This window comes from Pseudoalteromonas sp. MMG013 (assembly GCF_018100885.1).
Taxonomy (GTDB): domain Bacteria; phylum Pseudomonadota; class Gammaproteobacteria; order Enterobacterales; family Alteromonadaceae; genus Pseudoalteromonas; species Pseudoalteromonas aurantia.
Genome location: NZ_JAGJEE010000016.1, coordinates 1 through 57,671 on the forward strand (window position 1 = coordinate 1; position 57,671 = coordinate 57,671).

Sequence of the window (57,671 nt, forward strand, 5' to 3'; positions counted from 1 at the left end):
ATAAAGTCGTTTGGGTATGATGCTTTTGGTAACTTGGTACGCCAAAAAGAGCATGCAAACCGAGCAGTAATGAGCAGTTCAGTAAATGAAATAATCATACCTGAAGATAGTCAAAACGACAAACTAACACGCCATGAATATAACACCCGGGGCCAACTGGTTGCAGAGTACGATGCACTTGGAAATAAAAATGAGCATCATTACAATGCCATGGGGCAACTCGAGCAAACCCGTGAAATTTATAACGAGTGGAACCACCAAAATGAAAGCTATTCTTTCACCTACCAAGTTTATTTTTACAAACAAAATGGCGATTATTACCCTGGCGGCGGCGGGGAGCGAAATGGATTACCTCCTGGGGTGTCGTTTAACCCCTCAACAGGTAAATTGTCAGGAAAGGTTTTTCACACATCACCAATAGATGGTGACAGAGGCTTTAGTACAGTCACGGTTACATTACATGCCAACTATTTATCAGCTGATGAAGCAAAGATACAACGTCGTGGATTTAATAGTAAAGAAGCAAGCGAGACAAAATCAGCGTTTACGTCATGGCGAGCGCCTCATAGTGGTAATGATGAGCAAAAAGCACGTTTTACCAAATATAGCTATTTTAAAGATGGACAAGTGAAATATAAAACGGTGGGCCACAATAATGGTTCACTAGATATTTCTAATGCTACCTGGAGTACTTACTACAACGCATTTGGTGAAGTGAAAAAAGATGATGATGGCGTATATGTTTACAACCAACAAGGGCAACTTTGGAAAACAACCAAAGGGGATGGAGTATTAAAAACACACACGTATGATCAAGCAGGGCGTTTAACGAAAACCACGCATGCTTTGAATGGCGCGACCGATATTGAGCGGGACGCGTTAGGACAAGCCATTAAAATTACGCAACCAGCATATAATGGAAAGCGTGCAACGCTGACTCAAAAGCATGATCGTTGGGGTAATACCATCGAGATAGTGGATGCATTAGGTTATACCACGCGCGCACAATATAATTATCAAAATAAAGTGATTAAAGAGACCTTGCCACAGGTGGCGATCGCCAACGAAGCAGGGTATGTGCGATATGATACGCCAACTAATCTATACCGTTATGACGCAAATGGTAATTTGGTTAGTAAAGTGGATGCCAATGGCTACCAGCAAAAGTTTAAGTACGACAATAATGGCAATCAAATATTACACAGTGACGCTAATGGTGATGAAACTGCGTATACCTATGATATTTTTGGACGTAAAGTTGCGACTACAGACGCAGAAGGACGAGTCACAACAACGACTTTCGACAAATTAGATAGGGTAGACGAAACAGGGCAGTTCGGGGTTATTGGCAATCAGGCTGATCAATATCGTATTAGCAATACTTATCAGTATGATGCACTTGATAACCGTACCCATGAAATAGATGCAATGGGCGGCGTTAAATCTTATAAGTTTGATGTGTACGGTAATGTAAATTATAGCCGTGATGAAATAGGAAGAGAGAAGCTCTATTACTATGATAAAAACGGTAATCAACGTACAGAAACTTACAGTAGTTTGTACACCAGTGGAAATACGAATAAAAATACCCGTAGCTTTGATGAGTATGGCAATTTACAGTCAACTAATGACCTAGGCGGTAAATCGACCTCATACAGCTATGGAAAAAGCTATGGTAGTAATAACGCGATAGCGACGTTGACAAATATTGGCGAGAACACCACAAAAACTGACATTGGTCGTTTAATTCATAAGTATAGTGAAGAGCATGGGCAAGATATTAAATATACTTACTATGCCAACGGTTGGTTAAAGTCGATTACAGACACCGGCACTGATGCTTATTCTGAGTTTGAATATGATGCGGCAGGCCGTCGTACTGTTGAGTTGAAGCAATCATGGGATGATCTACAACGGGTTATTCGTCATAAAACACAAACCGTATATGATAGCCATGGTCGAATATCGTTAACAGAAACAATGGCATATAACAATACGAATCAAGGCACTGGTGCACCAGTTTGGGAACCTGGTGAGATTATTTCTCGTGTTACTTATCAATATGATGCGGTGGGTAATCGCCGTAGTATGAATGTACAAAATGGCTTTACGGGTGAAATCAAACCACGAGAAAACAAGCTTAATGTAACGTCTGAAATTAGTTTTATGCGCGGCTCTAAAGCAGCGGGTATGGGAAGCATTATACTCGATAATGATTTTGGAATAGATTTTTCGAACTTGAAAATCACCTATAAACAGGCGGGCGCGGTACGACCCAAGCCAGAGTGGCTTAAAATTGAAACGGTACGTGTAGATAGCAACACAGTCAAGCTTGTATTAACGCAAGTGGGGGAAATAGGCCCGAGTCATGGTGACTTCATTGTCAATATTGCAACCAGAGATGGAGAGGGGGCGGTTAAAACCACTTCTACGTTGTTTAAATTAGAAGCGTATAAAAACCATGAACTTGAGATTAAAAAATCAGAAATAGAAATAGTGCGCGGTGCTTCTAATGGCGGGTATGGTGAAATTGAGTTATATGACCGCAATGGTATTACTCTAAAAGATAACCCAATTGAAGTGGTACGTGTACAAGCCGGGAAAACCCATCCAGTACCCGATTGGTTAGCTATATCATATGAATCACTTGATCCGAGAACCGTTAAAGTTACGTTAAAACAAGTTGAGAAAAGCGTAATAGGCCAAAACTTTGGTGACTTTTACCTTAATTTCAAAGTCAAAGATGCCGATGGTAAAACCAGTACGGTGTCTCAATTGGTTAAGCTGAAAGACTTTGTTGAACATGAAACGAAGCTAGTAAAGTCAAACTTTTCGTTTGCGCAAGGCTCAGTATCTGGAGGCTTAGGGTTAATGTCGTTCCAAGACTTGAATGGTTTGAATGCAAATAGTTCAGTCTCTGTGCGCTTTTATCAAAGTGGTGTTGAACGAACGAAACCTGAATGGTTAAAGTATGACGTGCAGCAAGGTGAGTTGTCGTCTGAAGTGAATGTGGTGTTTAGTCAGATTGGCAGTATAGGTAAAAACCACGGGAACTTTATTGCACAAGTCACGGTAACGGACAAAGCAGGTACTGAAAAGGTCTTTAATCAAGGTGTTCACTTAACCCAATACCAAGACAAACTCTTATCGGTTGAAGCCAGATCAATACAGTTTGCGCAACACAGCCAAGCAGGAGGTTCTGGTCAACTTATAATCAGAGATGCTAATGGCCTATCTAACGCGAACAGTGTGACGATTAGCTTTGTACAAGCAGGCCAGGTTCGACCTAAACCCTCATTTTTGAATTATACGCTATCGCCACAAGCAGACGGATCAGTGATAGCCAATTTCGTGCAAACAGGATATATCGGCAAGAGCCATGGTGACTTCTACATTAGAGTGACCACTGTTGACGATGAAGGCAATGTGAGTGAGTTTAACCAATTGGTTAGATTAACCAAATATATAGATAAAATAGCGACATTGACAGCGCAAAGTTCGACGTTTGCTCAGCATAGTGATGTGGGTGGTAAAGGCTCTGTTATTATCAAAGACCTCAATGGAGTGGTCGCCGATCCGAGCAAAATCCAATTGAGCTTTGTGCAAATGGGACAAGTACGAGAAAAGCCCAGCTGGCTAGATTATCGATTGGTCAAAGACAGCAATGATCAAGTACGCGTTGAGTTAACGCAAAATGGTTACATTGGTAAGAGCCATGGCAATTTTCATATCGACTTTACGGTGACAGATGAAGATGACAATAAAGTGGTATTGCGACACACCGTACAATTGGCCCAATATACCGATGCTAAAGTGAAAGTCACCAGCCGCAATATTGACTTTACCAGAGGGACGGTGACCGGTGGTACGGGGTCATTGTTACTGGAAGATACCGAAGGTCTGTTGGCCAGCAATGTTTTACTTAAATTTAAGCAATTAGGCGAATTTAGGACAGTACCGAGTTGGTTAAGTTATTCAGTGGTACAGCAAGGTAATAATGGTGTTCGGGTTAACTTTACACAAACAGGGCTAATAGGCGAGCATCATGGCAACATTGAAATTGTGCTTGAAACCACAGATGGTGAAGCAAATGATGTGGTATTAGGCGAGTTATTTGCATTAAAGTCATACGCAGATACGGCGGCACAAGCGTCGGGTCAATTTACTTTCAGACGGGGAGAGAGTGCCATAGGCACAGGGTCAATTGTATTAACTGATCCTGATGGCGTGTCGAAAAATACGGTTAAGTTGGCGTTTGTTCAACAAGGTAAGAGCCGTACTATTCCGAGTTGGTTAAATTATTCGTTAGAGCAAAGAAACAGTACTAGCGTAGAAATTAACCTATCAAGTAAAGGGTATATTGGCAAAGAGCACGGTGACTTTTATATTGATATTACGTCATTAGATGATAGCGGTTATGAGACCACAACCCGTCAATTAGTCACATTAAAAGCGTATGTGGATAAGTTACCTTCAATAAAAAGTAATACTATGGCGTTTGCTCAGTTTACCAATTCAGGTGGTTCGGGTTATATAGAAATTGAAGACTTAAATGGCCTGACAGCGGATGCTGCGTCAGTGTCTATTGGCTTTACTCAAATGGGGGCTATTAGGCAAAAGCCACAATGGTTATCGTACCGACTGGTACAAGTGAATACGAATACGGTGGGTGTGCACTTTTCTCAAACTGGTCATATAGGTAAGAGTCATGGTGATATGGTGCTTAACTTCAATTTAGTTGACAAAGATAACAACAGTAAAACAGTTAACCAGACTTTGCAGTTGGAGCAATACGTCGATGCTAAGGCACGCATTACGCAAAAAGTCGTTAACTTTACGCAGGGCACAGTGTCGGGCGGCAGTGGTTACATGATTGTTGAAGACGCCAATGGTGTGAACGCGAGCAACTTATCGATTGCATTTAAACAAGAGGGTGCACTGCGTAGCACACCGAGCTGGTTGAACTATAGTATTAGGCAACAAAGTGGCACCACAGTACGTATTGATTTTAATCAAACAGGTCTGATTGGTCAGTCCCATGGTGATTTTACCGTTGAAATAGGCACACTCGACCACGACCAGAACGCGGTAAGCTTGAGCAGCACTTTCAACTTAAATGCTTATGCAGACAGGGCAATGCAGTCTTCAGGGTCATTTGATTTTAGGCGTGGAGACAGTAATACAGGAAGCGGTGCTATTAGGTTGATAGATGCGGATGGATTATTGGCAAGTGATTTGGCGTTGTCATTTTCGCAAAGTGGTGCGAACCGCTCAAAACCAAGCTGGTTAAATTATAGTATACAGCAAGTTAACCCCACCACGGTGCAAGTGAGTCTCTCAAGCGCGGGGTATATTGGTCAATCACATGGTGATTTTTATATTAATATTGAAGGCGTTGATAGAGCCGGGTACCAGCAATCAGCATCGCAATTGGTACCCCTTAAAGCCTATATTCCCCCCTATAACCACAGTACATCGGTCTCAAGTTCATTTAACTTCAGGCGCGGAGAGTCATATTCTGGAAATGGCTCAATTAGCATTGCTGACCAAAATGGCTTGTCATCAGGCAATGTGAGTGTGTCGTTTGAGCAATCAGGGTCGTCACGTTCTAAGCCGTCATGGCTCAATTATTCAGTGTCGCAATCAGGCAGCAACAATGTGGTGGTTAACTTCTCCAGTGGTGGTTATATTGGCAGTAATCACGGCAATTTTTATGCCTTGGTACATACTACTGACCATGATGGGTATACCAGTACTTCACGACAGCTTGTTAGCTTAAAGGCTTATATACCACCACCGCCGCCAACGGATTATGGTACATCGATATCAGGAAGCTTTAACTTTACACGGGGTAGCAGTAGTGGCGGCTCTGGCTATGTGACAATTAGAGATGATAATGGTATTTCAGCCGGTAACGTTAGTCTGTCTCGTGTTCAATCGGGTAACAACTATGGTGTGCCTGGGTGGTTAAATTACTCAGTACAACAGGTAAGTTACCGAGAGGTAAGAGTTAACTTATCGCAAAGTGGCTACATTGGGAGCTCACATGGTAATTTTTTCTTAAAAGTGAATACCCGCGATAACATCAGCTCAAGCAGTTCACAAAACTTATATTTTGGCTTAAATGCCGCGCGTTCTGCGCGGAGCTTTAGTGCATTTTCACCGGCCTCATTCAGTATGCGTAGTGCAGCTGTGATGGCCTCGCCACAGTTCTTAAGTGCCGCGATAAGCGATGACACCATGAACGCTCAACCGCTGTTAGCCAAAAGCGCAGCGGCAACATCAGCGAGTAGTGCGGCTAACCCGCAGGCAAAAATGGAAGAGTATTGGTTTACGTATGATGGCAACAACCGGGTTGTGCACGACGGAGGGCAATTAACGGATGGGACGATTACGACACAGCAGCAAGGACAATACATAAGTTACAACAAAGCAGGTCAACAATCGGTATTGATCACCTCACGCAACAAAGCACAGCGATTTATCCATAATAGTTGGGGTCAAGTGGCGCATGTTGACAATTACCTGAATAAAAGTGGCACTAATTTATATGACGCTCGTGCAGTACTTGCCAATACACCAACAAACGCGAATTGGCGTTCAGGTACTCAGTTTGAATATGATGCTGTGGGTCGAGTCACGGAAAATAGGCAATACTTTGATGTAAATAGATACGAGCCATACCAGAAGTCTGATCCTGAAGGAGAGATGCACTGGACTGTTCGTGTTTACTACGGCGGTGCACTAAAGCACATTTCGAATACCAGATATAATGCGGCCGGGGAAGTTACTCGCGTAGAAGAAAAAGTGTTAGAATTAGATATAAATAAGCGGCTTGATACGTACGTAAGTAATGATGAACCCAATGACTTAAGTTCACTGAGAAAGGTGTATGTGAGTGAACCTTGGACAGCGTCTAGCTTAAAGACTCAATCCATTTCACAAGACTATAAATACAAAGTTGCGGGAAGGGTTGATTCATATGCGTATTATCAAAAAAGTGATTTACCAAAGGGTGTGTCAGAATTAATACATCGTTTTAGTAAACAATATGAAGGCAGAGACACCTATTTAGAAAGTACGACCTTTGGTTCTGGTGATAACTCACATAAAGACAGCAGACATTTGCAGGATGCACAAACGCGTTCAAGCTATGACGCCAATGGTAATCGTACTCGTATTGAAGAACATATCACTGATTCGCGATACAAAGAAGATAAAAAAGTAAACGCCCGCTACATGCGTTTTGATGCAGAAGGTAAGCTGCTATCTAAAGTGACGGGTGAGCAAAGGCGGCTATTAACTGACGCTGACTTAGTGACAAAACGCACATCATTTAACCCAAGAACAGGTAAGCTGATTGACTGGGAAACCACCGTAGCCAAGAATGTGGGTTTTACAGAGGATACAAACTACGCAGGAAAAAGCCTAGGTAGCTATCACTTATACAGTGGCAGTAACTATTTAGGTGAAATCAATAAGTCGGGTTCAAACTCAATAAAAGAGCAGCACTTTAAGGCGCCAGGTGCCAATGATGCAAGCATTATGGCGCGTCACCAAGTACAAAGTGGCGATACTTTAAAAGGTATTGCGAAGTTGTATTACGGTAGTGAAGACCTATGGTACGTGATTGCCGATGTAAATGGCTTAGGGGCGGGCTCTGAGTTGTTAGAAGGGGTGATGCTGGATATTCCCGCCAGAGCGAATAACTTTAACAGTCACGATAACTTCAAGCCGATGAATTTGGGTGAAATCGTAGGTAATACCGACCCATCACTCCCGTACATTCCACCGCCACCAGAAGCGGGCTGTAACGCGGTTGCATCTATTGTGATGATAGCAGTGGCGGTTGTTGCAACGATAGCGACGGCAGGTGCGGCAGCGGGGGCCGGGTATGGCGCATTGATGTCTACAGGGGCGAGTGCATTAGCAGGTGCGAATATTGGTGCTGCAGTTGTCGGTGGCTTTGTCGGGTCAGTGGTATCACAGGGCGTAGGTAAAGCCATTGGTGCAATTGACAGCTTCTCGTTGAAAAATGCGATTGCATCGGGTCTAACAGCTGGCGCAACGGCAGGTGCAGGTGCCGCGATGGGCGTAGGTACAGCGTCGGCAAAAGAAGGCTTAACAGTTTTAAAAGACGGAGCTAAACTCGCAACATTAACGTCAACGGGCCGTGCGATCCAAGCGGGAGTCGGTGCTATTAGCTCTGTTGCGGCAAATAAATTGGTGGGTAATCAAGCAAGTTTCCGTTGGGGAAATGTGGCCGCGTCGGCGCTATCAGCATACGCGGGTTCAGAGCTTGGTATAGGTAACTCGGATAGCTTGTCAGGGGGAGTGACAGCAGGTAGTATTGCGCTCGATACGTTTAGCGGGGTGGCAAACAGTGCGCTCAGTTATGGTGCGGATAAATTATTTGGTAATCAAGCGAGTTGGAACTTTGGTAATGTTGCAGTAGATGCGTTTGGCAATGCGTTGGGTAACTCGATTGTGAGTGGTTTGAGTAAGCGTCCAGAATCCACAACTCAGGGCGTAAGCGATAAAACTAAGCAACAAATTGAGGAAGCTCAAAAGGCTGGTCAACAGATATCACCAGCTCTTGCTGAGCAGTATGTTCGTGAAGTTACAGCCAGCAAGAATGCTAATGGTGCGGTTAACCTGACCGTTCAACGAGAAGGCGCAAACCTTATCGTCGGTGGTGATGGGCTACAGAATGCTACCGTTGATTTATCTACGTTAGATAGTTACTCAAGTTTATCAATTGCTCGAAATGGTCTGGCAGATCACTTTGGTGACTCTTGGTATGGTTCATCAGCGGGTCGTGATTTGAATTTAAGATTCATGACTGCTCAGCATGATGTAATGGAAAAGACACTAAATACTCCAATTCACGAATCGGCATCTTACCAAGCCGGTATGGCTAGCGGTTATAACAACGCGACTTTCCATGCAAGAGATCGTATTGCACAGCAACTGCGTTTTGCAGACACTTCGCGTCAACTAAATGCTATGAATCAAGCCGTTTACGACAGAGATCAAGCTCGCGCTAGTATGTCCACTTTAGACAAAGTTCAACTAGGGCTTGATGTAACGGGTATGAGTGAAATTCCTGTCGTATCACAATTAGCTGATTTAGGTAGTGCTGGTATTTCACTATATAACGGTGACTATGTTGGTGCTGGCCTCTCAATGGGGTCAATGATTCCAGTAGCAGGAAAAGCCTTTGAGGGAACTAGAGCAGCTAGGTTTGCAGAAAATATAGCCAGTCGAGGTGCTGAGTTACGAGGTAAATATAGTCACCTTTCATCTGGTGAGCGACAGGCTATTATTAGCGGACGGTTAGAGTCTATAGCAGCAAATAGGCTTGATATTCTTGAAGGAGCAATCCCTAAAGCACATTTCAAAGGAAGACATGGTGCTCAAACAACTCTAGATCAACAATATAATAGAGCCGTAAACGGTATTGATCCAATAACTAACAAAGTAAGACTAAATCGAAAAGGTGAACTAGTAACTCCAAACTCAACAAGGTTTTTGAGTCATAGAGATCAAATCAATGCAATTGAAAGAGCCAGTACTATATATAAAAATACTGGGGTGAAAGCCTTTGCTGAAAGGCCTATTAATTTTAGATCTAGTGCAGGCGAAGGTTTCTATGGGAAAACAGGAGGGTATGACTCTGCGTTCAGTGCACAGGTATGGTTTAATAAGAACCAGCAGCCAATAACAGCCTTCCCAATATTAGGGAAATAATTTGGATTATGAATATGAATGATATAATAGATGTTTCAGCAATAATTACTTTAATAAAAGATTTTGATTACGAAATGCTGGATGATTCAGAATGGGACGAGCTATTAAAAGTGGATTCTTCTAATGATGAACAAATGTTAAAAATATTTAATCAAGTTACAGTTCCAGAGTATGAAGCTATGGATATGACTACTCAGAGACTGATTAAAGATAGCTTGCAAGGAATGTTGTCTACTGATTTTGATTTTCAACAGATACTTGGGAGAATTGACACACCTTTTGATCCGATAGAAGAGCCTGAAAACTTTTTTTCCGTACTATGGCTAGCTCTATTTAAAGAGAGGATTTCTAACTAAGAAAGTGCTTTTTAATGAACATCGGTTAACTATATGAGTTAGCCGATGCATTTGGCAATGCATTGGGGAATTCGATTGTGAGTGGTCTAGGCGGTGCACCAAAATCAGCTAATACCGCTACGACGAGCCCAAAACACACTGGTAATATGCAATCTGATGGTACTACTAGTGGAACATCTTCCTCACAAGGCGCAGTAGATATTAACCCAAAATAATAATATGGGACAGGCACAAATTTTTGCCTAATTGGGTGTGGGTCTACTGTTCATAAATGACAGCTGTGTGGATTGAGTAACGTTATCGTTTGTTGCTAAGCAATGAGTTAATAATTTCTTCGAATTTATCTGAGGTTGTTACTGAGGTTTCTATCTTATGCGACACCCAATTAACCATATCGATAAACTGTGCTTCTTGGCTAAATTGTTCGCCAAATTTTTTTTTTAATGTTTGAAAAACCACTCGACGAATCTTTCCTTTAGAAGACATTGTAAGGTCAGTTGTTGGTGCGCTAACAGCTTTTATTGAGGCTGGGCGTTTTTTAGCGTTAGACGGCTGTTTGCTACCATTTTTTGTCGTTGACACCGAAGAATTGTTATTAATTGGAGGTAACATACGGTTTCAACTTGCTTAGGATCAGTTCTTTAAGTATATAGGTTACAGGCTGAGATTGCCAAACAGATTGATGTACTCATACCACAATAAGCGTCATTTTTAGGAAGTAAATGTCTTTAATAATAAAAGACTTTGATAAGCAAAGCATCGTTTCAAAGAGTCATGTTGTTTTATCGGTCAATCGCATACCTCGTGCGCACTTAAAGGGGCTCAATTATATTGTTTACGACAGGGCTAGGTTTTTTCAACGAAGTTACTCAGATGCCCGTTCTGTAAATCAAAACGTATTAGGTACCTATAATTCGTTACCAAAAAACTACGTGTGCATATTTAAATTTGGTAGCTCGCAAGAGTTTGAACATATTCTATACCATGAGATTGGTCATCATGTCTTCCAGCATATTTTATCTGCACAGCAAAGACGGTATTGGATATCTGAACTACATCGATTTTACCCAGAATTTATTTCTAAATATGCATGTACAAATGGGCAGGAAGATTTTTGTGAGTGCTATGCCTATTACTTTACATTACCAAGCAAATTGCAACGTTTAGGTAAAAAATATATGTTCATTAATGATTTAGTGTAAATTTCTAGTTTTAATATAATGAAAGTTGTTTACGAACTTTTACGTTTTAGCACATTTTGATTGTTGCTTTTGTTGCAATCTAAGCTCTTTGTGTTAGATTGCCAACCGATTTTATAGGGACGGGATAATAATGGATACTATTAGTAAAGAACATACAGAGAAGTTACTGCAGTTTTGGCTTCAAGATAAGTCAAATGAGCAATTGTTTTTAGATCTATTGTCAAGCATTGCACGCACTGAGTCGTATGATTTGATTGCTCACGTGAATGATGACGCGGTTTTGACTTCATGTACTTCAACCAATATCCATGCGTCTTTTATACAATTGCTGATCACGAGTCGAGATCAAACTGCTACTGCGGCATATTTAGATAAATACTCTGCCTATCTAGGTGTGTGGAAACTGTATTTTCAAGCACTTAGCGCGTTTATAGAATGCAATTTTGATACAGTTATAGAGTTACTTTCTGGCGAGGTCTTAGAGTCAGAGGTTGCTTATGATTGTGCACTTATTCTAGCCCGCACACAGTATATTACTGGCGATATTAATAGTGCAGTGAGAGAATTAACGCCTTTCGTTAAAGCGGGGCGTAATTCAGGTGCTGCGGGGTTATATGCTCTGTGCAATTTTGATCTAGGGCACTACCCGCTATCCCATGAATGGGCGAATATCGCATTAGAAAATGATAAGCATAATATAGATGCGATATTAACGCTTGCCTCATACTTTGTGATTACCCAAGAATTATCAGCGGCAGAAGAAGCGATTTCCCACTGCTTACAATTAAACCCAACTCTGGGGCGCGCATGGTCTTTGCAGGGACAATTGAATTTATATCGAGGCGATATTGCTACCGCATTGCAATCATTTAGTTCGGCTACTACGTATATGCCGGATCATATAGGAACTTGGCACTTATTTGCGTGGACACAGTTGTTTAGTAATGAGTTAGGTCACGCTGAGGCCGCTTTTAGTAAAGCAGTAAATTTGAACCCCTCATTTTCAGAATCGCATGGGGGCTTAGCCATTGTTGAAATTCAAAAAGAGAATGTAGATGGTGCTAAAAAGCTTATTAAGCTCGCACTTCGCCTAGACTCAGACTGCTTTACTGCTCGGTATGCTCAATCTTTGCTACTGGAGCGTGAAGGGAGCTTAGATGAAGCGAGTCAGCTGGTTGAAAGTATATTGCAGAGTGAAAGTTATATCGATTCAATTAGCTATAAACAGTTAGTACAAAACGCTTTGTTAAATATGGCAAATAAAGATTAATGGATACTGACGTTGTAATTACACATTTAGGTGGCATGTTTCAAATTGCTTTGAAGGTTGCCATGCCACTACTCATATCAACTCTGATTGTAGGGTTGATGATCAGTATTATACAGGTAGTGACGCAAGTGCAAGAGATGACGTTGACGTTTGTGCCAAAAATTTTAGTGTCAATCGCTGTTTTGGCCGTTGCCGGTCCATGGATGTTAGGCATATTGGTTGAGTTTTCTATACACACCATATCGTCTATTAGAAACTTTTAAACTATTGTGAATTTATCTTTATACATTGTTGATTTTTCGCTTGTTGCAGCAAGGTTGTTACCTTTTTTTGTATCGACCGGGCACGGACCGTTTCAGCGTTTGCCAAACATCGTGCGAATCGTTGTATTAGTCGCGTTGTCGGTAGTATGTTGCGCGCTTGTTGAGGTGCCTCGTGTTGGAGAGCACAGCAACTGGTTTATAGAGATGCTCAACGAGTTTGCTATTGGCACTTTATTATTTTTTGTTGTGCAATTGCCATTTATTGCCATTGGTTTTTGGGGCCGGGTCTTGGATATGCAAATTGGGTTTGGTGCGGCAGGTGTCGTTGACCCAACTAATAAATCTCAAGAACCTTTATTGGGTACGATTTTTGTACTGGCTGCGCTGGCAATATTTTACTTATCAGGTATGCATTTAACGCTAATCAAAGGAATTATATTTAGTTTTGAAGCGTTTCCAATAGGAACGGCATTTCGTCAACTAAATATACCAAATATAGCGTCACTGATGACGGTGTTTTTAAGCGTAGGAATGTTGGTATACATCCCTATAATTTTATTGATGTGGTGTCTTGATATCTTTATCGGGTTTGTGTCTAGAACTATGCCACAAATGAATATTTATTTTGTCATGTTACCTTTAAAAATAGCAGTTGGTTTATTTTTACTTTCTATTTTTAGTGTTTTTTCTGAAGCTGTTTTTACCCGTTTGTTTAATTTAGTTTTTTCTCATTGGAATAGTATTTTAAGTTGATATGGCTGAAGAACAAAATAAAACGGAGAAACCAACACCTGAAAAATTAAGGGATGCAAAAGAAAAAGGGCAAGTTAGTAAAAGCCAAGAGCTAAACTTAATCATAACTTGCATGGTTTTTCTGATGGTGGTCATGGTTTTTTTTGAAAGTGTAGGATTAGACTTTGTATCACTTATCAAAAAATTATTATCGACATCCCATGACTTCGTTCTAAATAAAAACACGGTAATTATGCTGTTTAGTTATTCAGCATATGAACTAGTGATGATTTTTATTCCATTGGTGTTTTTTTTAATTGTTTTTGGTGTGGTAATTAATATTATGCAGGTTGGATTTGTTTTTTCATCTCACTCGATTAAACCTGATTTTAAAAAAATAAATCCGGCAAGTGGATTAAAGAAAATATTTTCTATAAAAACTATTTTTGAATTTTTTAAAAGTGTTATTAAACTGGCTGCAATTGGCATTACATTATATTTATGTCAAGACTATTTTATAAATGCGGGAAAGGCGTTAATGGAAACGCCGATTGAAGAGATCCCGTACGTGTGGTTATCACTTTTTTTAAATGTTGGGTTGTTTTTCATAATTATGTGTATTCCGTTTGTGTTGGTTGATTTTTACTTTAACAAGTGGGATTTCACTAAAAAAATGATGATGAGCCGCCGGGATGTTAAAGATGAGCATAAAAAGCGTGAAGGTGACCCAGAAGTTCGCTCAAAACAAAAGCAAATACAAAAAGATTTGTTGCAAAAAAGCGCTGCTTTAAGCCAAGTGAAAGACTCTGATGTTGTTATTTTAAACCCGACACATATTGCTATCGCATTAAAATATGATAAGGACTCAATGGTTGCCCCCATTGTTGTTGCTGCTGGCAAAGGAGAGCTTGCATTGAAAATTAGAAAGCAAGCGCGAAAGTATTCAATACCAATGATACAAAACAAAAGTTTAGCACGGCGTTTATATAAAGAAACGCGCATTAATGGCGCTGTACCCGCAAATTGTTTTAATGAGTTAGCACCTATTTTTAAATGGTTGCTTGGAATAAAGTAAATGAAAGTAATACTTAATAAAATTGCCGCGCATAAAGATTTACTACTTGTATTAGCTGTAGTAGTTATACTTATGATGCTGTTTGTGCCAGTGCCTCCATTGTTATTAGATTTATTATTGATAACCAATTTTAGTTTGGCTTTTTTAATATTAATGCTTACATTTTATACTGATAAGCCACTAAGTTTCTCAACATTCCCTTCTTTACTGCTTATCGCAACACTATTCCGTCTAGGGTTGAATATATCAGCGACACGATTGATCTTAAGTGAGGGGGATGCGGGTGAAGTCATATCTGCCATTGGTGGGTTTGTTGTTGGTGGTAACTATATTATAGGTTTAGTGGTATTTTTCATTCTGATAGTTGTTCAGTATGTGGTTGTAACAAATGGTGCTCAACGGGTTGCAGAAGTTGCAGCGCGATTTACATTGGATTCAATGCCAGGTAAACAAATGAGTATTGATGCTGACTTGAACATGGGACTAATTGATGAACATACTGCAAAAACACGTCGAGAAAACATAGAAAAAGAAGCGAACTTCTATGGCGCAATGGATGGCGCAAGTAAGTTTGTTAAAGGTGATGCCATTGCTGGCATCATTATTATTTTAATCGATATCATTGGTGGGCTGTCAATTGGTATAGCGCAATTAGGTATGAGTTGGGATGAAGCGCTGCAAACTTATACTTTGCTTACCGTAGGTGATGGTATCGTGACTCAAATACCTTCACTTATTATTGCGACTGCAACGGGTATTATCATAACGCGAGCGGCCACAGATGCTAATTTAAGTGATGAATTAGGACGTCAAATAACCTCTTCCCCAAAAACGCTTTTCATTGTGGCAACAACACTTGCCTCAGGTACGTTACTACCAGGTTTACCTAGTACGCCGTTGTTGGTGTTGGCTTCATTGTTTTTTGGACTGGGATTTTTTGCTTATAGAGCAAAAAGCAGAGATGACGATGAAGACAAAGTGGATGATGACACCGCAAGTTTTGAAGACGCAGAAAATGAAGAAAGTATTGAGTCAATTTTAACGATTCACCCTATTGAGCTCAGTGTTTCTAGTGCTATAGCGAGCCATATAAAAAATGATGGGGATGTTTTTGTTTCAAGATTTGAAGCCTTTAGAAAGCAAATGACCCGAGATCTGGGGGTGATCACACCTAAGCTATTTATCGTGACGGAACCCAATTATAAAGAGCAAAATTACGAACTTCGTATTTTGGGGGCAAGGGCCGGTCGAGGGACATTATATTATGATAAACATTTGGCTATTGACCCAAAAGGAAAGCTGACGGCCGTTGATGGTATTACTGCAAAAGAGCCAACCTATGGATTACCAGCAGCTTGGATAGAGGAGTCGCAAACAGCGGTTGCACGTCAAGCTAGTTATACTGTTGTTGATGCGGAAACCACATTACTAACTCATGTTACTGAGCTGATCAAAGGCAGAGCGTGGGAGCTGCTCACTCGTGCAGAAACAGAAAAACTGGTGTCAAGATTAGAAGTCTCTCATTCGAGCTTAATTAATGAATTGGTGCCAAATATACTTAGCTACTCTGATATTCAAAGTGTTTTACAGTTACTACTCAAAGAAAAAGTATCAATTCGGAATATGGAAATGATACTAGAGTGTTTGGTTGACCAAGGAAAAGTGACCAAAGAAGCGACTTTTCTAGCCGAACAAGTGAGGAATAAGCTCAAATCACAAATAACCCAAGTATTACTCGATGAAAATGATGTGTTGAATGTTATTACGTTTGAGCCGCTTTTAGAGCAGCAGCTCATCTCTGGATTACAAGGCGAAGGTGGACATACCAGCTTGGCTATTGATCCTGCCATGACAGAGCGATTGATACAACAGCTCGCGAGTCATTCAGAAGTGGCTATTTCAAAACGTTTTGCCCCAGTACTTGTGTGTCACTCGCCCATTCGAGGCGCAATGAAAAGGTTACTTGAGCGAGTTATTCCGCAGCTACATGTTTTATCTGTGACAGAAATACCAAATTCTGTGTCGGTACAAAACTTAGGCATAGTCCGTAATGCAGTCCAAGGAGGGCTTGAGTAAATGTCAACAATCGAAGCGGTAGGTGAAGGGATTGTTCGAGATATGAAGCACCTAGAAGTCGTGAGTCAAAATATAGCAAATATAAATACGCCTGGCTTTCAATCAGTACAATCATTTGATGTTGCGATATCAGAAGATAAAACGGTTGCTACGCAATATGTTACAGATAGAAGTGGCAGTATTAAAAGTAGTAACAGAGGACTTGATTGGGCTATCACTGGTAGTGGATATTTTGTTATTGAGAAAGGTAATAGCTTGTATGTATCACGATATGGGCGATTCCACATTGGTGAAGATGGTTTATTAACTCATGTATCAGGAGGCAAGCTGATTGGCGAGTCAGGGAGCATACAGGTGACCGGAGGCGCTGTGTCAGTGACGAATTCGGGAGACGTAAAAGTTGCAGGTAACATTGTTGATAGACTGCAAATTATCGATGTTGAGCAGTTAAAAGTGTCAAATCAGTCAGGCGGCCTATATATCTTCAATGGTGCTGCAGCCGCGGTTGAGAACCGGCATATTAAAGCGAATGCGATAAATGCTTCAAATGTTGAACCCGCGGCACAAACTACACAAATGATGAATTTAAACCGCCATATACAAAGTTTACAAAAAGCCGCATTGGCGTATGACCAGATGTTAAATGCTGGGATAAATGAATTAGGAAGGAAATAGCCATGATTGAGTCACTCTATATTGCAGAGTCAGGAATGAACTCGCAACAAGAGCTAATAGAAGTCATTTCGAACAATATTGCAAATGTCTCCACTCCAGGTTTTAAAAGTGCGGATGTCAACTTTGTTGATTTAGTGTACCAAGCGAGTCCATCAGAATCAGGTGTTGCTGATAAAGCCGATCTTGAGCACAAAGGAATAGGGGTTGCGACTGGTACACCGATGCTTAATTTTCAGCGAGGAGATTTAAAGCAAACAAGTAACCCTTTCGATTTAGCGATAAATGGTAAAGGTTTTATTGCTGTCGAAAATGAAAATGGGGTTGATTCATATACACGTGCTGGCCGTTTGCGCGTTGATGAAAATGGTTTTTTGGCCTCTGTAAATGGACAACGATTGAGTGCTGGGATCCAGTTACCTACAGAATCAAAAGAAGTGACATTTACGGCCAGTGGTGCGGTATTAGTGCGGCTCGAAAATGAAGCTCAATTGATTGAAGTTGGTCAACTGGAGTTGGTTAATTTTGCGAATGAACAGGGTTTGAAGCAGATTGGAAATAATTTGTATCATGCATCGAATGAATCCGGACAGCTTTCAATAAATAAGCCTGGAGAAGGTGGAACAGGTCAAATTTTACAAGGGTTTACTGAGTTATCAAATGTCTCGATGAATGAAGAAATGGTAAATTTAATGCTCGCTCAGCGGGGTTATCAGCTAAATGCTCGAATTATTCAAGTGTCAGATCAGATTTTAGACACGATTAATAACTTAAGAAGATAAAGAGTGCGTTTTATCGCCATGATGGCCGTGTTGGTAACTTTGCCTGAGTATGTATTTGCAGAGGTGACTGGCCGTATTGAACATACATCGTTTAAAGGTGAAGGCCCGCTGCGATTAGGTGATCTTGTTACATTTTCAGGTGGAACACCTGAGCGCTTGCAGCGACTTGATAATTACCCAATTCAATGGCCTAAACAACAGAAGTGGCTATCAGCCAGTAATCTGAAAGAAATAGCGCATAAGGTTGACACATATTTACCACAGGACTGGGCAATTGAAGGCTATAGACAGGTGTTTGTGCAAAAATGTTGGCAACTTTCAAAATCAGCATTGCAAAGTAAAGTGCGGCAATATTTATATGATCACATTAACGCTGAGAAAGTGCGCTTTAAAAGTGTCCATTTTAATGGTGATGAGGAAGATTTATGTGTGCTTCAACAGCCTGATAATTTTGAGGTCGCTGTTCAGAATTTAGCGGTGATTTTTAAACGTCAACGCGTGAATTTGTTGGCAGATGGACAGGTGATATTAAGCCCAACAATGGATCTTTCGATTGAGCAAAAAACCCCTGTTTTAAATGCTTCAATACGCAAAGGTACACAGATAGCACCGTCACAGCTGTCATGGAAATGGTTTCCAGTTACTAGGGTATATAGTGATGATATTGATGTGACTTACAGCAATGTGATTGCCACACAAAATATTAAGCGTGGCGCTAGAGTGACAATGGCGAATACCAAAACCCAACCTGATGTGTCACATGGAGAATGGGTGGTATTTTCTATGACAAGCGGTGCCATTTCAATAAAAGGGAAAGCGAGAGCACTATCGGATGGGGTCATTGGTGAAAGTGTGCAAGTGGTACTAGAGGGCCAAGGTCAATCTATTAGTGCGAAAGTTGTCAATAAAGGAGCAGTCGTTGTTTCAAATTAAATATTTATACCTATTTACGATCATGTGGTGTTTTACATCAGATCCAGTATTCGCAACATCATTGTTTGATAAAAAGAATTTTCAGCAGTTGACTGCTGATAAGAGGGCAATGAAGGTTGGCGATACTCTAACTATTATGGTGCTTGAAAATGCACAAGCAAAAAGTCGTTCAGGCAATGCCAGTGCGCAAGACTTTTCTATTTCTGCTGCTGCCAATTCGCCGCAAGGGCGTTGGCCGTATGGTGTTGGCCTAGGTACAGACCAAAGTGGCGATGCCATTATTAGCCGAAATGGTTTCATAAAAGCGCAAATAACAGCTGTTGTTACTGCGATTGATGCACACGATAACCTTGTTATTCGTGGTACTCAAAATATAACAATAGATGGTGAGTTACAGAGCATTGAATTGAAAGGGCGGGTTAGGCAGTCAGATATTTTGGCTGACAATACTCTATTATCGTCAAGAATATTAGATGCCAAAATTATCTTCACTGGTGAAGATGCTCTATCAGATAGTGACTCAGAAGGGTTATTTGAACAGTTGTTTAATTGGTTTGGATTTTAAGTATGAATATTAGATTCGCCATTATTTTTATATGGATATTCTTAACAGGCTTTTTAGTGAATGCGAGTGAACAGGGCACTGTAAGAATTAAAGATTTAGCGCGTATAGAGGGTGTCAGAGACAACGCATTAGTAGGCTATGGTGTTGTTGTTGGTTTAGCTGGCTCAGGTGACTCCTCACGAAGTCAAGCGACGTTACAATCAGTTAGAAATACGTTAGAAAACTTTGGCTTAGTGCTCAGCACGGATGACATAAAAAGTAAAAATGCAGCGGCAGTGATTGTGACTGCTGATTTGCCCCCATTTGCACAACCAGGGGACAAAATTGATGTGCATGTGTCTTCAGTTGGTGATGCGCGAAGCCTGACTGGTGGTACGTTATATATGACACCACTGAAAGGTGCTGACGACGACATTTATGCACTAGCGCAAGGTAACTTGGCTGTTGGTGGATTTAAATTTGAGGCGAATCAATCGGTTCTGCAAAAGAACCACCCAACTGTTGGCTTTATCCCACAAGGAGGGATTGTTGAGAAAGAGGTGCCAAGTCATTTTGTTGATGATTCTGGATCGTTAAATCTCATTCTTAAAAACCCTGACTTTATAACGGCTGATCGGATTGTTTCAACTCTGAAAAATACAGGCATGTTCGATGTGGAAGCAATACATGCAGGAAAAATATCAGTGAAGCCGGTAGATGGCCGTTCACCAGTGTCAGTTATTGCGCAAATTCAACAATCATGGGTTGTGCCGGCAATGACATCAAGGGTCGTTATTAATGAGCGTACTGGCACGTTGGTCTCAGGCTCAGATATTCGAGTTGCAGGTGTGGTTATTTCACATGCAGGTATTGAGCTATCGATTGAAACCGATTTTTTTGTATCTCAGCCAAAAGGCATTTTTGTAGACAATAGTCGAGGTATTAAAACGGCTGTTAACCCAACGAGCAGATTAAACACGACAGAAAGCAATGAAGCACTTTATCACAATGATAAAGGAACCAGCATTGCAGAGTTAGTGAGGGCGCTTAAAAAGTTAAAACTATCTACACGAGATATAATTTCGATATTGCAAGCACTTAACAAAAGCGGTGCGTTACATGCAGAACTGGTTGTTCAGTAAGGTATAAAGATGGCAGAACCAATATCAATTGAAATGTTAAGGCTATCAATCAATATGGCCGCGACAGAACAGCGCCTTACGCTGGAAAATATAGCATCTGCAAATAATGCGGCTGCAGGTTATAAAGTCAGTGACTTTTCGCGTCTTATAGAAGCTGTGAGACATGAATCAGAACAAACGAGAATAGCAGAACTTTCAGATAATTGGTCAAAGGTTGAATCTGGTTTTACGCATAAGTTATCTAAGCAAGTTGCCTTAGATGAAGAGGTTGCTTTGTCGATGAAGGCAGCAGGTAAATACCAGAAAATGATTGAAGTATTAAATAGGAAACTTGCACTTGCTGAGTTAGCTGCAAATGGAGGAAAGCGATAATGGCGCACGATATATATGCGATAAGTATGTCTGGGATGGCAGTTGAGCGCGCAAAATTACATGCTGCCTCTTTAAATATTGCAAATGCAAACTCAGTCGCTTCTTCAGCGTCTGCTGCATATAAAGTCAAGCATTTAAACACAAATGTGAATGGAATGAGTTTTCAGCAAATAGTTGAAGCTGACATGATGTCTTTGTTGAATCAAAGCACACAAGTGAAAGCGCAGTATAAACCAGAGCATGCATTAGCAGATGAAAGGGGGTTTGTGTATACCCCTGAAATAAACTTAGCGACCGAAATGTTAAACCTCAATAGTGCAACTCGCGCATATGAAGCCAATGTAAAGGCATTTAATGCGTATAAGAGTATGAGCGCTAAAGCGCTAGAAATAGGAAAATAATAAATGGCAATTAATGGCATAGAAGCGATAGGAGAGTTACCTCAGGTATATACGCCTGTTGAAACGTCAAATACGGCTGCATCTCCAACATTTATTGATACGGTTATGGCAAGTGTCAGCAGTGTGAATGACTCATTAAATCACAGTGAAGCACTCGCGCAAAACGCGGCTTTAGGTGAAAGCATTCCGTCCCATGAGTTAATGCTCGCTATGGAACGTGCTCGCTTGGAGTTAAATTTGGCTTTACAGGTTAGAAATAAACTGCTTGATGCATATCAAGAAGTTATGAGAATGCAAATATAGGTAATATGAAATGACTGACATGATTCGCTCACTTACAGCTAAACAACGCACATCTTTGTTAGGTCTGACGTTGCTATTGGTGGTACTTACGGTATCCGCAATAGTGTGGGTTATAAAAACAAATTATCACTCTGTCCCAGGCGTAACAGGGACTGCTTCTTCTGCGTTAATCGAAAAATTTGAACAAAATGGATTAGATTATAAATACACAGCGGATGGACAATTGCTCATTAATCAAGAGCAATTAGGCAAAAGCCAGTTGTTGCTAGAGCAAACGAAAACCGGCAGCTATACATCACATGGATTAGAGTTATTTGATAATACAGACTATGGCATGACTGAGCATACTCAAAAGGTCACTTTACAGCGTGCACTTCAGGGAGAGCTTGAACGTACCCTATCTTCGATGTCTTATATCCAATATGCAAGGGTACATTTAACGTTAACAGATAAGAAGCTGTTCTCGAGAGAACGCATTCCTGCAAAAGCTTCCGTTACTCTATTTACCAACCCAGATGTTGAAATAAGCTCTGTAAATATCACGGGAGTCCAGTCATTAGTCGCTGCAGCTGTAGAGGGTTTACCAGCGGAAAATGTGACTGTTTTTTCAGGAGATGGAAAGCAAATATCTCAATCATCTTCGAAAGAAGATACGGTGGGGTCAAAAGGTGACAGCAAAGAAGCGGTTTTGACTGAGAAAATAGAGAAGCTTTTGGGGTTATATCTTGAGCAAAAACAGTTTGCGGTTTCAGTGACTATAGAGGTTAATCGTTCAAAGATCGATTCGGTCAAAAGATCAGTGCTAGTTGCCGCTGGTGGTGAGGGGGCTCTATTGAAAAAGCGTATTACTAATACACACACGTCTGATTCAGAAGCCGCTAAGAATCAAAGCGAGGAAGTGGAATATACGCATGGAAGTCAAACAGAACAAATAACACACCTTGCAGGTGACATTAAAGTACTGTCTGTGGCTGTCGCAATTGTAGCTGATTTATCTGACAGTGACCTCGCCAAATTTAAAGCCCTTATCGCATCGGCCGCGGGTATTAACTCGGCGCGAGGTGATAATTTGTCGGTAGAGTATTTTAAGCCTGTGATTATTGAGTCTACCGATAAAAATTTAGTTGAATCTAAGGTACCAGCTGTTGTTAAAGAGCAAGCTACGGCCGATGTAACTGAGGTTGAAAGCACAAATATTCCAACAGTGCTGTACATTGTTTTTGGGGGATTAGGTGTATTAATTCTTCTTACCGCTTTGTTTAAAACACAAAGAGGCAGACTCTCACATAAGGAGCGGGAAGCAGTATTGATTGAAATGTCAGACTGGTTATCGGAAGGGGTCAACAAGCATGCAGGTTAATTATGATCCCGTAAAATTAGCAGCACTAAAGTTGGCAACACTCAATTGGTGGGATAGAAAGTGGGTCATTGCACAATTACCAAACGAGCAAAAAACAAAGGTAAAGCGTGCATTCAGCCAATTAAAAAAGTTGAATATTCAAAATGAAAAAGCCCTTTTACTACGTTTAACTGAGCAAGTTACTCAAACTGAGCACGTGGTTGAAAGTGGGGCGCTTGATAGTTACCTCAAACATGTATTTGAAGAATCGAATGAGCATGTAACTGAAAGCGTTAAGAGTCTCTTGGTAAATCATTTATCGAGCAACACAAAACACACTACTGAGAGCATGGATTAGCAGTATGTCTATCGTAAAAACTTACAATGCCCCATGCACGCAAGTACCGAGTGTGCAAACGCCAGAGCTGGATAACATCGAGTTAGCGCCAGTTGAAGAGTCTAAGGTTGATGTGCGAAGCGTATTATTAGAAATGAGTAAGCGTGAAAGGGAAGCATTGATTGCAGATATATTTGCGGATGATTTAGCCAGCATTGTTGAGGCAGAGATTCAAAAAGGTTTTAAGGCAGGTCTGGCTAAAGGTGAAGAAAAGGCTGCACACGCATTGAATACAGAGTTGCAAGTGCAGCGTGATGATCTTACGAAGGTTAAGGATCAGATGACGACTTTGTTTGAGCAACTGGCAAAATCAGATGTCACAATTACATTAGAGAGTGAGTCTGAGATCCATGAGATTTTAACAACCGCGGTGTTTAAATTACTCGGAGAGCGTCTACATAGTGCTGAGTATTTGGAGCAAGCGATTGAGTTTGCGAAGAATGAGCTCATTCAAGGTTCATTGGTACAGCTATGCCTTTCTCCGGATGATTATAACTACTTACAGTCAAATGAAAAAAGTCAAGAAGTTGAAAATTTACGTTTGAAAAAAGACGAGTCGCTTTCTATTGGTAGTTATAGATTTGAATTGGCCAAAGGCCGAGTTGAATCTAATTTTAGTGATAAGTTAGCCTTATGGACTCAGCAATTAGCTGACTTACACCGGGAAGACTGAAGATGTTGATGTTGAATCGATATGCCCAATCTTTAGAGTCGATTGAGACAATGCAAAGCTATGGCACGGTATTGCAAAGCATCGGTTTAGTTGTTGAAGCCGAGATCCCAAACGTATTTGTTGGTGAAATATGTGAAATATTTCCAAAAGGGCGTATTCAGCCATACCAATGCGAAGTGGTTGGTTTTAAAGAAACGAGGGCATTACTAATGCCCTATGAATACATCAGAGGTATTGCATTCGGCAGTAAAGTTAAATCTTTAGGACGCGCAGCATTCGCAAAGGTGGGAGAGGGCTATATTGGTCGTGTAATCGATGCATTCGGAGTCCCGTTAGATGCAAAAGAACATGTGATTGACGGGGTTGAAGTACCACTGCATAGAGAGCCTATTAATCCATTAGATAGGCGGGAAATCACAACGGCCTTTTCAACAGGCATTAAGTCAGTCGATACTTTTAATACGATCGGTAAAGGGCAAAGAGTGGGTTTGTTTGCCGGTAGTGGCGTTGGCAAAAGTAGTTTATTAAGTGCCATCTGTAAAAATAATCATGATGAAAGTCGCATCAATATCATTGCATTAGTAGGCGAACGTGGGAGGGAAGTCGAAGAGTTTGTGAGGGACACGCTGGGGCCGGAAGGTCTTAGAAACTCGATTGTGATTGCCGCGACTTCAGAACAACCACCACTTGTGCGCGCTCAAGCAGTTTATTATGCCTTGGCGATGGCTGAATATTTCTCAGAGCAAGGAAAAGATGTTTTTCTAACAATAGATTCAATGACGCGATTTGCGATGGCGATGCGGGAAGTTGGTTTATCAATTGGAGAGCCACCCACATTAAAGGGGTATACGACCTCGGTGTTTTCAGCAATACCTAGACTTGTTGAACGATGCGGTAGCTTTAAAAAGCGTGGTGCTATCACTGCAGTGCTTACAGTATTAGTAGAAAATGATGACTTTAATGATCCTGTTGTTGACACGTTAAGGGCAATTTTAGATGGGCACGTGATCCTAAGTCGAACTTTGGCTGAGAATCATCATTTTCCAGCCGTCGATATTATGAAGTCGGTGAGCCGCTTATTTTCTAATCTGTCTACGAAAGAGCAACAACATGCTGTTCAACATGCAAGAAAGGTGTGGAACTTATACGACAGTAATAAAGAGTTTTTAGAGCTAGGAATGCTCGAAGGCGATGTAGATAAGTTGACAAAGATCAAAAGTGACTATGAGTCCTTATGCAATTTCTTACAGCAAGACGTAGGAATAAACGTACCGGCTTCAAAAGCATTGACGGCACTTCAAAATTGGTCCAGTGAACGAGGCACTCATGATCGAGAGCAGTGATAAAACGCTTCATGTTTGCACACAAATGTTACGTTTAAAAAAATGGCAAAAGCAATCTCTTATTAATGACCTAGAGGAGATTGTTGCTCTTAAGTTAAAAGCTGAGACGAGCCAGAAAGATCTTAAATTACAAATTCAAAAATGCGGCGAGAGCACAAATGATGGTGGTCTTAATCCTGAAATAGCGATTGCTACGATGAGCCATTTACAAGGGTTATCGCAACAAATTGTTGTTTTAGATAGTGAAGTTAAAGAGCTTGAAGTATCCGCAGCAAAAAAACAACGAGAAATTTCTATGGTTGAGGCAAAGGCCGAAACGATTTTTCATAAAACAGAGGCTTTTAAGTTGCAAAGAACGCAGTTTTTAGAGGCGGCGATACACAAAGAGATCGGACAACTATGGAGCTTAAATAAAGGGAGGGGTTGTGAATAATATAAATTCGATGGTAATACCTCAAATACAAGCCAAACAGGTAGAACAGAGCAATCCTCAATCTGATAATGACTTTAATGATTGGCTGTTAAATGTAGACCCAGTTTCTGATTCTTCAAAAGGACTTATTGGTGGACAAATCGGTGGCTTTGATGCGCAAGTGAATACACTATCAAATGCGAACATACAAGCGATACAAAATCATTTGAATACCATCGGATTGAATGGTCACGATCATAAAATGAATGCGGATAATACGCATACTCAAATGCTGCAGCTATACAGTAACGCGGCACTGCTTGTGGCCCCATCAAAGAACTATTCTCAAGGACCTGAGATGAGTGAAAGAGACTTACTATTAATTGATACTCACGAAAGCCTTAGCCATGCTCAGTTCAATTCTGGCGTTGCAAAATTAAGCTTATTGGATGCCATTAATTATGGCGCGGTTGATACTACACACTCGGTAAACGGTCAGTATATACAAAGTAAACATGTGCTTTGGGGCCATATTAGTAGCGGCTATATGTCTTATGAGACATCGATGCCGATGATAAAAAGTGAGCATATTTTGCTAGAGCACAGCTCAGGCAAAAGTGGGCCTCTGCAACATGATGCGGTATCGGTAAATACCGAGCGTTCATCTCGGCTAGTAAAAAGCAGGTTACAAGTCTCGGCGATGTTTACTCACAGTCAAACCACTCATCAAAAATACCATGAACGTGAAGTAGCGCCACTAGACGCTCAACGTAGGAAAGGTAATTACGCTTCTCAGCATGAAAAATATGCGCCTCAAGCTTTATTTTATATTCCGGTTACTAAGAATGAAGTGAAGTTGTCAATACGAGATTTTTTCAATCGAGAAAATGTAATAAATCAATTCACAAGCTGGGCTGCTGATTTTTCCTCTGTCGGATTTGTCATGCCTAAAGAAGTGCAATTAAACGGGCAGCTTATATGGAAAAGGGCATCTTAAATGACAGTAGAAAGTATTGGTAATGTTGGCGCACAACCAACATCGACAGCCGCTGCAAACAATAATATTTCACAGGAAGAGTTTATCAAACTTTTCTTAGCACAGCTCAATTCACAAGATCCACTCGAGCCACTTAACAACAGAGAATTTCTGGCTCAGTTGGCTCAGTTTTCATCCCTTGAGCAATCAAGACAATCGAATGAGAAATTGGATAATTTATTGGCGATGAATTCTTCAAATCAAGCGCTATCTCTTTTAGGTAAAGCCGTGCAAGTTTCATCTCAAACATCAGAGTCAACCGCTGGCACAATCGAAGCAGTACATTATACCGCTGAGGGGCCAACACTCACTATAAAACTAGCTGATGGAAGCTTTATTGATAAAGTGTCACTCAGCCAAATAACAGTTGTACAACAATAGGAAGAACATAAATGTTTCAAGCGTTTTTTAATGGACTTTCAGGAATGCTCTCGTTTTCCCGGAACCTAGATACAGTTAGTAATAACATCTCAAATATGAACACTCCAGGTTTTCGCGGAGCTGATACATTTTACAAAAGTTTAAGTGGCGGTGAGCAAGATGCAGGAACGGGTACGCAAATATCAGGCTTAGGGTACCGTTTTACCAGTGGTGATATTCGTCAGACTGGAAATGCAACGGATGTTGCCATTTCAGGACAAGGTTTTTTTACATTGTTGAAAGAAGGTAACAGCTACTACTCACGTGCAGGGCAGTTCGCATTTAACAATGATGGGATATTGACCGATTCAGTCAGCGGTGCAAGTGTTGCAGCGATTGATAGCAAGGGTAATATTGGTGAGTTTGATATCAGTAAGCTCAGGGTTAGAGCACCAAAAGAGACCACAAAAGTGTCTTTGAGTGGCAACTTATCAAGTGGAGCGACAACCCATGAAGTCTCAGGGATCACAGTTTTTAATAAATTAGGTGAAGAAGTTAATTTAACGCTTAAATTTACTAAAAGTACAACAGACTCAAGCGAGTGGTCTGTCTCGGTTATCAATAACTCAGCATCAGATGCAGTTTTATCTACTTCAAATATTAAATTTGGCGTCGATGGAACACCACTTGCTGGACAATCTTCATTTAGCGTTGCAGTACCAGACTCTATGGGAGGAACCGCTTCCGTCTCGTTTAACTTAGGGGATGCGGGAAGTTTCGGTCAATCAACCTCCACGGATACAGGAACTACTTCAACACTCAGTGGCGCTGTGCAAGATGGATCTGCTGTTGCATCATTACGTAGCATCGATTTTAAATCTGATGGGAGTTTGTCTTTAACCTATACCAATGGTGAAACACAAACAGGTCCAGCATTAGCACTCGCGCATTTTAAAGATGAATCTGTTTTACGGTTAGCTGGTGGTAGTTTGTTCGAGGCGACATCTCAGTCAGGTATGGTAATCGGCAAGGCGGGGACTGGCAGTTTAGGGACTATCCAAGGTAAAAGCATTGAACTTTCAAATGTTGATTTGTCTAGAGAGTTCGCAGATATGATAGTGATCCAACGTGGTTATCAAGCGAGTTCACGTTTGCTAAATGTATCGAACCAATTACTAGAACAACTTTATGAAAGCACACGAGGTCGTTAATGGCGACTAGAGCTGCAGGTGTTTTTAGCTCAGTTATTGAAGAGCGTATCAAAACTGTGCTGTTAAATAGCGTGAAAAGCTGGTCTAAACAATGGTTTAGATCTTCTTCTGTTAATGTTGAGTTTAGCTTTAACAAAACGTTGTTTTCAGAGTTGGACGTTGTCAAGCCGCTTGAACTGTTACATAAAGGGCAAGGCCTCCAAGTATTTTCATCCTCTGCTGTAACACGAGAAAGTATGCTACTTGATATGTTCAACTGTGATCAGGCGACACTTACATGTATAGAAAATGAACTGGAAGTCAATGCGTTTGAGTCGTCAATGGATGACTTATTTCAACAGCTTTATCGAGAGTTAGGGGTGTCACTTGAGCGCATCAAAAGTACGCAGGCTGTGCTTTCTATGTGCATTAAACTCAATAACAAGGAACTAACATTACTATTGGATAATTCTCTATTGACCACGCTTATTGAGCCGTCACGAGTTACATCATCAAACATAAGTTCATTGAGTCCGGCTCTAACAAGCATTTCTGTGCCTGTTAAAATAGCTTTGAGTACGGAGAAAGTTGCTTTTTCAAAAGCGATATCTTTGCAAGTGGGTGATGTTCTTACACTAAATCACGCAATTGATAAACCAGTTCCTGTTGAAGTGAATGGGGAAAAAAACTATTTGCTGAGTTACCTAGTTAGAAACATGAACAATAAAGCCATTATTTTTACGGAGTCTTAGATGAATAACCCCCAAGATGTTGAATTCACAGAAGTGGAAAATAACCAAAAATCAGGAGAGAAATTAATCCCAAAAATGGACGATGCTTTACTAAAAGGCGTAATGGTTGAGCTGGAATGTAGTATCGGCAGCACCCAAGTTGCTTTGTCAGATTTTGCGTCATTAGAGCGTGGCGAAGTGCTGAAATTGCAACAGGCAATAAACGATGAGATTACTTTAAGCATAAACGGCGTAACGGTTGCAGCCGGCAAGCTCGTTGCTATTGATGGTCATTTTGGTGTCGAAATTACGCAGGTGCCGGATTTAACTAATGACTGAACTACAGTTTCGTCAAATTGAGCCGGTTAGCGATTCACAATGGATTATTTTATCCATTATTTGTGGCGTGTTAATTGGCATTTATTTGCTCTTTAAGCATATTAACGGTGTAAATCGAGGCCCTAGTAATAACGTCAAGCGGATTGGCACTACAGCGATTAGTAAAACAGCGGTTGTTCATGAGTTTCATTTTAAGGACCAAAAATACTTAGTCTTTGAGTCAAAGAATGGAGTAGTTGAATTGCAAGGTTCGCCATTAGAGGAAAAAAGAGTTGAGTCAAATGATTCGTAACACAGTACTTGTTATTTTTTTGGGACTGATGAGTTACTCTGCTGGTGCATCTGAGTCGGCAGAGAGTCTATTGTCGATTGCAAGCAATTCAGGCATGTTAAATGATTTGGCTCCTGAATTAAAGGTGGCGGGTACGCTTACATTAATGTCATTCCTTCCCATCGCATTAATTGCAATGACGGCGTTTACACGGATCATTATTGTACTTTCTATGTTACGTCATGCTTTAGGGTTACAACAAACCCCACCGAATATGGTGATACTAACACTGAGTTTGTTTTTAACATTTTATACGATGTTACCCGTGTGGGAAAAAGTTGAGGATAACGCGATACGGCCTTATGCGGCGCAAGAAATAGAGCTAGAGGCCGCGATTGAAGAAGGGGCAGTATATGTGAAGCAATTTATGATCAGCCAAACTCGTGAAGAAGATTTTGAAGCGGTTTTAAGCATGGCCAATGTGACAGTTCCCAATGATGTTGAGAATGTTTCATTTAGCTATTTAGTACCTGCATTTTTGCTGAGCGAATTAACGACCGCCTTTAAAATAGCGTTTGTGATATTTATACCCTTTTTATTGGTTGATTTAGTTGTTGCTAGCGTACTTATGTCCCTCGGTATGATTATGTTGCCACCCATATCAATTGCACTCCCAATCAAAGTCATGTTGTTTGTATTGATTGATGGATGGGCTTTGGTTTCTCAGTCTTTAGTAAGTAGTTTTTCATAGTTAAAATGAGTACTGCTGAAGAAGTATTATGGACGCAATGGATTGGCGATAAATGCCAATTAGCCAGAGATGCTATATTTGAAATGTATCGATGCTGGTCAGAGTTTGAGTCCTTGCGGCTTAGTAAAAAGCTGCGCATAAGCGGTGTTGAATCAGCAGACTTTTTGAGCTTTGGTCATGAAGGGTTATTACATGCAATTTATAACTTTGACCCAGATGCTGGGTACATGTTTCAAACTTATGCGCAATATCGGGTTAAAGGAAATATTTTAAATCAGGTTTTTAAATATTCAGATCAAAGCCAAGCTTATAGTAAACTTCGTGGAAAGGAATTAACGAATTCGTCACAAGAGACTTTGATTGATAAGGTCAATTCAGAGATTGAATTAGTGTCTTTAATAGATGCCTTTGCTATGCAATATTTACTCGAACAAGAGATAACAGAGCCTGCAAGTAACAGTTTGAGCGGGTATTTTTCTTCGCCTGAAATGGACTGTTTGAGACTGCAATGTAAAGATAAAGTACAGCTATTGCCGACGCAGCAAAGAACTGTGCTGAACCTCCATTACTTTGACTTTCTTGATTTTCAAGATATATCTACATTACTAGACCTTTCAGCATCAAGAATAAGTCAAATCCATAAAGACGGCTTAAGAAGTTTAGCTAAGCATGTAAATGGATCATGACTTTTGAGACGATGTTCGAACCACCAGTGATGGTGGGAGTAATGTTGATTCGACCGTTTCCCCTTTTATCAACGAGAGTAAATTACAGACTAGCATCTGACCAGCGAGTGTGGTGTTTTGTTGTACAGTGGTAAGTGAAGGCGAGACATAACTGGCAGCAGGAATATCATCAAAGCCGACAACATGCACATCTTCGGGCACATTAATACCGGCTTCTAACAGTGCGCGTATTGCCCCGATAGCAATCAAATCACTGGCTGCGAATAATGAGTCGAAGGAAATATTATTGGCAATTAAAGAGTTGGTTGCATGATACCCAGACTCTTCTGTAGAAATGGCGTTAGCGATTTTTCGGTCGTTCAGCGTGACCCCATACGTGTCAAATTGATCTTTAAATCCTTTGTAACGAGAGAAAAATTCAGGGCTGTGATTGGACGCATCACCAATAAACGCACAATCGGTCCGATTTAACGCATAGAGATGTTGTGCGGCAAGTTGCCCGCCACCATAGTTGTCACAGCTGACGGTAAGGTCTGGGTGATTATCAACGGTTGCTCCCCAACAGACGAATTTAGTATCTTGATCAAGGAGTTGCTGTAGTCTAGATTGATAATCTAAATAATCACCGTATCCCAGTAGAATGATCCCATCAGCGCGATGGCTATCTTCATAGTCGGCGCGCCAGTCAGAGCTACTTGATTGAAAAGAGACGAGGAGGTCATAGCCCTCTTTGGCACATGCTCGGGTGATACTGCCCAGCATACTAAGAAAAAAAGGATTAATTTGAGATTCATCAGTCGTCGGGTCTTCAAAGAGTAGCAGCGCCAATGTACTACTTTGTTGTGTCCGTAAGTTACTGGCATTCTTATCTACTTTATAATTGAGTTGATTGGCAATGTCGTGCACTCGTTGCCTGGTTTCTTCATTCACTAACGGACTATTTCTGAGAGCGCGCGAAACCGTTGATTGTGATACCCCTGCATAATGGGCAATATCGAATGATGTGGCTTTACCTTTATTTTTCATATGGCTCTCAAATCAATGTAACCTGAACATTGTCAGGGTTTACATAAATATTTCAACCAATTTCGTTATTCTACTAAATTTTTATTGATGAAATGTGACACCGGTGTCATAATGAGGGCGTTTTATCATTTTGTTGTCAAAACGTATTCGCTGTCCATTTTATGTGGGCAGCATTTTTTTACGTCAGTTAACGTGCAAAATTAACTGATTGACGAATGGAATAAAGTGCAGGGGAGTGATAGCTCTATGCATAATAACAAAGCGTGATAAGCGCAATGACAAAAGAGAAAACAGCATGAGCCAGACAACACACATTCAGGTGAATAAGTTTGACCCTATCATCGTTGCTGATATTGGGGGAACAAACGCGCGTTTTGCCGTTATCACACAGTACAACTGCGATACTTACCAATTTACGATTTCTCATCAGGCCACTTTTCCAAGTGCACAGTTTCAATCGTTTGAGGCTGCGTTAGATTGCTATTTAGCGCAATTAAGCATTGAAACCCCCAAACGAGCATGTTTAGCTGTTGCAGGCCCTATCAAAGCAAATCAAGTCTATTTGACCAATTTAGGTTGGCATTTTAATAGCCAAGATCTCAAAGATACCATGCGTTTTGACGAACTGTCTGTTATTAATGATTTTGCGGCATTTGCTTATGCAGCCCCCTATTTAGATCCAAATAAAAATATCACCATAAAGTCGGGCCAAGCTGAACAAACTGCGAATATAGCCGTTATGGGTCCGGGGACCGGCTTTGGTGCTGCCTGTTTGGTGAGAGATATTAATGGGTGTGCTGTTATGAGCTGTGAAGCCGGGCATATTTCGCTAGCACCGGTGACAGATTTAGATAGAGCATTGGTCAATGAAATGCGCTCAGAGTTGCAGCATATCTCCATTGAAGATGTTTTTTCTGGCCGCGGCTTAGCGCGTCTATATCGAACAATGGCAAAGGTTAAAGGCATAACACCTTTAAACTTAACCGCAGCGCAAGTCAGTGACAAAGCGTCAGAGTGCGAAGTGTGCGATGCAACCTTGAATCACTTTTGTGATTGGATAGGCAGTGTGGCAGGTGACTTAGCTTTGACGTTTGGTGCATTGGGGGGCGTGTTCATAGGGGGAGGGATTTTACCTAGAATGTCAGATCGCTTATTATCAAGTCGGTTTGTAGAACGATTTACTGAAAAAGGGTTAATGTCGCAGTATGCCGGGCAAATACCGGTGACATTGGTTGTACAAGACAATATACCACTCATAGGTGCAGCAGCATGCATTCATGAGCGTAGCCAAGGTTAGGGTTTGGACTGAATGAAAAAAGTTACCATTAATAGTGTTGCTACGTACGCAGGAGTATCAAAGAAAACGGTTTCTCGTGTGCTAAATAATGAACCAAATGTGAGCCCTGCAACGCGAGAAAAAGTCCTTAAGGTATTTAAGGAGCTGGATTATACACCGAACCCTATCGCAAGGGGATTGGCCCGTAATCGTAGCTTTATTATTGGTTGCTTATACGATAACCCGAGTAAGAGTTATATTACCCGGGTGCAAAGTGGTGCATTGGAAGCGTGCCACAAACATAATTATAATTTGTTGATACACCCTTGTGAGCTACGCGGGGATGCGCTCATCGCAAATATTGAAAATCTACTGACTACATCACGACTTGATGGTTTGGTATTAACCCCGCCTTTTTCTGACTCAGTTGAATTGATTGAATTTCTAAAACGTAAGAATGTGAATTATGCACGTGTCGCGTCTGCAATTGAAGACGATGAGTCAATATCGGTACGCAGTAATGATGAACAAGGTGCGTTTGAAATTACAGAACACTTAATAGAATTAGGTCATGCTAATATTGCCTTTATAAAAGGACACCCAGATCATAGCGCGACCGAACAGCGTTTTTCAGGTTATCAACGCGCGCTTTCAACCCATAACATTGCATTCAACAATGCATTGGTGGCAGAAGGTAATTTTAGTTATCACTCTGGTGCTGACAGTGCAAAGGCCATATTAGATATAACACCTCGCCCGAGTGCGGTGTTTGCCTCCAACGATTATATGGCGGCTGCGGTACTTAAGTTGGCTACACAGCGCCATCTTAAAGTGCCAGAGGATATTTCTATCGCAGGTTTTGATAATGCCCCTATTGCACGCCATATTTGGCCGGGTTTAACAACCATTGCTCAACCCGTGGAAGAAATGACGCGTCAGGCGGTTGAGCTCTTAATCAACCAAATAGGTGGCGCAGACGTTGGCGTATTGCAAACAACACTTGAAGCAAAGCTGATCACGAGAGAATCAACGGCAAAGCCGTAACGCTTTTTCAAAATTGCTTTCTTATCGGCTCGAAGGTAATTTCGGGCCTTTCTTATGTCTTAGATCAAAGACTGATCCTGCCCTTTACGTAATATTAATTCAGTAGCCAGTGGATAATAACTGGTATGAACTCAACGTAAGAATAGGAAATCAATATGAATATAGAGCGTCATAGTCTGGCTAAAGAGTTGCCAGAGTTCAAAGATAAAATTCACCATTTGAAAATGAATGATCGTCACTTTTCACGTTTATTTGATGATTATCATGAAATTGACCATGCGGTCATTCGCATTGAAGATGGGGTTGAAAATACCTCAGATGCCTATCTCGAATCGTTAAAAAAACAGCGCTTGCAACTTAAAGATCAGCTATATCATATTTTGCGAAATAGCTAGCAGGGCTGCACAGAACTGAGTCGGGGCGTCTTACATTGAAGCCTCGATAACCTGTGCTCCAGCAGGTTAGGAATAATAAACTATACTCAAAGCATATTTGTTGCATAGGTATGCTTAGGTGAATTTACTTGCATTATTTCTAGTATTATTTGGTGCGTTAGGCCTGTGTTTTTCATTAAAGTCAGCAGTAAAAATTTGTCAGATCTCATCTCGGATAGGATGGCGAGTATTATTAGGCCTGATCTTATTTTTTATTCTTGGTTATATCACTTTTTCTGCTTATTTGTTGCAGCAAAGCCACGCGAATATGCTTGATGTTGGTATTTCATTTATTTTGTTCTTCGGGGCTGTCTTTGTCATTATTATTAATGGTATGTCGCAAGAGAGTTTACAAGAGCTGGCTAGCATTATAGAAAAAGAACGTTTTAACGCCCATCATGACTATTTAACGCGTCTAGAGAATCGACAAAGGTGCATGGCAAAAATAGCCGATCTGCAAAGTGCAGATATGGACTTTGCATTAATGCTCATAGATTTAAATAACTTCAAACAAATGAATGATGCAATTGGTCACGTGTTTGGTGATAAAGTCCTGATAGGGTTGGCTGAACGTTTCACGCGTGCACTATTGCCACATAATTCTATTTATAGAATGGGGGGAGATGAGTTTGTCATTGTGATTCAAGGACGTCAAGAAACAGATATTTATGCGCAAAATAACGCCTTATTGAGCGAACTGCATGCACCATTAATTGTAGACGAGCTCAGTGTGGATATTCACTATAGCGCAGGCACGAGTGCCTATGACAGGCAGCAGCCCAAAGATGCTGTTACCTTACTTAAGCAAGCTGACATTGCCATGTATAGCGCAAAACGCACAAAACAAAGTTTAGTCATTTTTGATGCGCACTTTCACAAAGACTCAGATGATGAATTTCATTTAATTAGCCGTTTAAAAACAGCGTTAAATGGGGGGGAGTTGACGGTTTACTATCAGCCAATTGTTTCAGCAAAATCAGGTGAAATTCATGGGGTAGAAGCGTTACTAAGATGGCCGCAAAAAGATGGCTCTGTGATAATGCCAGAAAGTTTTATTGCTATTGCTGAAAATAATAACATGATCCGACAAGTCAGTTTATTTGTGATCAGTCATGTTTTTCAAGATTTACCACAATTGCTGCAAGCGGAGCCTAATCTAATTGTACATGTCAACTTATCGAGTCAAGATTTCATAGGCAAAGATCTGGTGAATTTACTCGCAGCTCAGGTTAATCATTCTCAAAAAAGTGCACAGCATGTTATGTTTGAGCTAACTGAAAGCATGATGATGACAGATTTGGATCAGGCTAATGAGCTAGTCGAAATTCTGATTGAAATGGGTTTTTCAGTGAGTATTGATGATTTTGGTACTGGGTTTTCCTCCTTCTCGCTGTTGAAAGAGTTGTCAATCGCGCAAATAAAAATTGACCGTTCATTTATTGATGATTGCATTAACAATGAAAAAGACAAAGTGATTGTGGAAACTGCAGTATTCCTAGCGAAGCGTTTGGGCTGCAGTGTGGTGGCTGAAGGGGTCGATAGTGATAGCGTGATTGATTATTTAATTACGTTAGAGTGTGATTACTTTCAGGGGTTTAAAATTAGCGAAGCGCTGCCTTTAGCTGCGTGTATCAAATGGATTGAGTCATCAGGTATGGTGAAATCTGCGCTACGTAAGTATTAGGGGCTGTTGATCTTTGCTGTTCTATTTTTGCTCTCTTTGCACATGCTTTTATCGCGGCGCTTAATATGTGGCCTAGTAATCTAAGCGAATATTAAGCAACAAAGAGAAAAAGAACCGGTAGGCAGCGCTTGATTGGCTTTTCTACTGTGTTATCGGCTGACTCACATGGAATAACCATGCTATGCAGCCTCTGTCTTGTATAAAACCCAATCAAACGGCTGCAAAAATGAACCTGAAAGATCAACAGCCCCTAAAATGAACAGTTTTATGATGTGGTTCGGTCTATTGAGTAAGCGTTATTAAATCTGGGTTTAGTACAATGTGTAGTTCTGTAAAACCAAGTCGTCGAACACAGTCAAAGAGCAATACCGATATTACTGAGATGAACACATCGCAGCGAGCACGCTTTACCACAGTGGCAAACATTGCGGCAGAGCGTCGAGATAAGTTGCATAAATACCATCCAATTAAGAAACAGCCAAACAATCTCTCTTGGTGGCATTGGTTGATGTCACTTTTATCAAAATAGTGGCCTTGCCTTTGGTGATTCAAAACCATACATTGCAGAGTAATTCGGTATATTGTTTTCCCAAATTGGCGTATCTTTACCAATATATTCTCTGATAGCATCGAAAAAAAGCCGAGTCCTAACAGGCAGATCCCGATGTGGATAGACCGCGTACATCGCACTGTAATCCATGAGTTTAACATCGGTTAAAAAGGGCACGAGTTCACCGCGTTTAACTTCTTGATCAACTAAAAATGCAGGAACCACGCAAAATGCGGTGTCAGAAAGCACTTTTAACAGAATGAGATCTCCATCATTTGAACGAAACACACTCTTAATTGGCATTTCCTTCGCATTGTCATCTACGTCAAAGTAACTAACACCAGTAAAGCGTAGGCCTTCACTTGCATATGTTGCCGCAGGTAACTCGGTAAGTTCATCGATGTGCTTAGGAGTACCATATGTTGCGAGAAATTGGGGGGTTGCGAGCATGACGAGTCGGTTTCGCGCTATTTTTCTGGCGATGAGCGAAGAATCTTTGGGCTCACCGACTCGAAATGCAAGGTCAAAACCCTCTCCAACAATATCAACGAGTCGGTCTTCTAAGCGCAACTCAACTTCAACTTGTGGGAAGCGTTTTTGAAATTCATTGATCACGGGCTGCACATACCGTCGACCAACGATAGTTGAGCTGGTTATGCGTAGTAAACCTTTAGGCTCTGTATGATAATTTTCGGCAAGTAATTGGGTTTCACTCAGAAGCTTTCTCAATTCTTGTGCTTTTTTTACCATTTCAGCGCCGGCTGCGGTTAACGAAAAAGAACGCGTGGTTCTATTGAGCAAGCGGACGCTCAGCTCATCTTCTAATCGACCAATTTGTTTTGATATCACGGAGCGATCTATATTTCGTATCTGCGCCGCCTTGGCAAATGAACCTCGTTCTACGACGTCTAAAAACATGAGTAATCGTGTGCCGATATCCATTATGTTCTCTTTGTAATGACTATTGGTGTTATTTTGGCACTAAAGAGTTTAAAAATCGATGCTTTTTTGTCTTTTATATGACCGTTACACTGTGCCGTATTATGATTTGGAGGTCTAAAAATGAAAAAACCACTACTTGTACTATCAATTCTTGCCGGTTTGGCATATCTATCAGGTTGTACGGAAACGCATGCAGAAACTAAAGCACCTGCAGCACAAATGTTTAAGCAGCCGATTGATATTGCACAAGTACAAAGTTACCCCGTGCAATCTTGGTTTACGTATACCAGCCGACTAGAGGCGGTTGAATCGGTAAGCTTGCGACCTCGGGTTTCTGGGGTTGTTGACTCGGTTAATTTTCGAGAAGGGCAGAAGGTTAGCGCGGGAGACACGCTATTCACTTTAGACCAAAGATCTTTCAAAACAAAAGTTGCAGAACTGACTGCGCAGTTAGCCAGTGCAAATGCGGTATTACAACAGGCAAAAAATGAGTCTAAACGTGCGGAGCGGCTGTCTAAGAGCAACTCAATCGCACAAGAAGAACTTGAAAGTCGTCGTTCTGTTTTAGCGCAACGTCAAGCGGATGTGTTTGCGACACAAGCAAAGTTAGATGCTGCACAGCTAGACTTAACATTTACACAGGTTATAGCGCCGATAGATGGGGTGGTTTCTCGCGCAGAGATCACAACAGGAAATACAGTACAGGCGGGGCAAAGTGAATTGACTCACATTGTATCTGATTCTCACTTATATGCGTATTTTGATATCAATGAGCGGACTTGGCAAAATGCTTTCGCAACCTTAAAAGGTGATAAACAAACGCCCGTATTAATGCAGCTAACGGCCCAGCAAAGTTTTGCTCACCAAGGTGTGATTGATTTTGTTGATAATCGGATCAACGAGCAAACTGGTACATTAAGAGTACGCGCCATTTTTGATGCTGAGTCACATTTAAAACCGGGGGCATTTGCGCGTATTCGTCTCGCAACAAGTGATATTAAAGAGCAAGTATTGGTGCCCGAAAAGTCAATTGGTACTGATCTGAAAAACCGATTTGTACTGGTAACCGATGAAAACGATGTTTTGCAATATCGCTTAGTGACGCTAGGTGAAAGATACGGAACATTGCGTGCCATTATTTCGGGCTTACAAGTGGGTGATAAAATTGCAGTCAATGGGCCTGCGCGAGTTGGGCCGGGCATGCCAATCTCTCCAAAGATAGTAGAAATAAGCACAAAAGATCAATTACTCGTATTAGGTAATACCCAGCGCGTGTTGCCAGCGTTAACAATGCAGCGAGGAGAGTAGTATGTCGTTTTCTCACTTTTTTATAAAGCGACCTATTTTTGCAGCCATGCTGTCACTGGTGATCCTCATAGCGGGTGCAATTAGCTTGTTTCAATTGCCGGTGAGTGAGTACCCAGAGGTGGTGCCACCGACGGTTGTAGTAACTGCGAATTACCCTGGTGCGAACCCTAAAGTCATTGCTGAAACTGTCGCCACACCTTTAGAGCAAGAGATCAATGGTACTGAAAATATGCTGTATATGTTTTCACAGGCGACCAGTGATGGACGTATGACATTGACCGTGACGTTTGCATTAGGTACTGATCTGGATAGAGCGCAAGTACAAGTTCAGAACAGAGTAAATAGCGCATTGCCACGTTTGCCTCAGGAAGTTCAACGCTTAGGCGTCGTTGCTGAAAAGGCATCACCAGATCTTACTATGGTGGTCCATTTGTTTTCACCAGAAAAGACCCATGATACTGCTTATTTATCAAACTATGCCGATTTATACGTAAAAGACCAAATCGCCCGTCTTCCAGGTGTGGGGGACGTACAATTATTTGGTGGCGGTAAGTACGCGATGCGTGTTTGGTTGGACCCAGATGCATTGGCCGCGAACCAACTTACTGCGATGGATGTCGTAAGTGCGCTTCGAGCGCAAAACCAACAGGTTGCTGCGGGTAGTTTAGGTGCTCAGCCTACAGCGAATGAAGCTCAATTTCAGGTACTGCTTAATGTCAAAGGTCGCTTAAGTAGTATTGAAGAATTTAATAAAGTTGTTATCAAAGTTGGTAGTAATGGCGCATTGACACGTCTAGGCGATGTGGCACGAATTGAACTAGGTCAGAATTCATATGCACTTCGGGCAATGTTGAACGGACAGCCAGCATTAGCAATGCCTATATTTCAAAGACCGGGTTCGAATGCAATCGAGTTATCAGATCAGGTTCGAGAGACAATGAAAAGGCTGAGTCACTCTTTTCCTGAGGGTGTTGAATATGACATCGTCTATGATCCAACTGTATTTGTAAGAGGCTCAATTGATGCGGTAATTGCGACATTGCTGGAAGCGATTGTATTGGTTGTTTTAGTTGTGATTTTATTTTTGCAAACATGGCGTGCATCTATTATTCCGCTGATAGCAGTACCCGTATCTTTGGTTGGCACATTTGCGGTTATGCAATGGCTAGGAGTGTCTATAAACACCTTATCACTGTTTGGACTCGTACTCGCCATTGGTATTGTGGTGGATGATGCGATAGTGGTTGTGGAAAATGTTGAACGTAATATTGCGAAAGGACTGAGCCCGGTTGAAGCTACGAAAGTCGCTATGAATGAAGTAACAGGCCCTATTATTGCGATTGCGCTCGTCTTATGTGCTGTGTTTATTCCTACTGCGTTTATTACCGGTTTGTCGGGGCAATTTTATAAGCAATTTGCACTAACCATTACTATTTCGACGATTATTTCTGCAATTAACTCTTTGACATTATCACCCGCTTTGTCTGCGATGTTATTAAAGCCTCATGGCAGTAAACCAGACTTTTTGACCAGAGTATTGAACACATTGTTCGCTAAGTGGCTATTTAATCCATTTAACCGGTTTTTTGATAAAAGTAGTGCAGGGTATGAAAAACTTGTCAAAAAGTTGATTAGGATGTCGGCTGTTATTGCAGTGGTTTATATTGCACTACTGGGTTCAACGGTAAAGCTCTTTGATATGGTGCCTGGCGGCTTTATTCCGGCACAAGACAAACAGTATTTGGTGGCCATTGCACAATTACCGGATGCGGCGAGCTTAGATCGTACCGAAGACGTTGTGAAGCAAATGGAACAAATCGCACTGCAAGTGCCAGGTGTTGCAAATACCGTTTCTTTCCCTGGCCTATCTGTGAATGGTTTTACGAATAGCCCTAATGCAGGCATTGTATTTACGCCATTGGAACCATTTGAGGATCGAACAGATCCAAGCCAGTCGGCGATGGCAATTGCCATGGAACTAAATAAACGCTTTACGGCAATTGATGCGGCGTTCGTGGCTGTATTCCCGCCGCCACCCATTCAAGGGCTAGGTACTACGGGTGGATTTAAGCTACAAATAGAAGATCGTGACAACAAAGGTTTTGAGGCATTATTCGCGGCATTGAATACAGTGACCAATGAAGCACGAAAAGACCCTGCGTTAACGGGCTTATTTTCAAGTTTTAGAATACAAGTGCCACAAATGGATATTGATATAGACCGCGAACAGGCCTTAATTCAAGGGATCCCTTTATCGGAAGTGTTTCAAGCCTTGCAAGTTTATATGGGCTCGCTCTATGTTAATGACTTTAATTTGTTTGGCAGGACATATCAGGTAACGGCACAAGCACAAGCGGAACATCGTTTAGACCCGAAACAAATATTGGACTTAAAAGTACGAAATGCCAGAGGCGATATGGTGCCATTGGGATCTGTGCTAACGGTGACGCCAACGACAGGACCGGATCGAGTGATGCATTATAATGGCTATCCAAGTGCTGAGTTAAATGGTAGCCCCGCACCCGGTTTTAGTTCAGATCAAGCTCAGCAAGCAATGGAAGCAATACTTGCAAAACATTTACCAACAGGTATGGCTTTTGAGTGGACAGACGTGACTTATCAGCAAATATTAGCGGGTAATACTATGATGTACATATTTCCACTGGTTGTACTATTAGTGTTTATGGTTCTTGCGGCACAATATGAAAGTTTACGCTTACCGTTGGCAATTATATTAATTGTCCCTATGACTATTTTTTCTGCATTGCTTGGAGTGTGGTGGATTGGTGGAGACAATAATATTTTCACTCAAATTGCATTAATCGTACTGGTCGCATTAGCGTGTAAAAATGCCATTCTTATGGTGGAGTTTGCAAAAGAGCAGAATGATGCAGGACAGAGTTATTTTGAGGCTATTATCGAAGCATGCCGTTTACGATTAAGGCCAATTTTGATGACTTCGATTTCGTTTACCGCAGGGGTTATCCCATTAGTGATGGCATCCGGCGCCGGTGCTGAAATGCGCCATGCAATGGGGATTGCGGTATTCTTTGGTATGATAGGTGTGACAGTATTTGGACTATTATTCACGCCCGTATTCTATATGCTTGTAAATCGTAGAAGCCCCAAAGCGGTCAAGCAAGAGCAGCAAGCGGCAGCCTCTTGTAAAGTTTAGGTTGAGACAACCTTAATAGAATGTTCTAATAATTGACACAATATTGGCTCATGATAGTGAGTCGGCACGGACGCCATAAGTCATTACGTAATGTATTAAAGCTGAGAGAGTTATGGTTGATTTTCCAAACAAAATGAAAGCAATTTTATTGACCGAGGTTGGTCCGGACTTTAAATTGGAGAACGCACAGATACCTATGCCTGTGTGTTGCGACCAAGAAGTGCTGGTGAAAATCGAGTATGTCGGTTTAAATGGTTTGGATGCCAAGTTTGCTCAACAAGGCACACCTTGTTGGCAGTACCCTCGAGTATTTGGATTAGATGCGGTCGGTACTGTTGTTGCTGGGCCCAAAGGTGTGCATCCAGAAGTTGGCACTAGAGTCATGTGGCATAACGATATAGCCAGTGAAGGGGTACTGAGTGAATATGTAAAAGTGCCTAATTTTGCATTGACTGTATTACCGCCAGACATTAACCCAGCAGTTGCAGCTAGTTTACCAACGCCGGGTATGACAGCGCTTATTGCACTCTACAAGCTGCAATTAAATGAGGGCGACACGGTGTTTATTGAAGCTGGAAATACATGTGTTGGACAGTTGGCGATACAAATGGCTAAACAGCAAGGGTTAACAGTTGTCACAACGTCACCTAAACAGTGTAAAACGGCCTTGAAAAAACTCGGAGCAGAACTGGTCATTGATGATAAAGAAAATGATATCGCAGAGAAGATCCAGCAGTACTTTGGTGTTGATAATGTTCAAGGGATCATTGACTTATCAGGTCAAAATACCAATAAATTGCTTGAACTGTTGCAATTTTGTGGCCGCATAAGTTGTGTGTCAGGGCTGGCTAAGCTTGATGAGTCATTGCTCTTTATGAAAGCCCCAAATATTGGCATAGTTTCTCTGCCAGGTGCGTGGTTGGCAAAAAGTATTTGTGCTCAGCAACGGATGTCATTTTTGGGTAATGTTTTGACTGATTATTTACAGCAAGAGCAACTGTGTTTATCTGAAAAAGAGATTATTGCATTTGATGCTGAGAATATTCATTCTGCGTTGTCTGCACGTATGACAGGTACTAGCCACTTTTATCAAGTTGTTAAAGTCGCATAGGTAGTATCATCTTGAAATGTAAGTACATAAAGTACTGTTGTGTGCTTACATCTGCGGGTCTAAAGTGTGTAATGACGTCTTCTACTATTTTGATGGATGCAATATTCAGTATCTAACTGAATTTAATCTAATTTTTTATTTTTATTCTTGACACATTTCTTCAATATTCCTTACAAATTCTCACATTTATTTTGTCAATAATTAGATAAAATACGTTTTATCGGAATATGTTACGACCTTTAAATTTAATTGGTGCCACAAGGGCATCAAATATGTGCTTTATTGTATCTTCTATAGCATGATGTTTTTACGTAACATAGCACTATTGAACATTGAGGATGTTACTTATGAACAAATTACTAGTTGCCGCTTTATTTCTTTTTTCTACATTTAGCTTTGCCGCTGAATCGCCATTTCAGTTGATAAATCAAGTTGGCGACAAAATGTTTGCAGATATTAAGCATGTGAATGCGGATGGAAATGCAGACAGCAGCACCATGAAAAACATTGTTCGAAGTCGGTTGATGCCTCACATTGATGTTAAATTTGTTTCGTTCAAACTATTAGGTAAACATATTAAAGGGCTTAAGCGCGCAGAGGCGGTTGAATTTATTTCTGCCGTTGATAATTATTTGGTTAGCACTTATGCATCGGCTTTGTTGCAATACAAAGGGCAAGAAGTCATATTTGAAGAGTTGCCACTGAGTAAAGAGAGTGACTTTGCAACTGTGAAAGTATTGATTAAAGAACAAGCTGGTCCAGATATTGATATGCATTTTAAGTTTAGGCAAAGTAAAGATGGTTCTTGGAAAGTGTATGATATGGTTGCAGAAGGTATTTCTTTATTGAGTGCAAAACAAAAAGAAATCACAGGAAGAATATCGCAAGTTGGGTTAGCGACAGTGACCAATGAGTTAAAAAGCAAAGTGTAAAAATTTAACTTTCCGACTTAAAGTTAAAGCTAAAGAGCGGCCCGTTTGGGAGCGCTCTTTTTTTGTATTTAAGCTGTGAGTGATTAAAACTCCCTTGGTGAAACAAATGTACCATCTTGGATATTATTAAATGTTTCAGCTGCTAAGTCATCAAGTGGCGCAAGAGACTGACCTCTACTGGTGATTTGATGTGTAACCGGTAATATATCGATGTCTTCAAACCCTGACATTAAAGCAACTTTAGAAAATATATACGCATGCTTAAACTTTCTTTGTTTGAAGAATAGGCTAGTAAGGGAGGTATACACTTCAATATTCGGTTTTTCACCTTCTTTATTGAGCTCAAGTACTCTATAAAGCAAGTTAATGGTTTTTTCGTCATCAAACTTTGCATAATACGAGGCTAAGAATAATTGAATTTCTGGATCCGAGGTGACTTTTGGTGAGTCTTCCATTTTGAGTAGTTTATTCATCGCTGTTTGATTATTGTTGCGAGACCAGTGGTAGTAAAGTAATCCAGGGTGTTTCGTATCGAGAGAATCTTGGTAAATTCGATTCATTTCTTTTAGGCTCGTAAGGTGTCCTTCAACACGTGACGTTGTCTTTTCTTTTAATTTAATATGTTCAATCTTGGCCGCCAAAGAAACACACTCATCATACTTTTCAAATAACTTTAATAATTGATACGCGTTATCATCTGTAGGGTCTTTGTATTCTATATATCGGGCAATTGTTACTTCAGCACGCTGGTCTTTACAATGGCTATCTTTATTTAAATCGGTACAAAAGCCCGGTGTTTCTTTACAAACACGACTCAATGTAAGTGGCTGATCACAAGCCACAAGTAGCAGTGTTGATAAGACAAGGGATTGTCTTAATACCATTTTAGTTTCTCTCTTTCTTCTTATATTTACCATTTTAACGCAATGATTTAATCGGTAACAGTGGAGAATCATAGCAGTTTAAATTAGAATACCGTTGCCCAGAAGGGCTATCCGTTCAAAAAATTGTTTATTAGGCAGAAAAAAATGACCTTATCTCACGAGCAAGAATATCAAAATAGTTGGCAAGAACGCCAAGATTACGCAGAAAACATGCAGCCAATTATTGGCCGTTTATACCGTAATTCAGGTATTGAAATCGCCATCTATGGTCGTCCTCTTGTAAATACCAGTGTTATTGATGTAATTAAAGCACATAAAACAGTGGCACGCTTTGAAGAAAGTAAATTGCGTTTACGTGAAAGCTTCCCGTTCTTAGAAGCGATTAGCAAAATGGACCTCGCACCAGCTCGCATTGATCTTGGTAAATTAGCTTATGCATATATTTACAAGAATGCAGGCGAAGGCCGTTCAATCGAAGAGTATCTTAATGCTGAACTGTCTGAATTATTAAATAAAGGCGATGGCCAGAAACCAAGAGATGTTGTTTTATATGGTTTTGGTCGCATTGGTCGTTTATTGGCGCGCTTATTGATTGAACGTGGCGGCTCTCACGCTGATTTACGCCTTCGTGCAATTGTTGTTCGTGGTGGCCGAGACGGTGACTTAGAAAAACGTGCAAGCTTATTACGCCGTGATTCAATCCACGGTCCGTTCAACGGGTCTATTACAGTCGATCATGAAAAGAAAGCCATTAAAGCAAATGGTAATTACATTCAAATCATCTATGCAAATTCACCAGATGAGGTGGATTACACTAAATATGGTATCGAAAATGCTCTAATTGTAGATAATACCGGTATTTGGAAAGATGAAGATGGTTTAGGGTTACACCTTAAATCGACAGGCGCAGCAAAAGTGTTGTTAACTGCACCTGCCAAAGGTGAAATTAAAAACGTAGTATATGGCGTAAACAACCAAGATATTGCGAGTGAAGATAAAATTGTTTCAGCAGCAAGCTGTACAACCAATGCAATTACACCAGTGCTAAAAGCTATCAATGATAAGTTTGGTATTAAAAATGGTCACGTTGAAACTGTGCATTCTTACACAAATGACCAAAACTTGATTGATAATTACCACAAGGCAGAGCGCCGTGGTCGCAGTGCTGCATTAAACATGGTTATTACTGAAACAGGTGCTGCTAAAGCCGTTGCGAAAGCGTTACCTGAACTTGCAGGTAAACTAACGGGTAATGCAATCCGAGTTCCTACTCCAAATGTATCGATGGCAATCATTAATTTGAATCTAAATTCAGAAACAGATCGTGATGAGTTAAATGGTTACCTACGTGATACGTCATTGTATTCAGACCTACGTGATCAAATTGATTACACTTCATCTACTGAAATTGTATCTACCGACTTAGTTGGTAGCCGCTATGCAGGTGTGGTTGATTCACAAGCGACAATTGTTGATGGTGATCGTGCTGTACTTTATGTGTGGTATGACAATGAATTTGGTTATAGCTGTCAGGTTGTACGTGTAATGCGTGACATGGCTGAAGTTGCATTTCCAAGCTTACCGCGTTAATTTGTAGTTTGTTCGAAAAAGCCAGCATTTGCTGGCTTTTTTAGTTTTTGAACGTGTATGGGTATGATACCCTTGCTGTTGTGTGTTACACAAAACTAACATTTTAGATGTGTATTTATCAAAGTAAGGTTAAACACGACGTTTAGATCTTACATATTGCAAAAAAGACTCAATTTAGGGTAAAGAATGAACATCACTAGTAACTTTGACAGTGGTAATATCAAGGTGATCTCACAACAAGATCCGCTAGATATTCAGCTTGAAATTAATAAGGACCATGAGTCTGATTTTTTCCAATGGTTTCATTTTCGTTTAGAAAGCACACCATTTTTATCTCATAAACTACATATTAACGGCTTAGAAAAATCTGCTTATCCTGAAGGATGGGAAGGTTATCAAGCTGTTGCATCCTATGACCGTCAAACTTGGTTTCGTGTACCAAGTACCTATGAAAATGGTTCATTAGTTATCGATTTTGAACCTGAGTTTTCACATACGTTCTTTGCGTATTTTGCGCCTTATAGTTATGAGCGCCATTTAGATTTAGTTTATTGGGCACAAAGCCACGATATTTGTGAAATTGAGACGTTAGGCGAAACACTTGATGGGCGAGATATCAGTTTGCTAAAAGTGGGAGAACCCAGCGACGATAAGAAAGTGATTTGGATCACCGCACGTCAACACCCTGGAGAGACCATGGCTGAATGGTTTGTCGAAGGTCTACTACATAAATTATTAGATGATGAAGATCCGCATGCAGCTGCTCTATTATCTAAAGCTGTGTTTTATATTGTACCAAATATGAACCCTGATGGCAGTGTTCGCGGCCACTTACGTACCAATGCGAAAGGCGTGAATTTGAATCGTGAATGGGCCACTCCATCGTTAGATAAATCACCTGAAGTATTTCATGTGTTGAATAAAATGCATGAGTCAGGGCTAGATTTGTATCTTGATATTCATGGCGATGAAGCTTTGCCATATAACTTTGTGGCTGGCGGAGAAGGTATTCCAAGTTATGATGCACGTTTAAAAGACTTAGAAGAGTCATTTAAATCAGCATTATTGGCAATTACTCCGGAGTTTCAAGATGAGTTTGGGTATGACAAAGATGCACCGGGTGAGGCTAACTTGACCGTTGCTTCATGTGCCGTTGGTGAAGCATTTAAAGCCTTGGCATATACCATTGAAATGCCATTTAAAGACAATGCCGACCTACCTGACCCATATTATGGATGGTCAGATAGAAGGTCTTATCAATTTGGGCAAGATACGTTAGCAGCTATTGTGAATGTAGTTGATAAATTAAGATAATAATAAAATTTCAAAAGGCAATTCAGCAATGAATTGCCTTTTATGTATAACAACAATGAGGATGAGTCGTGGATGCATTTGGACAACTGCTAGATAATCTAGATGGTTTATTAGGAGGAGCTTTCTGGTTCCCATACGTTTTACTAGGTGTTGGTTTATTTTTTACCATTTACCTGAAATTTCCCCAAATACGTTACTTTAAACACGCCTGCAAGGTCGTTACAGGTAAGTTCGATAAAAAAGACCAAGAAGGAGATACCACGCACTTTCAAGCGTTAGCAACGGCACTTTCTGGTACTGTTGGTACGGGTAACATTGGTGGGGTGGCACTTGCGATTTCAATCGGTGGGCCTGCAGCATTGTTTTGGATGTGGATGACCGCTTTTTTTGGCATGACAACAAAATTTGTTGAAGTGACCTTGTCTCATAAGTATCGAGTGAAGACCGATGATGGCACCATGGCTGGTGGCCCCATGTATTACATGGATCGTCGCTTGAATATGAAATGGTTAGCGGTATTGTTTGCCATAGCCACAGTGATTAGTTCATTTGGTACAGGTAGTTTGCCACAAATCAATAATATAGCTCAGGGTATGGAAGCAACATTTGGTTTTGAACCTTGGCATACTGGTGGTGTTTTGTCTGTGTTATTAGCGCTGGTTATTCTTGGTGGTATTAAACGTATTGCGGCAATCACATCACGCGTAGTACCACTGATGGCTGCTGTTTATATTATTGGTGCTTTAGGTGTGATTTTATATAACATCGAAAATATCGGTCCGTCATTCGCATCTGTATTTGTTGATGCTTTTTCAGGCTCAGCTGCGGCAGGCGGTTTCTTAGGTGCTTCATTCGCTTACGCATTTAACCGAGGTGTTAACCGAGGGTTATTTTCTAATGAAGCGGGGCAAGGTTCAGCGCCAATCGCTCACGCATCGGCAAAAGGCGACGAACCGGTATCGGAAGGCATGGTATCTATACTAGAGCCATTTATTGATACCATCGTGATCTGTACTTTGACAGGATTAGTTATTTTATCGTCTGGCGTATGGACAGAAAAATTTGATACGCACTTTGAACGTTCATCAATGACCATTGTACAAGGCAAGTTTGATGAAAATGAGCCTGCACAACGAGACGCGTTGTATAAATATTTAAATGGCCACACTGGGCATGGCGTCGAGTTGTATAATGGCGGCATTAACGTTGTTCAAGGTCGCGCAGTTAATAATGACTTTACGATTATCCATTCTCGCTCTATTGGCGAAGATATTCGTTTTGGTATTACACCGCGTCACGTTTATACCGGTGTGGTGAAAGTAGAGAATGGTGTACCAGTTGACAATAGTATCAGTATCATGGGTAAATCATTAGTGCATTCTGCGGAGCTTACAACAAAAGCATTTACGCGAGGCTTTTTTGGTGAAAATGGTAAGTACATCGTATCTATTGGCCTATTATTGTTTGCATTTTCAACCGCAATAGCTTGGTCTTATTACGGTGACCGAGCGATGATTTATTTACTCGGTAGTAAATCAGTTATGCCATATCGGGTCTTTTACGTCGCAGGCTTTTTCTGGGCATCATTTGCAGATACGACACTTGTTTGGAAGTTAGCGGCAGTTGCCATTGTGGTTATGACCTTACCTAACTTGTTTGGTATTTTCTTACTCCGCAAAGAGATGAAAGAGTCAATTGACGACTATTGGACTAAGTTCAAAAAAGAAAATCCGCAAGAAAAATAAACTCATGGTGAATGAATGTAATTGAACAAAGACATTCATTAAGAAAACAAGTAAAATGGCGCCTTAGGGGCGCCATTTTTTTGTAGCATTAGGAGTAGTTATTTATGGCAATTGTGCAATGTCCTAGTTGTAATAAATCAATTTCGAGTAAAAGTATGGTTTGCTCTCATTGTCAAACACAATTAGGTGATGTAACTGAAGAACAGTTGGCTCGAATAGCATCAACTAAACGGATTCAGAAACAACAAATGTTTATTAACCATTCTTTTTTGGCGTTGATTTTATTCTTAGGTGGATTTTTATATTTGTATTGGCAGCAGCCCGCAACTGGCACAGTTCAAATGGCACTGACAAAAGCGGCGATTGGCATTGGGTGCTTTTGGTATCTCGTTAATCGTGTGATCTTGGTTTATTTGAAAAAGAAAAAGTAATATGAATATTGATAGCTTAGTTAACAATTTGACCCCAGAATTATTTGAGCGCTTACAATATGGCGCAGCAACAGGAAAGTGGCCTGATGGCACAATTTTGACGCAAGAACAGAAAGAGCAAACGGTGCAGCTGGTTATGCTGTATCAAGCAAAAGTTGCGAAGAGCAACGAACAATTCACCATAAACTCAGAGGGTGAAATGGTTCAAAAATCTAAACGCGAGTTACAGCAAGAATTCAAAGCCCAAAACGAAATAGCTAGGTTCAGTGAACATGATCTTTAAACACCTTTTTACGCCCAAATGGAAACACCCTAAAACGGAAATACGTTTAGCCGCAATCGATAAGTTGGATACAGGTAAAGATGCCAATTTATTACAAACAATTGCATTAGAAGATAGCTCAGCAGAGATCCGTAAAAAGGCACTTCATAAAGTTAACGACTTAGTTTTGTGGTGGCAGGCATATAAGCAAGACCAAAATTTAAAAGATCTTGCAGAGCAACAGATATCCAGTGCGGTATTAAACAGCAATAGCGCATTGTCAAACGACATTCGTAGTGAATACATAGACCGCTATGCGCCGGCTAAGTTTTTAGAAAAATTGGCATTTGCTGAAAAAGAACTGCAAGTTCGATTCAAATTATTGAAGCGTTTAGCGAATGCAAAATTAATTGAAAAAGCCTTTAGAGAAGGCTCTGAAGAATTACAAGTGGTCCTGCTGCCGTTGATTGAACAATATCAACTTGAAAAGTCAGTTTTGAAAGTAGCACAAGGCACTGCCCTTGTACATTTACAAGATTACTTAGAACAGCAGCGTTTAGCGAAAGTTATGCCAAAGCAAGTCGAACAGCAAACGAAAATGGTATTAGCTAAATTGAATGCACTGCGTGATAAAACCAGCTATCAATTAGTAGATGAGACGAGTAAAGCTTTATTTAGTGAATGGCAATGTATTGAATTGAAATGGCTAAGTGAAGAAGATATTAGCATAGTTGATGAAAAGTTTAAGCGTATTAGTGAAAAGCTAAACCATCATATCAGTGCGTTAAAAACTCAATATGATGATGAACAAACAGCTTTATTGGCAAAGCAGCACAAAGCTATGGCATTGGTTGAATTGACTGCGGATATTGATGCCTTTGATATTACATTGACGAATGCATTACAGGCGTTAGATACAGAGCAATCAGTACAATTATCTGCTAAGGTGCTTGAGTTAACAGCCAGCGTAGCTACATCTGAATATCAATCAGATGTGGCGTTCATTACACAGTTTAACCGCATTGAATCGCTACAAAAAGAATTGGCTCGTTTACCTGAGTTAGTGGTTGCTAACTCAGAAATGCAGGAAGCATTAACAGCATTAGCAGCTATTACAGCAACAGACAACTTAGCGGAGTTAGATACGAAACTGGTTGCACAAAAAGCTGCGTATGATGTCTGTAAAAAAGCACTCCAGCCTTTGCCACATTCGCTTCGTCAAGTTGCTTCAGAGAAATTACGGACGATAAGCACAGAGTTTAAAGTCGCAATGGAGCCATTAGTAAATAAGCAAGAAGTGCACTTAAAACAGGCTCGTCGTAAAGGAAAAGACGTACAACGTTTATTAGATCAAGGTCGTTTCAACGTTGCTTTTGGTGTTTTTAATGGCTTTTTAGAAAGTTATGCCGAATTGACAGAACGCAATCAACAAAGTATTGAAAAGGTGCATACCGCTCTTTCAACTGCTTTGGCAGATGCCAGAGATTGGCAGAAATATGCAGCCACGCCAAAACGAGCTGAATTATTACTTGCGCTTGATGAAAAGTTAAAAGAAACGGATGTTGATGCAAAGAAACGCGCAGCAGAAGTTAAGTTACTGCGTACACGCTGGAATGAATTAGGTCGAATTGATACCGACGAAGAGAAGGCTCAGGCTGCGGTATTCGATGAAAAAATTGAATTGTTATTTGCACCGTGTCGTGCACATTTTGCAGAACAAGAATTACAGCGTAAAGCCGCAAAAACTGAACGAACGCAAATAATCGAGCAAATGAGCGAGCTAACCAATGCACCAACGCAGACATCAGATTTTGATTGGCGTCATTTTGAGAGTCAGTTTAATCGACTAGCAAAGGCTTGGCGAAGTGCTGGTAGCGTTGATGGTGCAGCGTATAAAGCACTTAATGAGCAATATCGAGATGCGCATAGTTGTGTGAATGGCATGTTGAAGTCATTTCATCAAGCCAATGCAGCTGCAAAGCAAAAATTAGTAACTCGAGCGCAAGAGTTAGTGTCAAGCGATGAGTTAGCTACAGCTTGCGATGAGCTAAAATCATTACAAAAGCAATGGCAAACACTTGGATTTGCCGGTGCAAAACAAGAGCATACTTTGTGGCAAACATTTAGACAGCATAACGATACGGTATTTTCTTTGCGCAGTGAGCAGTTTAATGCCCAAAAACAACAGCAGGTTGAAGTTGAGAAAACACAGAAAGCTGAGTTAGCGCAAATTTCGGATACACTTGTCGACACCATGTCAGTTGGTGAGCTTCAAGCTGTTAAAGAGCAGGTTGAAACCTTTGATGCCTTACCAAGTGTACGTAAAATTAAAGCAAGCTTAGCTAAAAAAGTTGATTCGATTTTATCGCAAAAGCAAATTCAAAGAGATAAAGAGAAGTTTGTTTCTTTGTTATCGGCACTGGAACAAGGCACAGAGATCCCAAGTCAGTGGTCTTCACCGCATAAACATATTTTAAGTGCAGAGCAGTTACTACTGCGCCTAGAAATATTGAGTAATATTGACTCTCCGACAGAGCAAAAGTCACAAAGAATGAGAGAGCAGGTGGCGTTACTCGATGATAAATTACAAGGTAATTTAGAGTCGTTTGAACAATATTTGACGGCTTATGTGAACGGCGCAGTGGAGACGTTAAATGTTGAAAGGCTGGCATCTGTACTAAAAGCAGACTAGATAATGGGTTAGTATAAGTTTTAATAAAAAAGCGCCTGATAGGCGCTTTTTTATTATGAGAATTGCGCCATGGTTTCAATAATATCTACTTTCTCTGGCAGCTCTTAGTTAATTGTGTCGAGCTTATATTTGCTTGATCATATGAGACTCGATAGGCTCTTTGCATTTAAACAAACGAAAAAAGCGGTTAAATAACGGACTGTGACGACGAACACTGAGATATGGCAGGTAAGTTTAAACGAAGATTTATCTACAATAGAAAAAACGATGACAATTGGAATGGCCACTGAATTGCAAAGATGCTGAGTGTTTGTGATTCTACTTCTCACCTTTTTTGCAGTTATTGAGTGATTTATTGAAAGATCACATGTTTTTCTATGCTTCTCCACAATAAAGCACCAAACAGGTTAAATTCTTAACCCTTTGAATTTAATGTTAACAATTTAATGTGTCTTCTTTACTTTCCACAAAACTCAATAATTTTTGTTTAGAATGTTAATTTTTGGTTGAATTTTGATCGTTTATTCACAATACTGAATTTCGCCTTAGTCATCTGAGGTCTGACATCTGATGTGTTGGTAATATTAGATTTAAATGACAACAACAAACTGAGAATTGATATGAAAAAAAATAAAAGCAGTATCACATTAAGCAGTTTATGCAGCATTATCATTGCGTTGAGTACGAGCTGCTCTGTGATGAGTAAAGAATATAAAACAATCCTAATCCACGGATTACAACCACAACAACTGATCAGTGCGTCTGCGACTAATGTTGAGGCAGATGGGGCATCTTATTGGTCGTCGTATTGGGGGCAAGTGTCAGACGAGCGCATTGACTGGCCGTCATATGAAAGAATTGAAGGAAAAATAGCGACAGACTGGATTTGGCCAAAATTAAAACAGTTCTCTGAGGCGAACTTATGTGACTCTGGTTGTGTACTTGTTACACACTCTACAGGGGATCTGGTGGCACGCTATATTATCGACAATCAAGCAAATTGGTTAAGAAATGCGGGGTTACAGCCTCTCAATATTGTAGCAACATTTGACATTGCAGGAGCCGGTGGTGGTAGTGAGCTTGCTGACATTGCCGTGAGTGCATTAACTGGTGCAGCCTCTTGGAGCTTTGTTATTGATCAAGCATTAACATGGTGGTTAGGCAGTGACGTAACAGAAGCGGTTGGTGTACTTCATGATTTGAAAGTGAACAATGCGCGTAAAATATCGCCTGTACCTGATGATAGAGCGCCCAGGCTTAGATTTGTGGCTGATGGAGATGATTTCTTTGGTGCCACGAAGTTGTTCTTAAAAGGCAGCGATGACGGTGTTGTTGCATTTCACTCTTCATGTGGCGCAAGTCGTGTAGATTCTTTTGGTAGCTGTAGCCGTCATATTGCATCAGATGGTCAGGTGGGTCATCAAGGTAATGGAGTTTCAGGGTTTATGCCGAATCATTATCCAATGTTAATGTCAGACAATTATAGTCATAACTCAATTCGAAATGCAGGCCATAAGGGGAAGGTGACTGTGGCGAATTACGCTGCCAATGTTGGAGGTAAGCAGGTGTCTTTTCAAACATATGATGAAACAACGGGTCATTGGTTTTGGAAGAAGCAGTATCGATTTGTAGCGGACTCCAATAGGCTAAGTGCATCCGAATTAATCTATGACGCAATCCCTTAAAGCTGATAAATCACGCGCTTTGTTGAAGCATATGGCATAGCAAAGCGCATAAAGAGTGCCAGAATATGAAACATTATAAATTAGGCGTTGGAGTTACTGTATGTGTTTTATCGCTATTTTGGTTTTTTACCGATGATAGCCAAGCAAAAAGTAATACAGTCTCTACAAACAATGGTCAAACTCGTGAAAGCTCAGCTGAATCGATAGTACAAATTGTCAATAAAGCAGAGCAACGTCAGGCACAATTAACATCGCATTTTGATGGCAGCATCAAACTTGCCGCAAAGCAAGTGGCTGTCCAGTACGAAGCGGCATTACGCTATCCGCAATACTCTCAGCCACTAACGAGATTTGATGAAGATAGACTAAAACCAAATGCGTTTTATCCACTCTCAATCCCCCTTGATGAGAGTGGAAATAAACTGACAATGCGCTTAGAAAAATATCGATTTGTGTACCCTGACCATATCGAATTAGAGATAGGGGGTGATAATATTGAAAATATTGCGGTGAGTTTGATGGATGTAGAGACAAAAAAGATATTTTCACAACGTACGATTTATGGTGAGCAACTCAATGACAAAATCGTATTTTCGGGCGATAAAAGCTACTCTAGGAATTTACAAATTGTTGCGCATGCTAAAATTAAGCGTAAACAGGTCCCAATTGTGGCGCAAATACAGTACATGCCGCCTAGTGCGAGGTTAGTTGGCTTTGGTGATGCACGGCCAGATGATGATAAAATGAGTATCCCTGCAAAGCTACAAGTTGAGAAAGCAGGCTTATACAGAGTAAGAGCAAACTTATATGCCGCAGGTGAACCTATCGCACATTTGGTCACGAGAGGGCTGTTGCGCAAAGGGCAACAAAGTATTGACCTATCAGCACATTGGTCTGTACTTAATCCAGATATAGAGACTATGACACTGAGCGGGTTTGTGGTTGAGTTAATGTCACCTAGCCCAGCCCAACCGAGTATCTTTGGTGCGAGTGATATAAAAGAGTTTGATATTACAGAATTTGCCTATGATAGCCTGCAACAAACACCTTATGAACCTTTAGCAAAAGAACGTCAAAGCTTAACTTTTTTACAACATTTAGCCGGCAATTCGGAATAAGTCACTGTCTTACCAAAATCATGGAGCAATCTATATTTGGTGAATCGGGGTGGGAAAGCTCAGAGGACAGTGTAATGGTTGTTGGACTACTTAACGCAACATCGTAAGCATTAAGCAGGTTTAATGTAATGCTACGATGTTCGTGTGCTGCGAGTTCTATATAGTCGTGCTCCGTTGGTTTTGCGCGTTTTGCCATCGGACCTTGATAGAGTAGCTCGACACCACTTTGCTCGACATGTAAAAATTGACTCCACCAGCCTTCAAAAGGCGTGTGCCACTTTAGAAACCGAACTGGTTCGTTTGTGGTATTTGTAAATATAAAGGTCACTAAATATTGATTGTCCCCTGACTTTGTTGACTTAATTGTGCAAGTGAGTGAACTATTAGAACCTAAACCAATGAGATTTTTCATGTTCTGATCACACCCACTTGCGAGTAACACCAATCCAACGATAAATGAGCGATACACCATCATATTAATTAAGAGCGTGTTGCCACGCTCCTCCTTTAAATTTAATTTTGCTGCGGAGTATTCTCAGCAAAGTATTCATAACTATCGGCGTTTTCAATCGCTTTCCTAACGTTTGAAATCGCTAAGTTTTTAGCGCCATAGTGCCCATAAGCATGGTCATCGGTTCCTGCAACCGCATTAAAGTGGCTGACTTCATGAATTATAGTCCCTGCTTGTGAATCTGTGCCAGTACGGGACGCATTCCAAAATGCACCACAAAAATACACTTTATAAGGTTGGTTTGGGTATACATATGCAAATGTCCCTGAGCTGGTGCAACCGCAGTCAAATGAAAGCGGCTTATTTTTTATGGCATCTGTGATATCTGAAAAATTCTCTTCAACACGCTCATGGGCCTTGGGTGACCAAAAAGCACCTACGCGTATTGATGGATCACCAAACCATGTTTTGTATCTCGGTGCCGTTTTTAATTGTGTCGTACTGCGGCTACTTAAATAACCAGTCGCACTAGCTGACATGTTTTTGGCACTGCTCCATGCACTATTAATGGTGTTTTTCTGACTATTACTACACGATGTATAAGATGTCGCTAGCG

53 protein-coding genes (1 of these 53 running past the window's edge) are annotated in these 57,671 nt (G+C 40.8%); 47 read left to right on the forward strand and 6 right to left on the reverse strand.

All coding sequences use genetic code 11. The features are described 5' to 3' along the window. Positions 1–69: 69 nt before the first annotated feature. From J8L98_RS14750 to J8L98_RS14760, 3 genes are all read left to right on the forward strand, one after another. Entirely contained in the window at positions 70–9,750 is a 9,681-nt protein-coding gene (locus tag J8L98_RS14750) for a hypothetical protein (protein ID WP_210997019.1), read from the forward strand. A gap of 14 nt (positions 9,751–9,764) precedes the next feature. After that, a complete protein-coding gene (locus tag J8L98_RS14755) occupies positions 9,765–10,106 on the forward strand; it encodes a hypothetical protein (RefSeq protein WP_210997020.1) in 342 nt (113 codons plus the stop codon). 77 nt (positions 10,107–10,183) lie between these two features. Further along, the gene (locus tag J8L98_RS14760; RefSeq protein ID WP_210997021.1) at positions 10,184–10,321 is read left to right on the forward strand and encodes a hypothetical protein; all 138 of its coding nucleotides are present in this window, start codon (positions 10,184–10,186) and stop codon (positions 10,319–10,321) included. A gap of 82 nt (positions 10,322–10,403) precedes the next feature. On the opposite strand, the gene J8L98_RS14765 is transcribed toward J8L98_RS14760, so the two are convergent. Then, positions 10,404–10,718, reverse strand: a complete 315-nt coding sequence (locus tag J8L98_RS14765; RefSeq protein WP_210997022.1) for a hypothetical protein — start codon at positions 10,716–10,718, stop codon at positions 10,404–10,406. A 110-nt stretch (positions 10,719–10,828) separates the two neighbouring features. Between J8L98_RS14765 and J8L98_RS14770 the strand changes: the two genes are divergently transcribed. The 27 genes from J8L98_RS14770 (at position 10,829) to J8L98_RS14900 (ending at position 31,401) form a co-directional block, all read left to right on the forward strand. Further along, positions 10,829–11,308 carry a hypothetical protein gene (locus J8L98_RS14770; RefSeq protein WP_210997023.1) on the forward strand — a complete coding sequence of 160 codons (480 nt, stop codon included), beginning with the start codon at positions 10,829–10,831 and terminating at the stop codon, positions 11,306–11,308. Positions 11,309–11,438: 130 nt separating this feature from the next. Then, positions 11,439–12,578: a tetratricopeptide repeat protein gene (locus tag J8L98_RS14775; RefSeq protein ID WP_210997024.1), complete on the forward strand. Its 1,140-nt coding sequence runs from the start codon at positions 11,439–11,441 to the stop codon at positions 12,576–12,578. Continuing rightward, positions 12,578–12,841 carry a flagellar biosynthetic protein FliQ gene (locus tag J8L98_RS14780; RefSeq protein WP_210997025.1) on the forward strand — a complete coding sequence of 88 codons (264 nt, stop codon included), beginning with the start codon at positions 12,578–12,580 and terminating at the stop codon, positions 12,839–12,841. The genes J8L98_RS14775 and J8L98_RS14780 overlap by 1 nt, the downstream gene beginning before the upstream one ends. A gap of 6 nt (positions 12,842–12,847) precedes the next feature. Beyond that, positions 12,848–13,594: a flagellar biosynthetic protein FliR gene (locus tag J8L98_RS14785; protein WP_210997026.1), complete on the forward strand. Its 747-nt coding sequence runs from the start codon at positions 12,848–12,850 to the stop codon at positions 13,592–13,594. A gap of 1 nt (position 13,595) precedes the next feature. After that, positions 13,596–14,648 (forward strand): EscU/YscU/HrcU family type III secretion system export apparatus switch protein, encoded by a 1,053-nt coding sequence (locus J8L98_RS14790; RefSeq protein ID WP_210997027.1) that lies wholly within the window; start codon positions 13,596–13,598, stop codon positions 14,646–14,648. After that, positions 14,649–16,724 carry a flagellar biosynthesis protein FlhA gene (locus J8L98_RS14795; RefSeq protein ID WP_210997028.1) on the forward strand — a complete coding sequence of 692 codons (2,076 nt, stop codon included), beginning with the start codon at positions 14,649–14,651 and terminating at the stop codon, positions 16,722–16,724. It begins immediately after the preceding gene. Next, on the forward strand, positions 16,725–17,399 hold the full coding sequence (locus J8L98_RS14800) for a flagellar hook-basal body complex protein (RefSeq protein ID WP_210997029.1): 675 nt from the start codon (positions 16,725–16,727) through the stop codon (positions 17,397–17,399). A 2-nt stretch (positions 17,400–17,401) separates the two neighbouring features. After that, entirely contained in the window at positions 17,402–18,178 is a 777-nt protein-coding gene (locus J8L98_RS14805) for a flagellar hook basal-body protein (protein WP_210997030.1), read from the forward strand. 3 nt (positions 18,179–18,181) lie between these two features. After that, entirely contained in the window at positions 18,182–19,111 is a 930-nt protein-coding gene (flgA, locus tag J8L98_RS25190; protein WP_210997031.1) for a flagellar basal body P-ring formation chaperone FlgA, read from the forward strand. Next, positions 19,098–19,676 (forward strand): flagellar basal body L-ring protein FlgH, encoded by a 579-nt coding sequence (locus J8L98_RS14815; RefSeq protein WP_210997032.1) that lies wholly within the window; start codon positions 19,098–19,100, stop codon positions 19,674–19,676. The genes flgA and J8L98_RS14815 overlap by 14 nt, the downstream gene beginning before the upstream one ends. A gap of 2 nt (positions 19,677–19,678) precedes the next feature. After that, complete coding sequence (locus tag J8L98_RS14820; RefSeq protein ID WP_210997033.1) at positions 19,679–20,797, forward strand: flagellar basal body P-ring protein FlgI; 1,119 nt, start codon at positions 19,679–19,681, stop codon at positions 20,795–20,797. A 9-nt stretch (positions 20,798–20,806) separates the two neighbouring features. Beyond that, positions 20,807–21,169 carry a hypothetical protein gene (locus J8L98_RS14825; protein ID WP_210997034.1) on the forward strand — a complete coding sequence of 121 codons (363 nt, stop codon included), beginning with the start codon at positions 20,807–20,809 and terminating at the stop codon, positions 21,167–21,169. Then, positions 21,169–21,570 carry a flagellar basal body rod C-terminal domain-containing protein gene (locus J8L98_RS14830; protein WP_210997035.1) on the forward strand — a complete coding sequence of 134 codons (402 nt, stop codon included), beginning with the start codon at positions 21,169–21,171 and terminating at the stop codon, positions 21,568–21,570. The genes J8L98_RS14825 and J8L98_RS14830 overlap by 1 nt, the downstream gene beginning before the upstream one ends. Positions 21,571–21,573: 3 nt before the next feature. Beyond that, positions 21,574–21,873 (forward strand): flagellar hook-basal body complex protein FliE, encoded by a 300-nt coding sequence (fliE, locus tag J8L98_RS14835; protein WP_210997036.1) that lies wholly within the window; start codon positions 21,574–21,576, stop codon positions 21,871–21,873. 10 nt (positions 21,874–21,883) lie between these two features. Continuing rightward, a complete protein-coding gene (locus tag J8L98_RS14840) occupies positions 21,884–23,233 on the forward strand; it encodes a flagellar M-ring protein FliF C-terminal domain-containing protein (RefSeq protein ID WP_210997037.1) in 1,350 nt (449 codons plus the stop codon). Then, positions 23,223–23,570, forward strand: a complete 348-nt coding sequence (locus J8L98_RS14845; RefSeq protein ID WP_210997038.1) for a hypothetical protein — start codon at positions 23,223–23,225, stop codon at positions 23,568–23,570. Before J8L98_RS14840 ends, J8L98_RS14845 begins: the two co-directional genes overlap by 11 nt. Before the next feature lie 4 nt (positions 23,571–23,574). Next, positions 23,575–24,282, forward strand: a complete 708-nt coding sequence (locus J8L98_RS14850; RefSeq protein ID WP_210997039.1) for a FliH/SctL family protein — start codon at positions 23,575–23,577, stop codon at positions 24,280–24,282. Between the two features lie 2 nt (positions 24,283–24,284). Continuing rightward, positions 24,285–25,625 (forward strand): FliI/YscN family ATPase, encoded by a 1,341-nt coding sequence (locus J8L98_RS14855; protein ID WP_210997040.1) that lies wholly within the window; start codon positions 24,285–24,287, stop codon positions 25,623–25,625. Positions 25,626–25,650: 25 nt separating this feature from the next. Next, positions 25,651–26,058, forward strand: a complete 408-nt coding sequence (locus tag J8L98_RS14860; RefSeq protein ID WP_210997041.1) for a hypothetical protein — start codon at positions 25,651–25,653, stop codon at positions 26,056–26,058. Beyond that, positions 26,051–27,034: a hypothetical protein gene (locus J8L98_RS14865; protein ID WP_210997042.1), complete on the forward strand. Its 984-nt coding sequence runs from the start codon at positions 26,051–26,053 to the stop codon at positions 27,032–27,034. Before J8L98_RS14860 ends, J8L98_RS14865 begins: the two co-directional genes overlap by 8 nt. Further along, positions 27,035–27,454, forward strand: coding sequence for a flagellar hook capping FlgD N-terminal domain-containing protein (locus J8L98_RS14870; RefSeq protein ID WP_210997043.1), 420 nt, complete (start codon positions 27,035–27,037; stop codon positions 27,452–27,454). An 11-nt stretch (positions 27,455–27,465) separates the two neighbouring features. Beyond that, the gene (flgF, locus tag J8L98_RS14875; RefSeq protein WP_210997044.1) at positions 27,466–28,644 is read left to right on the forward strand and encodes a flagellar basal-body rod protein FlgF; all 1,179 of its coding nucleotides are present in this window, start codon (positions 27,466–27,468) and stop codon (positions 28,642–28,644) included. Next, positions 28,644–29,375: a FliM/FliN family flagellar motor C-terminal domain-containing protein gene (locus J8L98_RS14880; protein ID WP_210997045.1), complete on the forward strand. Its 732-nt coding sequence runs from the start codon at positions 28,644–28,646 to the stop codon at positions 29,373–29,375. Before flgF ends, J8L98_RS14880 begins: the two co-directional genes overlap by 1 nt. Then, entirely contained in the window at positions 29,376–29,693 is a 318-nt protein-coding gene (locus J8L98_RS14885; RefSeq protein ID WP_210997046.1) for a FliM/FliN family flagellar motor C-terminal domain-containing protein, read from the forward strand. Then, a complete protein-coding gene (locus tag J8L98_RS14890; RefSeq protein WP_210997047.1) occupies positions 29,686–29,985 on the forward strand; it encodes a hypothetical protein in 300 nt (99 codons plus the stop codon). The genes J8L98_RS14885 and J8L98_RS14890 overlap by 8 nt, the downstream gene beginning before the upstream one ends. After that, a complete protein-coding gene (fliP, locus tag J8L98_RS14895; RefSeq protein WP_247682570.1) occupies positions 29,975–30,715 on the forward strand; it encodes a flagellar type III secretion system pore protein FliP in 741 nt (246 codons plus the stop codon). The genes J8L98_RS14890 and fliP overlap by 11 nt, the downstream gene beginning before the upstream one ends. A 5-nt stretch (positions 30,716–30,720) precedes the next feature. Next, positions 30,721–31,401, forward strand: coding sequence for a sigma-70 family RNA polymerase sigma factor (locus tag J8L98_RS14900; RefSeq protein ID WP_210997048.1), 681 nt, complete (start codon positions 30,721–30,723; stop codon positions 31,399–31,401). Here J8L98_RS14900 and J8L98_RS14905 read toward each other — a convergent pair. Continuing rightward, positions 31,396–32,427: a LacI family DNA-binding transcriptional regulator gene (locus tag J8L98_RS14905; protein ID WP_210997049.1), complete on the reverse strand. Its 1,032-nt coding sequence runs from the start codon at positions 32,425–32,427 to the stop codon at positions 31,396–31,398. The genes J8L98_RS14900 and J8L98_RS14905 overlap by 6 nt on opposite strands. Before the next feature lie 295 nt (positions 32,428–32,722). Here J8L98_RS14905 and glk point away from each other — a divergent pair, with 295 nt between their 5' ends. The 5 genes from glk (at position 32,723) to J8L98_RS14930 (ending at position 37,394) form a co-directional block, all read left to right on the forward strand. After that, entirely contained in the window at positions 32,723–33,724 is a 1,002-nt protein-coding gene (gene glk / locus J8L98_RS14910) for a glucokinase (protein WP_210997050.1), read from the forward strand. Between the two features lie 12 nt (positions 33,725–33,736). Continuing rightward, positions 33,737–34,747 (forward strand): LacI family DNA-binding transcriptional regulator, encoded by a 1,011-nt coding sequence (locus tag J8L98_RS14915; protein ID WP_210997051.1) that lies wholly within the window; start codon positions 33,737–33,739, stop codon positions 34,745–34,747. Positions 34,748–34,902: 155 nt separating this feature from the next. Next, positions 34,903–35,142: a YdcH family protein gene (locus J8L98_RS14920; protein ID WP_192506967.1), complete on the forward strand. Its 240-nt coding sequence runs from the start codon at positions 34,903–34,905 to the stop codon at positions 35,140–35,142. 118 nt (positions 35,143–35,260) lie between these two features. Further along, positions 35,261–36,865: a bifunctional diguanylate cyclase/phosphodiesterase gene (locus tag J8L98_RS14925; RefSeq protein ID WP_210997052.1), complete on the forward strand. Its 1,605-nt coding sequence runs from the start codon at positions 35,261–35,263 to the stop codon at positions 36,863–36,865. 319 nt (positions 36,866–37,184) lie between these two features. Continuing rightward, positions 37,185–37,394 (forward strand): hypothetical protein, encoded by a 210-nt coding sequence (locus J8L98_RS14930; RefSeq protein WP_210997053.1) that lies wholly within the window; start codon positions 37,185–37,187, stop codon positions 37,392–37,394. Here J8L98_RS14930 and J8L98_RS14935 read toward each other — a convergent pair. Beyond that, positions 37,386–38,357 carry a LysR family transcriptional regulator gene (locus J8L98_RS14935; RefSeq protein ID WP_192506970.1) on the reverse strand — a complete coding sequence of 324 codons (972 nt, stop codon included), beginning with the start codon at positions 38,355–38,357 and terminating at the stop codon, positions 37,386–37,388. The genes J8L98_RS14930 and J8L98_RS14935 overlap by 9 nt on opposite strands. Positions 38,358–38,477: 120 nt before the next feature. Between J8L98_RS14935 and J8L98_RS14940 the strand changes: the two genes are divergently transcribed. The 4 genes from J8L98_RS14940 to J8L98_RS14955 all read left to right on the forward strand — a co-directional run bounded on the left by J8L98_RS14940 (position 38,478) and on the right by J8L98_RS14955 (position 44,883). Next, positions 38,478–39,665: an efflux RND transporter periplasmic adaptor subunit gene (locus tag J8L98_RS14940; protein ID WP_210997054.1), complete on the forward strand. Its 1,188-nt coding sequence runs from the start codon at positions 38,478–38,480 to the stop codon at positions 39,663–39,665. A 1-nt stretch (position 39,666) separates the two neighbouring features. Beyond that, positions 39,667–42,840, forward strand: coding sequence for a multidrug efflux RND transporter permease subunit (locus tag J8L98_RS14945; protein ID WP_210997056.1), 3,174 nt, complete (start codon positions 39,667–39,669; stop codon positions 42,838–42,840). Between the two features lie 112 nt (positions 42,841–42,952). Further along, positions 42,953–43,951 (forward strand): zinc-binding dehydrogenase, encoded by a 999-nt coding sequence (locus J8L98_RS14950; RefSeq protein ID WP_192506973.1) that lies wholly within the window; start codon positions 42,953–42,955, stop codon positions 43,949–43,951. A gap of 347 nt (positions 43,952–44,298) precedes the next feature. Then, complete coding sequence (locus tag J8L98_RS14955; protein ID WP_210997058.1) at positions 44,299–44,883, forward strand: ABC transporter substrate-binding protein; 585 nt, start codon at positions 44,299–44,301, stop codon at positions 44,881–44,883. Between the two features lie 83 nt (positions 44,884–44,966). Here J8L98_RS14955 and J8L98_RS14960 read toward each other — a convergent pair whose 3' ends face one another. Further along, a complete protein-coding gene (locus J8L98_RS14960; protein ID WP_210997060.1) occupies positions 44,967–45,767 on the reverse strand; it encodes a DUF2989 domain-containing protein in 801 nt (266 codons plus the stop codon). Between the two features lie 144 nt (positions 45,768–45,911). Here J8L98_RS14960 and J8L98_RS14965 point away from each other — a divergent pair, with 144 nt between their 5' ends. The 8 genes from J8L98_RS14965 (at position 45,912) to J8L98_RS15000 (ending at position 56,604) form a co-directional block, all read left to right on the forward strand. Then, positions 45,912–47,357, forward strand: a complete 1,446-nt coding sequence (locus J8L98_RS14965) for a glyceraldehyde-3-phosphate dehydrogenase (protein ID WP_192506976.1) — start codon at positions 45,912–45,914, stop codon at positions 47,355–47,357. Between the two features lie 186 nt (positions 47,358–47,543). Further along, entirely contained in the window at positions 47,544–48,671 is a 1,128-nt protein-coding gene (locus J8L98_RS14970) for a M14-type cytosolic carboxypeptidase (RefSeq protein ID WP_210997061.1), read from the forward strand. Between the two features lie 68 nt (positions 48,672–48,739). Continuing rightward, positions 48,740–50,416, forward strand: coding sequence for an AGCS family amino acid carrier protein (locus J8L98_RS14975; protein WP_210997062.1), 1,677 nt, complete (start codon positions 48,740–48,742; stop codon positions 50,414–50,416). A gap of 104 nt (positions 50,417–50,520) precedes the next feature. Then, the gene (locus J8L98_RS14980; RefSeq protein ID WP_192506979.1) at positions 50,521–50,847 is read left to right on the forward strand and encodes a hypothetical protein; all 327 of its coding nucleotides are present in this window, start codon (positions 50,521–50,523) and stop codon (positions 50,845–50,847) included. A gap of 1 nt (position 50,848) precedes the next feature. Continuing rightward, positions 50,849–51,130 (forward strand): DUF1315 family protein, encoded by a 282-nt coding sequence (locus tag J8L98_RS14985; RefSeq protein ID WP_192506980.1) that lies wholly within the window; start codon positions 50,849–50,851, stop codon positions 51,128–51,130. Continuing rightward, positions 51,120–53,801 carry a DUF349 domain-containing protein gene (locus J8L98_RS14990; protein WP_210997063.1) on the forward strand — a complete coding sequence of 894 codons (2,682 nt, stop codon included), beginning with the start codon at positions 51,120–51,122 and terminating at the stop codon, positions 53,799–53,801. Before J8L98_RS14985 ends, J8L98_RS14990 begins: the two co-directional genes overlap by 11 nt. 620 nt (positions 53,802–54,421) lie before the next feature. Further along, positions 54,422–55,486, forward strand: coding sequence for a hypothetical protein (locus J8L98_RS14995; RefSeq protein ID WP_210997064.1), 1,065 nt, complete (start codon positions 54,422–54,424; stop codon positions 55,484–55,486). A gap of 65 nt (positions 55,487–55,551) precedes the next feature. Beyond that, positions 55,552–56,604 carry a hypothetical protein gene (locus J8L98_RS15000; protein ID WP_210997065.1) on the forward strand — a complete coding sequence of 351 codons (1,053 nt, stop codon included), beginning with the start codon at positions 55,552–55,554 and terminating at the stop codon, positions 56,602–56,604. Position 56,605: 1 nt separating this feature from the next. Here J8L98_RS15000 and J8L98_RS15005 read toward each other — a convergent pair whose 3' ends face one another. Together J8L98_RS15005 and J8L98_RS15010 are read right to left on the reverse strand one after the other, a co-directional pair. Then, positions 56,606–57,016 (reverse strand): protease, encoded by a 411-nt coding sequence (locus J8L98_RS15005; RefSeq protein ID WP_192506984.1) that lies wholly within the window; start codon positions 57,014–57,016, stop codon positions 56,606–56,608. Between the two features lie 101 nt (positions 57,017–57,117). After that, positions 57,118–57,671, reverse strand: the final stretch of a protein-coding gene (locus tag J8L98_RS15010; RefSeq protein ID WP_210997066.1) for a M35 family metallo-endopeptidase. 571 nt of this gene lie beyond the right edge of the window; only the last 554 of its 1,125 coding nucleotides appear in the window; its start codon lies off the right edge, out of view — the gene reads right to left on this strand; the stop codon is at positions 57,118–57,120.

Coding starts and splice junctions, on each gene's coding strand:
- J8L98_RS14750 (WP_210997019.1), top strand. CDS start 70: ATGAGCAGTTCAGTAAATGAAATAATCATACCTGAAGATAGTCAAAAC.
- J8L98_RS14755 (WP_210997020.1), top strand. CDS start 9,765: ATGAATGATATAATAGATGTTTCAGCAATAATTACTTTAATAAAAGAT.
- J8L98_RS14765 (WP_210997022.1), bottom strand. CDS start 10,718: ATGTTACCTCCAATTAATAACAATTCTTCGGTGTCAACGACAAAAAAT.
- J8L98_RS14770 (WP_210997023.1), top strand. CDS start 10,829: ATGTCTTTAATAATAAAAGACTTTGATAAGCAAAGCATCGTTTCAAAG.
- J8L98_RS14775 (WP_210997024.1), top strand. CDS start 11,439: ATGGATACTATTAGTAAAGAACATACAGAGAAGTTACTGCAGTTTTGG.
- J8L98_RS14780 (WP_210997025.1), top strand. CDS start 12,578: ATGGATACTGACGTTGTAATTACACATTTAGGTGGCATGTTTCAAATT.
- J8L98_RS14790 (WP_210997027.1), top strand. CDS start 13,596: ATGGCTGAAGAACAAAATAAAACGGAGAAACCAACACCTGAAAAATTA.
- J8L98_RS14795 (WP_210997028.1), top strand. CDS start 14,649: ATGAAAGTAATACTTAATAAAATTGCCGCGCATAAAGATTTACTACTT.
- J8L98_RS14800 (WP_210997029.1), top strand. CDS start 16,725: ATGTCAACAATCGAAGCGGTAGGTGAAGGGATTGTTCGAGATATGAAG.
- J8L98_RS14805 (WP_210997030.1), top strand. CDS start 17,402: ATGATTGAGTCACTCTATATTGCAGAGTCAGGAATGAACTCGCAACAA.
- J8L98_RS14820 (WP_210997033.1), top strand. CDS start 19,679: ATGAATATTAGATTCGCCATTATTTTTATATGGATATTCTTAACAGGC.
- J8L98_RS14825 (WP_210997034.1), top strand. CDS start 20,807: ATGGCAGAACCAATATCAATTGAAATGTTAAGGCTATCAATCAATATG.
- J8L98_RS14830 (WP_210997035.1), top strand. CDS start 21,169: ATGGCGCACGATATATATGCGATAAGTATGTCTGGGATGGCAGTTGAG.
- fliE (WP_210997036.1), top strand. CDS start 21,574: ATGGCAATTAATGGCATAGAAGCGATAGGAGAGTTACCTCAGGTATAT.
- J8L98_RS14840 (WP_210997037.1), top strand. CDS start 21,884: ATGACTGACATGATTCGCTCACTTACAGCTAAACAACGCACATCTTTG.
- J8L98_RS14845 (WP_210997038.1), top strand. CDS start 23,223: ATGCAGGTTAATTATGATCCCGTAAAATTAGCAGCACTAAAGTTGGCA.
- J8L98_RS14850 (WP_210997039.1), top strand. CDS start 23,575: ATGTCTATCGTAAAAACTTACAATGCCCCATGCACGCAAGTACCGAGT.
- J8L98_RS14855 (WP_210997040.1), top strand. CDS start 24,285: ATGTTGATGTTGAATCGATATGCCCAATCTTTAGAGTCGATTGAGACA.
- J8L98_RS14860 (WP_210997041.1), top strand. CDS start 25,651: ATGTTACGTTTAAAAAAATGGCAAAAGCAATCTCTTATTAATGACCTA.
- J8L98_RS14870 (WP_210997043.1), top strand. CDS start 27,035: ATGACAGTAGAAAGTATTGGTAATGTTGGCGCACAACCAACATCGACA.
- flgF (WP_210997044.1), top strand. CDS start 27,466: ATGTTTCAAGCGTTTTTTAATGGACTTTCAGGAATGCTCTCGTTTTCC.
- J8L98_RS14880 (WP_210997045.1), top strand. CDS start 28,644: ATGGCGACTAGAGCTGCAGGTGTTTTTAGCTCAGTTATTGAAGAGCGT.
- J8L98_RS14885 (WP_210997046.1), top strand. CDS start 29,376: ATGAATAACCCCCAAGATGTTGAATTCACAGAAGTGGAAAATAACCAA.
- J8L98_RS14890 (WP_210997047.1), top strand. CDS start 29,686: ATGACTGAACTACAGTTTCGTCAAATTGAGCCGGTTAGCGATTCACAA.
- fliP (WP_247682570.1), top strand. CDS start 29,975: ATGATTCGTAACACAGTACTTGTTATTTTTTTGGGACTGATGAGTTAC.
- J8L98_RS14900 (WP_210997048.1), top strand. CDS start 30,721: ATGAGTACTGCTGAAGAAGTATTATGGACGCAATGGATTGGCGATAAA.
- J8L98_RS14905 (WP_210997049.1), bottom strand. CDS start 32,427: ATGAAAAATAAAGGTAAAGCCACATCATTCGATATTGCCCATTATGCA.
- glk (WP_210997050.1), top strand. CDS start 32,723: ATGAGCCAGACAACACACATTCAGGTGAATAAGTTTGACCCTATCATC.
- J8L98_RS14915 (WP_210997051.1), top strand. CDS start 33,737: ATGAAAAAAGTTACCATTAATAGTGTTGCTACGTACGCAGGAGTATCA.
- J8L98_RS14920 (WP_192506967.1), top strand. CDS start 34,903: ATGAATATAGAGCGTCATAGTCTGGCTAAAGAGTTGCCAGAGTTCAAA.
- J8L98_RS14930 (WP_210997053.1), top strand. CDS start 37,185: ATGTGTAGTTCTGTAAAACCAAGTCGTCGAACACAGTCAAAGAGCAAT.
- J8L98_RS14935 (WP_192506970.1), bottom strand. CDS start 38,357: ATGGATATCGGCACACGATTACTCATGTTTTTAGACGTCGTAGAACGA.
- J8L98_RS14940 (WP_210997054.1), top strand. CDS start 38,478: ATGAAAAAACCACTACTTGTACTATCAATTCTTGCCGGTTTGGCATAT.
- J8L98_RS14945 (WP_210997056.1), top strand. CDS start 39,667: ATGTCGTTTTCTCACTTTTTTATAAAGCGACCTATTTTTGCAGCCATG.
- J8L98_RS14950 (WP_192506973.1), top strand. CDS start 42,953: ATGGTTGATTTTCCAAACAAAATGAAAGCAATTTTATTGACCGAGGTT.
- J8L98_RS14955 (WP_210997058.1), top strand. CDS start 44,299: ATGAACAAATTACTAGTTGCCGCTTTATTTCTTTTTTCTACATTTAGC.
- J8L98_RS14960 (WP_210997060.1), bottom strand. CDS start 45,767: ATGGTATTAAGACAATCCCTTGTCTTATCAACACTGCTACTTGTGGCT.
- J8L98_RS14965 (WP_192506976.1), top strand. CDS start 45,912: ATGACCTTATCTCACGAGCAAGAATATCAAAATAGTTGGCAAGAACGC.
- J8L98_RS14970 (WP_210997061.1), top strand. CDS start 47,544: ATGAACATCACTAGTAACTTTGACAGTGGTAATATCAAGGTGATCTCA.
- J8L98_RS14980 (WP_192506979.1), top strand. CDS start 50,521: ATGGCAATTGTGCAATGTCCTAGTTGTAATAAATCAATTTCGAGTAAA.
- J8L98_RS14985 (WP_192506980.1), top strand. CDS start 50,849: ATGAATATTGATAGCTTAGTTAACAATTTGACCCCAGAATTATTTGAG.
- J8L98_RS14990 (WP_210997063.1), top strand. CDS start 51,120: ATGATCTTTAAACACCTTTTTACGCCCAAATGGAAACACCCTAAAACG.
- J8L98_RS14995 (WP_210997064.1), top strand. CDS start 54,422: ATGAAAAAAAATAAAAGCAGTATCACATTAAGCAGTTTATGCAGCATT.
- J8L98_RS15000 (WP_210997065.1), top strand. CDS start 55,552: ATGAAACATTATAAATTAGGCGTTGGAGTTACTGTATGTGTTTTATCG.
- J8L98_RS15005 (WP_192506984.1), bottom strand. CDS start 57,016: ATGAAAAATCTCATTGGTTTAGGTTCTAATAGTTCACTCACTTGCACA.